This window comes from Mesorhizobium sp. M6A.T.Ce.TU.016.01.1.1 (assembly GCF_003997065.1).
Lineage (GTDB): Bacteria > Pseudomonadota > Alphaproteobacteria > Rhizobiales > Rhizobiaceae > Mesorhizobium > Mesorhizobium mediterraneum.
In genome coordinates, this window is the sequence record NZ_RZTJ01000024.1 from 1 (window position 1) to 57,195 (window position 57,195).

At 62.8% G+C, this 57,195-nt stretch carries 49 protein-coding genes, 2 pseudogenes and 1 riboswitch (1 of these 52 only partly in view); of the genes and pseudogenes, 24 read left to right on the top strand and 27 right to left on the bottom strand.

All coding sequences use genetic code 11. From position 1 onward, the window contains the following. Window positions 1-116 (top strand): annotated as a pseudogene (locus tag EOC94_RS34835) (DUF3572 domain-containing protein); the annotation flags it as partial. A gap of 102 nt (window positions 117-218) precedes the next feature. Here the strand turns inward: EOC94_RS34835 and EOC94_RS28390 are convergent. Continuing rightward, window positions 219-1,712 carry a hypothetical protein gene (locus EOC94_RS28390; RefSeq protein ID WP_127294784.1) on the bottom strand — a complete coding sequence of 498 codons (1,494 nt, stop codon included), beginning with the start codon at window positions 1,710-1,712 and terminating at the stop codon, window positions 219-221. A 101-nt stretch (window positions 1,713-1,813) separates the two neighbouring features. Next, complete coding sequence (locus EOC94_RS28395) at window positions 1,814-3,259, bottom strand: S8 family serine peptidase (RefSeq protein WP_245465672.1); 1,446 nt, start codon at window positions 3,257-3,259, stop codon at window positions 1,814-1,816. Window positions 3,260-3,378: 119 nt separating this feature from the next. On the opposite strand from EOC94_RS28395, the gene EOC94_RS28400 reads away from it, so the two are divergent. Continuing rightward, on the top strand, window positions 3,379-3,921 hold the full coding sequence (locus tag EOC94_RS28400; RefSeq protein WP_127294786.1) for an RNA polymerase sigma factor: 543 nt from the start codon (window positions 3,379-3,381) through the stop codon (window positions 3,919-3,921). Continuing rightward, a complete protein-coding gene (locus tag EOC94_RS28405; RefSeq protein WP_127294788.1) occupies window positions 3,918-4,697 on the top strand; it encodes an anti-sigma factor in 780 nt (259 codons plus the stop codon). The genes EOC94_RS28400 and EOC94_RS28405 overlap by 4 nt, the downstream gene beginning before the upstream one ends. 88 nt (window positions 4,698-4,785) lie before the next feature. On the opposite strand, the gene EOC94_RS34215 is transcribed toward EOC94_RS28405, so the two are convergent. The 3 genes from EOC94_RS34215 to EOC94_RS28420 form a co-directional block, all read right to left on the bottom strand. Further along, complete coding sequence (locus EOC94_RS34215) at window positions 4,786-5,040, bottom strand: hypothetical protein (RefSeq protein ID WP_185928340.1); 255 nt, start codon at window positions 5,038-5,040, stop codon at window positions 4,786-4,788. A gap of 172 nt (window positions 5,041-5,212) precedes the next feature. Then, window positions 5,213-5,923 (bottom strand): DUF6065 family protein, encoded by a 711-nt coding sequence (locus tag EOC94_RS28415; RefSeq protein WP_127294792.1) that lies wholly within the window; start codon window positions 5,921-5,923, stop codon window positions 5,213-5,215. A 148-nt stretch (window positions 5,924-6,071) separates the two neighbouring features. Continuing rightward, on the bottom strand, window positions 6,072-6,647 hold the full coding sequence (locus tag EOC94_RS28420) for a GNAT family N-acetyltransferase (protein ID WP_127294794.1): 576 nt from the start codon (window positions 6,645-6,647) through the stop codon (window positions 6,072-6,074). Window positions 6,648-6,715: 68 nt separating this feature from the next. Here EOC94_RS28420 and EOC94_RS28425 point away from each other — a divergent pair, with 68 nt between their 5' ends. Continuing rightward, window positions 6,716-8,044, top strand: a complete 1,329-nt coding sequence (locus EOC94_RS28425) for a DNA polymerase IV (protein WP_127294796.1) — start codon at window positions 6,716-6,718, stop codon at window positions 8,042-8,044. 61 nt (window positions 8,045-8,105) lie between these two features. On the opposite strand, the gene EOC94_RS28430 is transcribed toward EOC94_RS28425, so the two are convergent. Next, window positions 8,106-8,612 carry a hypothetical protein gene (locus EOC94_RS28430; RefSeq protein ID WP_127294798.1) on the bottom strand — a complete coding sequence of 169 codons (507 nt, stop codon included), beginning with the start codon at window positions 8,610-8,612 and terminating at the stop codon, window positions 8,106-8,108. 188 nt (window positions 8,613-8,800) lie between these two features. Here EOC94_RS28430 and EOC94_RS28435 point away from each other — a divergent pair, with 188 nt between their 5' ends. Continuing rightward, window positions 8,801-9,682: a DMT family transporter gene (locus EOC94_RS28435; RefSeq protein WP_127294800.1), complete on the top strand. Its 882-nt coding sequence runs from the start codon at window positions 8,801-8,803 to the stop codon at window positions 9,680-9,682. A 12-nt stretch (window positions 9,683-9,694) separates the two neighbouring features. Here the strand turns inward: EOC94_RS28435 and EOC94_RS28440 are convergent, their stop codons facing one another. From EOC94_RS28440 to EOC94_RS28455, 4 genes are all read right to left on the bottom strand, one after another. Beyond that, the gene (locus tag EOC94_RS28440; RefSeq protein ID WP_095485381.1) at window positions 9,695-10,498 is read right to left on the bottom strand and encodes a potassium channel family protein; all 804 of its coding nucleotides are present in this window, start codon (window positions 10,496-10,498) and stop codon (window positions 9,695-9,697) included. Window positions 10,499-10,599: 101 nt separating this feature from the next. Then, window positions 10,600-11,610, bottom strand: coding sequence for a methyltransferase (locus EOC94_RS28445; protein WP_127294802.1), 1,011 nt, complete (start codon window positions 11,608-11,610; stop codon window positions 10,600-10,602). Between the two features lie 148 nt (window positions 11,611-11,758). Beyond that, a complete protein-coding gene (dnaE, locus tag EOC94_RS28450; protein WP_185928341.1) occupies window positions 11,759-15,238 on the bottom strand; it encodes a DNA polymerase III subunit alpha in 3,480 nt (1,159 codons plus the stop codon). Between the two features lie 242 nt (window positions 15,239-15,480). Then, window positions 15,481-17,493 carry an acetyl/propionyl/methylcrotonyl-CoA carboxylase subunit alpha gene (locus tag EOC94_RS28455; RefSeq protein WP_127294806.1) on the bottom strand — a complete coding sequence of 671 codons (2,013 nt, stop codon included), beginning with the start codon at window positions 17,491-17,493 and terminating at the stop codon, window positions 15,481-15,483. Window positions 17,494-17,709: 216 nt separating this feature from the next. On the opposite strand from EOC94_RS28455, the gene EOC94_RS28460 reads away from it, so the two are divergent. The 5 genes from EOC94_RS28460 to EOC94_RS28480 all read left to right on the top strand — a co-directional run bounded on the left by EOC94_RS28460 (window position 17,710) and on the right by EOC94_RS28480 (window position 22,195). Continuing rightward, the gene (locus EOC94_RS28460; RefSeq protein ID WP_127294808.1) at window positions 17,710-18,837 is read left to right on the top strand and encodes an S-(hydroxymethyl)glutathione dehydrogenase/class III alcohol dehydrogenase; all 1,128 of its coding nucleotides are present in this window, start codon (window positions 17,710-17,712) and stop codon (window positions 18,835-18,837) included. Between the two features lie 269 nt (window positions 18,838-19,106). Next, window positions 19,107-19,586 (top strand): YaiI/YqxD family protein, encoded by a 480-nt coding sequence (locus tag EOC94_RS28465; RefSeq protein ID WP_164897927.1) that lies wholly within the window; start codon window positions 19,107-19,109, stop codon window positions 19,584-19,586. Between the two features lie 140 nt (window positions 19,587-19,726). After that, window positions 19,727-20,410 carry a DUF1345 domain-containing protein gene (locus EOC94_RS28470; RefSeq protein ID WP_127294810.1) on the top strand — a complete coding sequence of 228 codons (684 nt, stop codon included), beginning with the start codon at window positions 19,727-19,729 and terminating at the stop codon, window positions 20,408-20,410. A 113-nt stretch (window positions 20,411-20,523) separates the two neighbouring features. Further along, complete coding sequence (locus EOC94_RS28475; RefSeq protein ID WP_095485387.1) at window positions 20,524-21,405, top strand: cytochrome b/b6 domain-containing protein; 882 nt, start codon at window positions 20,524-20,526, stop codon at window positions 21,403-21,405. A 1-nt stretch (window position 21,406) separates the two neighbouring features. Next, entirely contained in the window at window positions 21,407-22,195 is a 789-nt protein-coding gene (locus tag EOC94_RS28480; protein WP_127294812.1) for a molybdopterin-binding protein, read from the top strand. Between the two features lie 96 nt (window positions 22,196-22,291). On the opposite strand, the gene EOC94_RS34395 is transcribed toward EOC94_RS28480, so the two are convergent. Next, entirely contained in the window at window positions 22,292-22,894 is a 603-nt protein-coding gene (locus EOC94_RS34395; RefSeq protein ID WP_206616855.1) for a DUF3011 domain-containing protein, read from the bottom strand. Between the two features lie 84 nt (window positions 22,895-22,978). On the opposite strand from EOC94_RS34395, the gene EOC94_RS28490 reads away from it, so the two are divergent. From EOC94_RS28490 to gcvP, 4 genes are all read left to right on the top strand, one after another. Beyond that, on the top strand, window positions 22,979-23,809 hold the full coding sequence (locus EOC94_RS28490; protein ID WP_164897928.1) for a transporter substrate-binding domain-containing protein: 831 nt from the start codon (window positions 22,979-22,981) through the stop codon (window positions 23,807-23,809). Window positions 23,810-23,997: 188 nt separating this feature from the next. Beyond that, window positions 23,998-24,084: riboswitch (glycine riboswitch) on the top strand. A 148-nt stretch (window positions 24,085-24,232) separates the two neighbouring features. Continuing rightward, the gene (gcvT, locus tag EOC94_RS28495; RefSeq protein WP_127294816.1) at window positions 24,233-25,330 is read left to right on the top strand and encodes a glycine cleavage system aminomethyltransferase GcvT; all 1,098 of its coding nucleotides are present in this window, start codon (window positions 24,233-24,235) and stop codon (window positions 25,328-25,330) included. An 8-nt stretch (window positions 25,331-25,338) separates the two neighbouring features. After that, the gene (gcvH, locus tag EOC94_RS28500; protein ID WP_095485586.1) at window positions 25,339-25,707 is read left to right on the top strand and encodes a glycine cleavage system protein GcvH; all 369 of its coding nucleotides are present in this window, start codon (window positions 25,339-25,341) and stop codon (window positions 25,705-25,707) included. A 16-nt stretch (window positions 25,708-25,723) separates the two neighbouring features. Continuing rightward, a complete protein-coding gene (gene gcvP, locus EOC94_RS28505) occupies window positions 25,724-28,534 on the top strand; it encodes an aminomethyl-transferring glycine dehydrogenase (protein ID WP_127294818.1) in 2,811 nt (936 codons plus the stop codon). 91 nt (window positions 28,535-28,625) lie between these two features. Here gcvP and EOC94_RS28510 read toward each other — a convergent pair whose 3' ends face one another. Next, window positions 28,626-29,798, bottom strand: coding sequence for a GGDEF domain-containing protein (locus tag EOC94_RS28510; RefSeq protein ID WP_126106371.1), 1,173 nt, complete (start codon window positions 29,796-29,798; stop codon window positions 28,626-28,628). 265 nt (window positions 29,799-30,063) lie between these two features. Between EOC94_RS28510 and parE the strand changes: the two genes are divergently transcribed. Next, window positions 30,064-32,115 (top strand): DNA topoisomerase IV subunit B, encoded by a 2,052-nt coding sequence (gene parE / locus EOC94_RS28515; RefSeq protein WP_095485393.1) that lies wholly within the window; start codon window positions 30,064-30,066, stop codon window positions 32,113-32,115. A gap of 35 nt (window positions 32,116-32,150) precedes the next feature. Then, window positions 32,151-34,217: an FUSC family protein gene (locus EOC94_RS28520; protein ID WP_126106370.1), complete on the top strand. Its 2,067-nt coding sequence runs from the start codon at window positions 32,151-32,153 to the stop codon at window positions 34,215-34,217. Here EOC94_RS28520 and EOC94_RS28525 read toward each other — a convergent pair. Then, window positions 34,214-35,335 carry a DUF2336 domain-containing protein gene (locus EOC94_RS28525; RefSeq protein ID WP_127294820.1) on the bottom strand — a complete coding sequence of 374 codons (1,122 nt, stop codon included), beginning with the start codon at window positions 35,333-35,335 and terminating at the stop codon, window positions 34,214-34,216. The two genes, EOC94_RS28520 and EOC94_RS28525, sit on opposite strands and share 4 nt — an antisense overlap. A gap of 152 nt (window positions 35,336-35,487) precedes the next feature. On the opposite strand from EOC94_RS28525, the gene EOC94_RS28530 reads away from it, so the two are divergent. Continuing rightward, a complete protein-coding gene (locus EOC94_RS28530; protein ID WP_095485396.1) occupies window positions 35,488-35,940 on the top strand; it encodes a MaoC family dehydratase in 453 nt (150 codons plus the stop codon). A gap of 3 nt (window positions 35,941-35,943) precedes the next feature. Next, the gene (locus tag EOC94_RS28535; RefSeq protein ID WP_127294822.1) at window positions 35,944-36,825 is read left to right on the top strand and encodes a CoA ester lyase; all 882 of its coding nucleotides are present in this window, start codon (window positions 35,944-35,946) and stop codon (window positions 36,823-36,825) included. 13 nt (window positions 36,826-36,838) lie between these two features. Here the strand turns inward: EOC94_RS28535 and EOC94_RS28540 are convergent, their stop codons facing one another. Together EOC94_RS28540 and EOC94_RS28545 are read right to left on the bottom strand one after the other, a co-directional pair. Beyond that, complete coding sequence (locus tag EOC94_RS28540) at window positions 36,839-37,447, bottom strand: flavin reductase family protein (protein WP_127294824.1); 609 nt, start codon at window positions 37,445-37,447, stop codon at window positions 36,839-36,841. Then, window positions 37,448-38,032 (bottom strand): nitroreductase, encoded by a 585-nt coding sequence (locus tag EOC94_RS28545; RefSeq protein ID WP_127294826.1) that lies wholly within the window; start codon window positions 38,030-38,032, stop codon window positions 37,448-37,450. It abuts the gene before it with no gap. A 167-nt stretch (window positions 38,033-38,199) separates the two neighbouring features. On the opposite strand from EOC94_RS28545, the gene EOC94_RS28550 reads away from it, so the two are divergent. Then, a complete protein-coding gene (locus EOC94_RS28550; protein WP_127294828.1) occupies window positions 38,200-39,165 on the top strand; it encodes a hypothetical protein in 966 nt (321 codons plus the stop codon). A 51-nt stretch (window positions 39,166-39,216) separates the two neighbouring features. On the opposite strand, the gene EOC94_RS28555 is transcribed toward EOC94_RS28550, so the two are convergent. The 6 genes from EOC94_RS28555 to yidD form a co-directional block, all read right to left on the bottom strand. Beyond that, window positions 39,217-40,155, bottom strand: a complete 939-nt coding sequence (locus EOC94_RS28555; RefSeq protein WP_126106365.1) for a GNAT family N-acetyltransferase — start codon at window positions 40,153-40,155, stop codon at window positions 39,217-39,219. 88 nt (window positions 40,156-40,243) lie between these two features. Further along, on the bottom strand, window positions 40,244-40,759 hold the full coding sequence (locus tag EOC94_RS28560; RefSeq protein WP_127294830.1) for an RES domain-containing protein: 516 nt from the start codon (window positions 40,757-40,759) through the stop codon (window positions 40,244-40,246). Continuing rightward, on the bottom strand, window positions 40,756-41,142 hold the full coding sequence (locus tag EOC94_RS28565; protein ID WP_095485403.1) for a hypothetical protein: 387 nt from the start codon (window positions 41,140-41,142) through the stop codon (window positions 40,756-40,758). The genes EOC94_RS28560 and EOC94_RS28565 overlap by 4 nt, the downstream gene beginning before the upstream one ends. Before the next feature lie 231 nt (window positions 41,143-41,373). Then, window positions 41,374-43,350, bottom strand: coding sequence for a threonine--tRNA ligase (thrS, locus tag EOC94_RS28570; RefSeq protein ID WP_127294832.1), 1,977 nt, complete (start codon window positions 43,348-43,350; stop codon window positions 41,374-41,376). A gap of 169 nt (window positions 43,351-43,519) precedes the next feature. Continuing rightward, window positions 43,520-44,353: a class D beta-lactamase gene (blaOXA, locus tag EOC94_RS28575; RefSeq protein WP_127294834.1), complete on the bottom strand. Its 834-nt coding sequence runs from the start codon at window positions 44,351-44,353 to the stop codon at window positions 43,520-43,522. 135 nt (window positions 44,354-44,488) lie between these two features. After that, window positions 44,489-44,860, bottom strand: a complete 372-nt coding sequence (gene yidD / locus EOC94_RS28580) for a membrane protein insertion efficiency factor YidD (protein WP_126106361.1) — start codon at window positions 44,858-44,860, stop codon at window positions 44,489-44,491. Window positions 44,861-45,202: 342 nt separating this feature from the next. Here yidD and EOC94_RS28585 point away from each other — a divergent pair. After that, window positions 45,203-46,118 (top strand): annotated as a pseudogene (locus EOC94_RS28585) (LysR substrate-binding domain-containing protein). Here EOC94_RS28585 and EOC94_RS28590 read toward each other — a convergent pair. Next, complete coding sequence (locus tag EOC94_RS28590) at window positions 46,115-46,561, bottom strand: iron-sulfur cluster assembly scaffold protein (RefSeq protein WP_126106359.1); 447 nt, start codon at window positions 46,559-46,561, stop codon at window positions 46,115-46,117. The pseudogene EOC94_RS28585 and the gene EOC94_RS28590 sit on opposite strands and share 4 nt — an antisense overlap. A gap of 241 nt (window positions 46,562-46,802) precedes the next feature. On the opposite strand from EOC94_RS28590, the gene folE reads away from it, so the two are divergent. From folE to EOC94_RS28605, 3 genes are all read left to right on the top strand, one after another. Next, window positions 46,803-47,438, top strand: a complete 636-nt coding sequence (folE, locus tag EOC94_RS28595) for a GTP cyclohydrolase I FolE (protein ID WP_126041635.1) — start codon at window positions 46,803-46,805, stop codon at window positions 47,436-47,438. A gap of 136 nt (window positions 47,439-47,574) precedes the next feature. Beyond that, window positions 47,575-48,045, top strand: a complete 471-nt coding sequence (hisI, locus tag EOC94_RS28600; RefSeq protein ID WP_127206601.1) for a phosphoribosyl-AMP cyclohydrolase — start codon at window positions 47,575-47,577, stop codon at window positions 48,043-48,045. A gap of 84 nt (window positions 48,046-48,129) precedes the next feature. Beyond that, window positions 48,130-49,098, top strand: a complete 969-nt coding sequence (locus tag EOC94_RS28605) for a patatin family protein (protein WP_127294836.1) — start codon at window positions 48,130-48,132, stop codon at window positions 49,096-49,098. A 399-nt stretch (window positions 49,099-49,497) separates the two neighbouring features. Here the strand turns inward: EOC94_RS28605 and recJ are convergent, their stop codons facing one another. The 5 genes from recJ to EOC94_RS28630 form a co-directional block, all read right to left on the bottom strand. Continuing rightward, window positions 49,498-51,282 (bottom strand): single-stranded-DNA-specific exonuclease RecJ, encoded by a 1,785-nt coding sequence (gene recJ, locus EOC94_RS28610; protein WP_095485411.1) that lies wholly within the window; start codon window positions 51,280-51,282, stop codon window positions 49,498-49,500. A 61-nt stretch (window positions 51,283-51,343) separates the two neighbouring features. Further along, window positions 51,344-52,327 (bottom strand): class II fructose-bisphosphatase, encoded by a 984-nt coding sequence (glpX, locus tag EOC94_RS28615; protein WP_126106357.1) that lies wholly within the window; start codon window positions 52,325-52,327, stop codon window positions 51,344-51,346. A 141-nt stretch (window positions 52,328-52,468) separates the two neighbouring features. Then, a complete protein-coding gene (locus EOC94_RS28620) occupies window positions 52,469-53,782 on the bottom strand; it encodes a homoserine dehydrogenase (protein ID WP_127294839.1) in 1,314 nt (437 codons plus the stop codon). A 47-nt stretch (window positions 53,783-53,829) separates the two neighbouring features. Further along, window positions 53,830-55,047: an LL-diaminopimelate aminotransferase gene (locus EOC94_RS28625; protein ID WP_127294841.1), complete on the bottom strand. Its 1,218-nt coding sequence runs from the start codon at window positions 55,045-55,047 to the stop codon at window positions 53,830-53,832. A gap of 56 nt (window positions 55,048-55,103) precedes the next feature. Then, a complete protein-coding gene (locus tag EOC94_RS28630) occupies window positions 55,104-55,496 on the bottom strand; it encodes a hypothetical protein (protein WP_126106355.1) in 393 nt (130 codons plus the stop codon). Window positions 55,497-55,594: 98 nt separating this feature from the next. On the opposite strand from EOC94_RS28630, the gene phaC reads away from it, so the two are divergent. Then, on the top strand, window positions 55,595-57,195 hold the 5' portion of the coding sequence (gene phaC / locus EOC94_RS28635; RefSeq protein ID WP_127294843.1) for a class I poly(R)-hydroxyalkanoic acid synthase. 235 nt of this gene lie beyond the right edge of the window; 1,601 of the gene's 1,836 nt are visible here — the first part of the coding sequence; the start codon lies at window positions 55,595-55,597; the stop codon falls past the right edge of the window.

The following is a 57,195-nucleotide window of genomic DNA, read 5'->3' on the forward strand; positions in this document are numbered from 1 at the left end:
CCCACGAGCCGACCCTCATGCGGTTCGCGGAGGAAACCGGCACGCCGCCGGCTTCCGTCGGCAAGGCGTTGCGGGCGCTGCCGCTTGGCGACGACAATCATGAGCATTCCATATGAGCGACGATCCCGAAGCAGCGCGGCAGATCGAGGAACTGGCCGCCGACGACTGCGTTTCCAAGCGCCCCGGCAGAACCGCTTAGCCGGGGCTCGCGAAAGCGCCTACGGCGTCGTTTCTTCTTCGCTCTCGTCTGCTTCATCATTAGCAACCGGATCGGCCGGCTTCAGCATGGCGCCGTTGACCATCACCGAACCGTCGGCCTTGGTGTTAATGATCCATTCCAACCGGCCGTCCGGCAGCGTCTTGCCAAACCCTTTGATCGCCAGCACTACCGGGAAATACTGCGCGGCTTCCGGCTCCGACTTCGCCGCCGCCTGCAGGCTTTCCACGATCTTGTCGTAGCCGGCTATATCGATCGTCACATTTGCCTCGGGCTTCATGCCGGGGAACGTCATCTCGCCTTCCAGTGCAATTTCCACGTCGCGGTTCTTCACCGTGCTGTGGCCGATGACCATCTTCGGCGCTTTGGCCATGAAATCGGCGGTCAGCGTTTCGCCGAAGCCGGCCGCCAGCGGAGGATTCTGATTGAGATCAAAGGCTTCGATCGCCTTTTTCGCCATGCTGTCGAGATCGATGTTGGCGCCGCCGAAATTCAGATCGATGTCGGTGGGCAACAGCGCTGTGCTCCAGCCGGGCACAAGATGCTGAGGGATCGTCAATCCCGCCGCCTTGATCGAATAGTTGATCGCTCCGTTCTGGGCGATGCCGTCGGACCCGAAGCTAGTGCCCAGCTCCGTCGCACCGAAATGCCCCACCGGGCTCTCGACAGTGAAATCCTTGAACCCGTAGTTTCCGTCGATCCGCTCCCACAGCGGCAGCGCGGCGAGCAAAAGGGATTTGAGCTGCGCCTGGTTGGCCTTCAGCTTGGCCTCGTCTTCATTGGCGACCGCAAATGCCAGCAGATCGAGAAACGGCTTTGTCCTCAAGCCTTTGCCGGTCGCATTCACCGACAATTCTGGCGATTTGATCGTAAGCGGGAATTTCAGCCCGCTTTTTGGGTCGTCAACGTCGATCGCTTCAACAAAGCCGGCCATCGTCTGTGTCATGGTGAAATCGACACCGCCATTCGCGGCCTTGGTTGCGTTCATGGAGGCCGTACCCGCGCCGGTCCTTATTTCCATGTGTTGCACGGCATCCCGTGAGATCATGGTCATACCGGTCATCAATGTCGTAGCACTGGCGAAAGTTGCCAGCTCGGGATCATAGACCCCGGCAAACTTGCCGCCTTCGACCGAGAACTGCGTGCTCTGTGGCCCCTGCGGTCCGTTGATCTCGAAGGAAGCTCTCGTCGTGAAATCCCCCGAGATATCCCATGTCGCGTCGCTGCGCGGTTTGGCCAGCAGGACATAGGGCGCAAAATCGAACTTCAGCAAATCCTGCTTCGGCAGCATTCCGGCAAGCGCCTTGAAGTCGAAGGCGATCTTGTATGCATCACCTTCCACCGAGACCTTCAGGACGCCTTTGTCGATCGCCTGGCTACCGACGTAGCGCAACAGATTTTCGGAAAGCTGCTTCGCACCCTCGCCATCGACGGCCTGGGCGAAAGCGGGCGCGCTAAGCGCGAGAACGAAGACGGCCGGCAGAACACGGGTCACGCAGAATCTCCGTTGCTATTCTTGTAGTAGAAAACTCCAACCGCAACCGTAAGCCGAAACGGGCGAGGCGCAATCCCTCCCAGGCGTTGGATTGAGGAGCTTCACGTCGCCTTCTTCGGTGTGACGACGCAAGCGGCCCGGGCATTGAGCAGGCCCCAGCCGAAGACGGCGTCCTTGCCCGGCGCACCGAGATCTTCCGCCGACTTGCCGAGTGCGTCGTGAATGTCGGCTGCGGTGGCGTTGCTGTTTGCCGATTTCATCAACGCCGCTGCGGCGGTAACAAACGGCGCCGCGAAGGAGGTGCCGGTCTTTGGCCGGGCGCCGCTGACCGAAGCGGCCGTCCACACCTCGACACCGGGAGCGGCCAGATCGATATGCTCGCCGCGCCCGGCACGCCTGTAGGGACGTTTCATGCGGTCCACCGCCGTCACCGCGATCACATCCGCGTAGGCCGCCGGAAAGGAAGGTCCGGCCCTGGGACCTCCATTGCCGGCGGCGGCGACGATCACCATGCCGCGGTCGGCAAGCCTTCGGACAAACTGCTCTAGAAGCGCATTCGCAGGACCCGACAGGCTCATATTCGTCACCTGCACGCCGCGCACGGAAAGAAGATCGAGCGCGCGAAGAAGATCATAGACGTCCGAGCGGTCATCCTGGCGATCGCCCCGGTGAAACGCATCGACCGCGATCAGCCTAGCGTGCGGCAGGAGGCCCGGGGTACGGCTGTCGACGCCGCCGACGAGCAGGGCCGCGACGGCGGTGCCGTGCTGGCGGCCGGACTCGGGAAAGCCGTCGTCCGACAGGCGAAGAACTTCGACCCGGCCTTTCGCGAAGGCGGCATGCGCAGGATTGATCGCCGTGTCGATGAGGCCGATCGTGACATTGCCACCGCAGCCGGCGGGAAGGCCGATATCGGCCGGCCAGCCGATCAGGCCCGCGGCGGCGCAGTGGGGTCCGGCACATTCGGCTTCTTGTCCGGGCCGGTAGTAATGCACGAAATCTGCTGTCGACTGCGGACCGGCGTCGATGACAAGCTCGCGTGCAGCCTCCAGCGGCGTATTGGGTGGTATGCGCAGCCGGACCAGCTCCGTTCCCAGAAGCTGGATGTGGGCGCGGTCCAGGACGGTGAAGCCCGTTGCCTGAAGCCGACCGATCTCAGCCGAACTCAGCCCGGTCGCGACGATCTGGTCCGGCGCCCGGGACGGCAAAGGGACGGCCGGCCGTTGCGCGCGCCTGCCGCCACCTCGTCTTGGCGGCCGCGGAAGAAACCGATCCGTCAGCGAGCGAAACAGATTAGGTCCGGTCGACCGCCGGGGAGCCGTTCCCGACCCACCAGACGACGGGCCGGATCGACCGCCGTCATCACCACCGCCACCATCGTCGCCGCCACCGTCATCACCACCACCATCATCATCGGCGAACGCCGATCTTGGTCCGAACTCTGCGGGCGCCATCTGGCCGCTCGGCGCTTGGGGATCGACCAGCAACGCGACAGCTACCCAGAACGGCAGCAGAGCCTTTGGTCTCAGCCATGAGGTGGCGTCCATAGTTTCCCTTCCGGCCGTTGCCGATTTTCAACATCGCGAGGCTAGCGGACCTATCCGGCAATAAGCTAGCTTTGCGAGGAACGGGCGCGGGGCCGCTTTATTCCAGAACTTGGAGCAACATGCCGGAAAAAACCGACCGCGTCCAAGATCAGCTAGTCGCTTTTCTCCCGAATCTGCGCCGCTTCGCGATTGCGCTCTGCCGGTCCCGCGATATGGCGGACGATCTGGTTCAGCGAGCCTGCGAACGGGCGCTCGCCAACGAGCAGCGTTTCGAGCAAGGGACGCGCTTCGACGCGTGGATGTTCAAGATCCTCCGAAATCTGTGGATCGATGACATCCGCAAGCGCAAGGTCGCCGGCCCGCAGGACGATATCGACGAACGCCATGACATCGCCGGCGTTTCCGGTGAGCGCGAGATGGAGGCGCGGCTGGCGCTGAACAGCGTGGCGCAAGCCATCGGCGAGCTCCCCGGCGATCAGCGCGACGTGCTGCTTCTGGTCTGCGTCGAAGAGCTTTCCTACAAGGAAGCCGCCGAAATCCTTGCCGTGCCGATCGGGACGGTGATGAGCCGGCTGGCCCGGGCGAGGAAGAACCTGGCGGAGGCTACTGGAATATCCACGGCGCCCACCCGTTCTGCGGTCACAAAAGGGGCTACGAAATGACCGAAGAGACTTTTTCGGACGAGATCCTGATGCGGTTCGCCGATGGTGAGCTTGATCCGGCGACTGTCGCCAGGATCGAGCAGGCGATGGAGATCGACGACCGTCTGGTTACCAGAGTCGCTATGTTCATCGAAACCAGAGCGCAGGCGCAGGCCGCGCTGAAGCCGCTGCTCGATGAGCCGGTTCCCGAAAAGCTTGTCGCGGCCGTCGAGCAAATGGTCGAGGCCAAGCGTGCCAGCGAGAAGGCGGCATCGGTATTGCCATTCGGCGGCGGGCGTATGGCGGGACCTCCATCCAGATCCCAATGGCTGCTGCCAATTGCCGCCTCTCTCGCGGCCGTCATCGGCGCGCTCGCCGGGTATTGGGCTGCAGGCACCAACGAACGCGCACAGGGCGGGCTGTGGGTTGCCGGCGTCATTAGGCCAGCCCTCGGCCAAGCCCTTGAAACGGTCGAATCCGGGAAGGAAATCAAGCTCGCCGGGATCAGCGACCGGTTCCGGGCTATCGCCACCTTCCGCAACAATTCGCGGGATTTGTGTCGCGAATTCGAGGTCGACTCGCAGGACCGCTCCACGGTGATGTCGGTCGCCTGCCGTTCCGGCGACGAATGGCGCGTCAGCTTCGCGGTCGTGGCGCCGGGCGACGCCGGAGGCTATGCCCCGGCCTCGTCGGCCGAAGCCCTCGACGCCTATCTTTCGGCGATCGAAGCTGGCACTCCGATGTCAGCCGAGGAGGAAATTCAAGCGCTGACCGAGGTCCGTCAGAAGGACCCGTAAGTGAAGCTGCAACGCGCCGGCTCTCTCTGAATGGAATAAACCCTGCAATCGCCCGTTACTCCGCCGGACCGCAACTGCCGGTCCAGTCTCAAAGAGGAGTAACTACCATGACAAGACACTGGAAACTCAAGTCGACCCTGGTCGCAGGAATGGCAGCGCTCGCAAGCACCGCGGCGCAGGCGAAGGAGTATCCCGCGGCGCCCCTGGAAACCGAGCGTCCGCCGGCCGCAATGACCAGCCAAAGCGATGGTGCCTTCATCGTCGCGGGCAACAGTTCGTCAAATTCGAGCTCCAACTCGTCGAGCAATTCGAGTTCGAACTCGTCGTCGAACAGCTCCTCCAATTCGAGCTCGAATAGTTCGGATCGCGGGCCGCGCCACTGGCGGTCCCGCTAGGGCATCGGGCCCGAGAGATAGAGCGGCGGTACGCTTCGACTTGAAAGTCCGCCGCTCTATCGATCCACAAAGAAACGGGGGCCCAGCGGCCCCCGTTTCGCATTCTTCTCCGGGAAAAAGTTAGCGGGCCGCGCGGGCCCATTTGCGATACCAGCCTTCGCTCGCAATCGTGTTGCGATAGACCGTTTCGCGTTCCGTCGCCTCGGCTCCGGTCTCCGCCCGGATCTCCGCCTTGAGCGCCGCACCTTCGCGGCGAACCGGTATGACCTGGACGAGCGGCGTGCCCTTTTCAATGACGTAGAGTCCATCAGGCGCAGTCGCGAAGAATGGAAAATGGATGTCGGCTGCATAAGTGTCGGTATCGACGATGCCGGCGACACATTCGAAAGGCTGAGCCGGCCTGTTAAGCGGCGGCAGGAACAAGGAACTCCAGCCCGGCGGGGTGCGGATCGACCAGTAATTGTGAAACTTGCATGGGGGCCCCGGCTCCTTCGGGTTGCCGGCGACCTGATGGGCGCCATGATTGCTCACCATAGTCCTGTCGAACTCCCAGCCGGCATCGACGGTGCGGCCGCCATCCTTGACCTCAAGGCGGACCGTCGCCGCAAGCGGCAGGATCCAGCCGGTTGTCATCGCATCGAGAAACGGCATGCAGCGCTTGACGGTCAGACCGTTGTTGGTGGCCGACGAATGCTGCGAATCGACCGCCGGCAATTTGCGGAACCAGTCCGGCAGGACCGTCTTGGCCGCCACTGGCGGGGCGATGACGCCATGGTCTTCCGGCCGACAGAGAAACCGGATCGAGCGAGAGGTCTGGGAAAAATGAAACATCGATAGCCTCCATGGAAAAATCCGAGGAGGAACGGGCCGCAGGCGGATTTATTCCTGCTGAACGTCAACCGTCTGATTGCAGGCAGGCCACGATAATTCGGGCGCCGCCGAGCGAGAACAGCGACAGCGGCGCGCACAGCAGCACTGGCTAAAGCAGCAATCGCATCAGCGGCCGGCCTGCCTTGCGCTCGACCAGCCTCTCGAAGCCGGCTTTCTCGAAGACCCGCGACGAGCCGACGAACAGGCCGATCGAACGCGAGTCCTTCGACAGGTCGATCGGACACGCCTCGACCAGCCGCGCGCCATTCTGGCGGGCAAACTCGATGCCGCCTTCGACCAGGCGATGGGTGACGCCCCTGCCGCGCGCTTTAACGCGGATGAAGAAGCACGAGATTGCCCAGACGCCCGGATCCGCGGCATCGGCGGGATCGACCGGCGCCGACCCCCTGCCCTTATTGTTCCATTCGGGCACGTCGGCGCGCGGGCCGATCTGCATCCAGCCAACCGGCTTGCCATCCTCGAACGCCAGCAGGCCAGGTGGCGGCCCAGCCTCGATCCGCGCCTTGATGTGGTCCTTGTTGCGCTCCCGGTTGCTGGCGCGGCGAGCTGCCGGCGACAGCCGGAAATGTGTGCACCAGCAGCCGTAACAGGCGCCTTGCTTACCGAAAAGATCTTCGAAATCCGCCCAAAGCTCGGGCACCAGCGGCGCTATGGTCGTAATCATGAACTCTCTCCCGGCCCACCGCCTTGTCGTGGCGTCCGTCCTGACGTACCATTGCATTTGTTCTCTTTATGTTCGCAGCGATGGCGGCTTCTGTCAACAATCCCGATCACGGTTTTTGCCGCGACTGCCTGACCTTCCAGCGCAGCGAGGCACGGCGTTGCGATCGCTGCGGCAGCCCGCGGCTTACTCGCCATCCGGAACTCTACCGGCTGCATCTTGCCCATATCGATTGCGATGCGTTTTACGCGGCGGTCGAAAAGCGTGACAACCCGACGCTGAAGGACCGGCCGTTGATCATCGGCGGCGGCAAGCGCGGCGTCGTCTCCACCGCTTGCTACATCGCCCGCATCCACGGGGTGCGCTCGGCAATGCCGATGTTCAAGGCGCTTGAAGCCTGCCCGGAAGCGGTCGTCCTCCCGCCGGACATGGAAAAATATGTACGCGTCGGCCGCGAGGTGCGCGCCATGATGCAGGCGCTGACGCCGCTGGTCGAGCCGATCTCCATCGACGAAGCGTTTCTGGACCTTGCCGGCACCGAGCGCCTGCATGGCTTGCCGCCGGCGGTGGTGCTGGCACGCTTCGCGCTTGGTGTGGAGAAGGAGATCGGCATCACCGTTTCATCAGGCCTTTCCTACTGCAAGTTCCTGGCCAAGGTGGCGTCGGATTTTCGCAAGCCGCGCGGCTTTTCGGTGATCGGCGAGGCCGAGGCGGCCGGCTTTCTCGCCGAGCAGCCGGTGACGCTGATCTGGGGCGTGGGGAAAGCCTTCGCCGCCACGCTTGAACGGGACGGCATCCGGATGATCGGCCAATTGCAGCGCATGGAGCGCGGCGACCTGATGCGCCGCTATGGCGTGATGGGCGACCGGCTCTACCGCCTTTCGCGCGGCGAGGACGATCGCCGCGTCCATCCCGACCAGGATGCGAAAAGCGTCTCGGCGGAGACCACCTTCGACACAGACATCGCGTCCCTGGATGAATTGGTTTCGGTGCTGAGGGCGCTGTCGGAAAAGGTCTCGGGGCGGCTGAAAAAATCCGGCATTGCCGGGCGCACCGTCGTGCTGAAGCTAAAGACCCAGGATTTCAAGACCCGCACGCGCAACCGCCAGCTCGGCGACCCGACACGGCTGGCCGACCGCATTTTTTCGACCGGGCTCGAGCTGCTGCGCAAGGAAACGGATGGCACAAGATACCGGCTGCTTGGCATCGGCGTCAGCGACCTCTCGAATGACGAAAAGGCCGATCCGCCCGATCTCGTCGATATCCAGTCACGCAAGCGCGCCATGGCCGAAGGCGCCATCGACACGCTGCGCGACAAGTTCGGCCGCAAGGCCGTGGAGACCGGCTACACCTTCGGCAAGGGCCGCAGCGCCCACCCGCCCGAGCCGATCGAGGACTGAGCATGATGCCGAACCTTCGGCTCGGAAAAGATCATGCTCAAACAAGAAGATAGAGCGGCCTTCAGATGCGCCTCAAATCGATCCGGCTGGTCATCACGCGCTCACCGGTTTTCGGGTCGACGTCGATAACGGTCAGCCGCATGCCGTCCTCGCCGCTCTTCTCGACCGTCATTTGCGCCGTGCGATCGCCGTTGACCTCCTTCGCCCAGCGGATGCCGAGATTGATGGAATTGCCCGAGCGCCTGCCGCTAAGCTGCGCCGGCCCGGTGCGGGATCCGACATAGGTGCCGGTGTACTTCGTCCCGCTGGACTTCAGATCGGCACTGATGGCGCGCGTCACCACGACCAGACCGCGGCAGGTGCCGTCCAGCGACAATGAGCTCGATGTCGCGTCGGAATTGAAGCGGCAGGAGACGTTCACCGTCGGCGCATCGGTGGTTACCTTGACGGTCCCCTTGCCGGCAAAATTCCCCTGGAACGAGCGGAGGAAATCGGCTTCGTCGGCGTGAGCTGCGCCAGCCGCAGCCGCCAGACAGCCGGCGAGTGCAAATCGTGCGAATGATTTCATCGGATCTCTCCTCGTTGAGATCGGAAACAAGGCACTCCCTGCTAGGCAGGTAAACACTACGAATCAACGCCCGCCACTTCGGCAGGTTCCGCCTTCAACATGACTGTTTTGCAACACGTCGCTTCTGGCCCAGCCGAATGCGTCGACTAGCGGTTGCAGTGAAAGTCCCGGCTTGCGACATAGCGCGCATGGCACCCTCACCATCGATACCCAAGGCCGCATTCTGGATGGCGCTGTCGATCGCATCGTTTCTGGCGATGTCGGTCGCCGGCCGTGCCACGACGGCCGAGCTCAACGTCTTCCAGGTGTTGGAACTGCGCTCGGTCATCGGCTTTTTCATCCTCCTGCCGCTGGTGATGATATCAGGCGGTTTTGCGGCAATGCGCACCAAACGGCCCTTGGCCAATATCGTCCGCAACGTCGTCCATTTTATCGGCCAGGCGGCGTGGCTTTACGCCTTGACGCTGATCCCGCTGGCCGTGCTGATCTCCATCGAATTCACGACGCCGATCTGGACGGCCATCCTGGCGGTCGGCTTCCTCGGTGAAAGGCTAAGCCGGCCCAAGGTTGCGGCGATCATGCTGGGGCTGATCGGCGTAATGATCATCGTGCGTCCGGGAGCGGGCTCCGTCGATCCGGGACATGTCGTCGTGCTGGGCGCCGCCGTCTGCTTCGGCATATCCGTGGTTCTGGTCAAGTCGCTGACGCGGACGGACAGCGTCGTGCGCATCATCTTCTGGATGCTGCTTATCCAGTCGGTGCTCGGCCTTGTCCCGGCGCTCTACGAATGGCGCAATCCGCCGCTCGAACTGTGGCCGTGGATCCTGCTGATCGCCTTCACCGGCATGTCGTCGCATTTCTGCATGGCCCGCGCGCTCGCCTATGCCGACGCGACCGTCATCTCGCCGATGGACTTTTTGCGCGTGCCGCTGTCGGCGCTGATCGGCTGGCTGCTTTACCACGAGCAGATCGACGCTTTCACCGCCGGCGGCGCCTTGCTGATCCTGATGAGCAATCTGCTCAATCTGCAACGGAAAGCGACGAAACCGGCTGAGATCGCGGTATCATAGTTCCGTCGGAGCTCAAATACCGTCGTCGGGTATCTTGAGAAGATGCCCGCAGGCCTTGCAGTGGACGGCGTCGGGCTCGTGCCGCTGAAGGCCGCATTGCGGGCACGGGAAGAAGACCTTGGCGGGGCGGAAGAGCGCCTGCGCCAGCCTGACGAACAGCGATATGCCGATGATCATGGTGACAATCGCGGTGAGCTTGCCGGCTATCCCCGGCAGCACGATGTCGCCGAAACCGGTCGTTGTCACCGTCGCGACGGTGAAATAAAGCGCGTCGACATAGCCTTCGAGACCGGCCCCGGTGCGGAAGAAGAAGGTGTAGACGAAGCCGGTGACGACAAACAGGAATGTCAGGAGATTGATGACCGCGTGGCTTGCCTCGCGCCATTTTTTGAGGCCGCGCATCTCGAAATACCGCCACAGCGCGCCGCTGCGCGACAGCGACCACAGCCGCAGGATGCGCAGGAAACCCAGATTGGCCAGCGCCGAAGGCATCAGCAACGTCAGCAGGATGAAGGCGTCGATCCACGACGCCGGCTGTTTCAGCAGGCGCAGCATGTCATTGGAGGCGAGCAGCCTGGCAATCATGTCGGCGGCGACAAGTGCTGCGACAGAATAATCAAGCCAGAGGAACGAGGACGACTCCTGGATCACCGGTGTGGCGATGAAGAAGGCGATGATGGCAAGGTCGATGATGATCGCCGCCAGTTGAAACCGGAAAGCCGCAGGTGTGCGCCCGTGATAAAGCTTGCGCAACGTATCGCGCAGCCGCGCCAAGGCTGATAGCTCCCGCGCTCCGTCCTTGTCTGCCGCCTTCATGGCAACTGCGATAACGTTCGCTGCAACAGCCGTCCAGTGGGCAGAGCAGGGATAAGCCGCCGGGTTGAGAACATCCGGAGAGTTTCAGACCCGGAAAGCATTCAGACCGGTTCCGCCTCGATGATGCTGATGCGAGGTCCGGCTTCAACAATATTCGCGACCCGGAAATCCGACGCTGCAAGCAGCACCCTGAATTCTTCCGCCGTGCGCTCCTGCCCGCCCGGCATGACCAGCATGTTCAGATCGCCGAATTTTGCGCCGGCGCCTTCGTTGGGCGGCGCCAGAATGCTCTCGAGCACCAGCAGCTTGCCTTCTGGGCGCATTGCCCGGCGGCAGGTTGTCAGGATGCGGATGTTTGTGTCGTCGTCCCAGTCATGCAAGATCCATTTAAGCACAATCGCATCGGCGCCCTCGGGCACCGAGACGAAGAAATCGCCGGCAACGATATCGCAACGATCGGCCACGCCCGCGGCGTCAAAGACCGGGCCGGCCTTTGCCACGACCTGCGGCTGATCGAAAAGAATGCCGCGCTGGCCGGGATTGCGGCAGAGGATTTCGGCAAGCAGCGCGCCCTGCCCGCCCGCGACATCCATGACGACAGAGAACGGCCGGAAGTCATAGGCCGCGATCACCGCGGCGGCGACGCCACGCGACATGGCCGTCATCGCCCGGTCGAAGATGACGGACTCTTCCGGATGCTCCGCCCGATATTCCCAAACGCCCTTGCCATGAGCATGGCGAAAGGCGTTTTCGCCGGTGCTGACACTGTGCAGCAGATCGCTCCATGCCTGACGGAAATAGGGCCGTCCGGCCAGGATAGCCCACGGCGCGACCGAATGCTGAACATCGGATCGCAACGCGCCGCCAACCGGGGTCAGTGAGAAGAGCCGGTCTTCCGCTTCATGGAACACGCCGACCGACGCAAGGGCGCGCAACAGCCGGTAGAGCGCCTGCGGATGGGCATCGGTCAACGCGGCAAGTTCGCCGCTGGTGCGTTTTCCGTCCTTAAGGTGGTCTGCGATGCCCAGCGTGGCGGCGACGCATATCGCCTGAGATACCTGGAACCCATTCACCATCTTCTGGAGTTCGGCAGCGGCTGTCCGCTCGTCCATGACGCACTCCCCCGGCCGCCGAAAGACCCAAGGCCGCCGAGCTCACAATACCAGCGGCGTTATCACCGGGCAATGACGGCGCTGGGCATGCCGGCGCTGACTGACGGCATACGGTCGAAACAGACGGAACCGTGCTAATCCCGTTAGGTCACACCAGTTCCACTTCCACCACGCCCGGCACCGCGCGCATCGCCGACGCGATCTGTGGCGAGACGCGGTAACGGTTGGGCAATTCGATCTCGACCTCGCCCTGCGCCTCGTCCTTGATAACGATAATGCTCACCTGACTGTCGCCGCGCTGGGTAAGCTGCGATTGAATCGCCGACGCCGGTCGGTCATTCCTGACAAAGATGCGCAAGGCCTTCTGGATGCGGCTTGCCTCGTCCTCCAGCGACTGCACGGTCTGGATGCGCAGATTGACGCCTTCGGGCCTGTCCTCGGCCGAAACGGTGATCACCACCGAACGGCCGGGCTCGAGCAGGTCTCGATACTGCGCCAGCCCCTCGGAAAACAGCACCGCCTCATACTGGCCCGACGTGTCGGAAAACTGCACGACGCCCATCTTGTTGCCGGTACGCGTCTTGCGCTCTTGTTTGGTGGTGACGGTTCCGGCAAGCCGCCCGGCGGCAGCACCGCGTTTGACGGCGGCCGAGAACTCGGCCCAGGTCTGCACCCGCATCTTCTGCAGCGCCGCCTTGTATTCATCCAGCGGATGGGCGGAGAGATAGAAGCCGACCACCTGAAATTCACGGTGCAGGCGGTCGGCGGCAAGCCATGGGTCGGTCGCCGGCAGGTTGAGCGCCTGCGACTGCGCGCCGAGCGAGGCGCCGAAAATGTCGTGCTGGCCCGACATTGCATTCTGCTGGGCAAGCGACGCCAGCCCCATCATCCGCTCGACGCCCGCCATCATCGCGGCGCGGTCGTGGCCGAAGCAGTCGAGCGCGCCGGCCATGATCAGGCTTTCGAAGACGCGCTTGCCGACGATCTTCGGGTCGACCCTTTCGCAGAAATCGGCGAGGTTCTTGAACGGTTTTTCGCCGCGCATGGCGACGATATGCTCGACCGCCGCGTCGCCTACGCCCTTGAGCGCGGCCAGCGAATAGAAGATCCGGTTCTCGCCGACTTCGAAGGCGCGGAAGCTCGTCATCACCGAAGGCGCCACGACATCGATGCCGAGGCGCAGCGCATCCTGGCGGAAATCGGCGAGCTTGTCGGTGTTGCCCATGTCGAGGGTCATCGACGCGGCCAGGAACTCGACCGGGTAGTGCGCCTTCAGATAGGCCGTCTGGTAGGAGACGACCGCATAGGCGGCGGCATGCGACTTGTTGAAACCGTAGTCGGCGAACTTTGCCAGCAGGTCGAAAATGAAGTCGGCTTGCGGCTTGCCAACGCCGCGCTCGACCGCGCCGGAAACGAAGCGCTCGCGCTGCTTGTCCATCTCGGCGCGGATCTTCTTGCCCATGGCGCGGCGCAGCAAATCGGCCTCGCCCAGCGAATAGCCGGAGAGCTCCTGCGCGATCTGCATAACCTGTTCCTGGTAGACGATGACGCCTTGCGTCTCCTTCACCAGATGGTCGATCTTCGGGTGGATCGACGCCATCTCCTCCTCGCCATGCTTTCTGGCGTTGTAGGTCGGGATGTTCTCCATCGGCCCCGGCCGGTAAAGCGCGACCAGCGCGATGATGTCCTCGATACAGTCGGGCCGCATGCCGATCAGCGCCTTGCGCATGCCGGCACTTTCCACCTGGAACACGCCTACCACTTCGCCGCGCGACAGCATGGCGTAGGTGTCGGGGTCGTCGAGCGGAATGTGGGCGAGATCGATCTCGATGCCGCGGCGGCGGATCAGCCTGACCGCGGTCTCCAGCACCGTCAGCGTCTTCAGGCCGAGGAAGTCGAACTTCACCAGCCCGGCCTGCTCGACATACTTCATGTTGAACTGGGTGACCGGCATGTCGGAGCGCGGGTCGCGGTACATCGGCACCAGCTCCCACAGCGGCCGGTCGCCGATGACGATGCCGGCGGCGTGCGTCGAGGCGTGGCGGTAGAGTCCTTCCAGCTTCTGCGCCATGTCGAGCAGCGTCTGCACGATCGGCTCGCGCTCTGCCTCTTCGGCAAAGCGCGGCTCGTTGGCGATGGCGTCGGCGAGCTTGACTGGATTGGCCGGGTTCGACGGCACCATCTTGGAGAGCTTGTCGACCTGGCCATAGGGCATCTGCAGCACGCGGCCGACATCGCGCAGCACCGCGCGGGCCTGCAGCGTGCCGAAGGTGATGATCTGGCCGACCTGGTCGCGGCCGTATTTCTGCTGGACGTAGCGGATGACTTCCTCGCGCCGGTCCTGGCAGAAATCGATGTCGAAGTCGGGCATCGATACGCGGTCGGGATTGAGGAAGCGCTCGAACAGCAGCGAGAAGCGCAGCGGATCGATGTCGGTGATGGTCGTCGAATACGCGACCAGCGAGCCGGCGCCCGAACCGCGGCCCGGCCCGACCGGAATGCCTTGCGCCTTCGCCCATTTGATGAAGTCGGCGACGATCAGGAAGTAGCCGGGGAACTTCATCTTCTCGATGATGCCGAGCTCGAATTCCAACCGTTCGCGATATTGTTCGACCGTGTAGCCAGGCGCCAGTCCGTGTGCGGCGATCCGCGCCTCCAGCCCTTCATGCGCCTGTCTGGCAAGCTCCTGCGCCTCCGCCTTCACCGCCGCATCGGCGTCAGCGACATCGCCGCCGGCAAAGCGCGGCAGGATCGGGTTGCGGGTCTTGGGATAATAAGAGCAGCGCAGCGCGATCTCGACGGTGTTGTCGATCGCTTCGGGCAGATCGGCGAACAGCCTCGCCATGTCAGCCTGGCTTCTCAGAAAATTGTCGGGCGACAGGCGGCGGCGATTGTCGACGGCGACGACCGAGCCTTCGGCGATGGCGATCAGAGCGTCATGCGCCTCATAGTCGTCGCGCGAGGAGAAAAACGCCTCGTTGGTGGCGACCAGCGGCAGGTCATTGATATAGGCGAGATCGACCGACGATTGCTCGATGGCCCGGTCATAGCCGGAAACCCGGTCCAGCTCGACATAGAGCCGGTCGCCGAACAACGCCTTGAGCGCCAAAAGCCGCGCCTCGGCGAGGTCGCGGCGGTCCTCCTTCAAGGCATTGCCGATCGGGCCGCGCGGCCCGCCGCTGAGACAGATCAGGCCGTCGCAATGGCCTTGCAGCATTTCGGTCGTCAGATGCACCGCCTCGCCGGGCGGCGTTTCGAGATAGACCCGGCTGACCAGCCTGACCAGATTGCTGTAGCCGGCCTCGGTCGCCGCGATCAAAACCACCGGCCGCATCTCCGGGCCTTGCCGCCTGCGGTCGCGCTGGCTGTCGCTGGCTTCGCCGGAAAAGGCGAGAGTGGTCTGGCAGCCGATGATCGGCTGGATGCCCTCCTTCACCGCTTTCTGCGCGAATTCGAGCGCTCCGAACAGATTATTGGTGTCGGTGACGGCGATGGCCGGAGCCTCATCCTTGACCGCATGGCCGACAACCGTGCTGAGCTGCAAGGCGCCTTCGAGCAGCGAATAGGCCGAATGCACGCGCAGATGGATGAACGGCCGCGCCGGCACTTCCGGCCGCGACGCCTTCATAAAAGCCTCGCGCCGCAAAGGGTCGCGTGGAAGTGTCTCATTCGCCATGGTTTTTTAGCGCCGCTTGAAAGGACTCAGTCGATGAAGATGTATTGTCCGGCACCGGACGATGCGAGTCCAGCAATTGCCAAGCCTTGCAAGTTCGCGATCGTTGCTTTGTGACGGCATCTATGCTAGGAATATATGCATGGTGCTGATTTGCGCCAACGACCCCCCGCCGAGGCGGGTTTCTATTTTCAGCGTCACGCGAATTCCATAATCACCGCATCGACCGCGAGACTGTCGCCCGGCTTCGCCTTGAGTTTCGACACGGTGAGATCGCGCTCGGCGCGCAGCACGTTTTCCATCTTCATCGCCTCGACCACGGCCAGCGTCTCGCCGGCCTTGACCTCCTGCCCCTCGGCAACCGCGATCGACACGACGAGGCCGGGCATCGGGCAGAGCAGCATCTTCGACGTGTCCGGCGCCACTTTTTCCGGCATCAGCCTCTCGAGCTCGGCGGTGCGCGGCAGCATGGCGCGTGCGGTGACCGACATGCCTTTCCAGGCGATGCGAAACCCGTTCAGCACCAGCCTGATCTGCGCGGCAACCCTGCTATCGCCGACCGTGCCGCGCCAGATTAGGTCGCCCGGCCGCCAGTCTGACATCACCGTCAGCGCCTTGCCGCCGTCGATCGACAGATCGAGCTTCATTGGAATGGAAATCATGCCTTCGAGTATCGAGGCCAAAAGGTAATCCTCTCCGATCTTGACCACCCAGTCGCGTTTCAGGGCACCCGAATGCGGCGCCAGCCGCCCGCCCAGTCGGTCGAGCCGGTCGCGGCGCAGCAGTTCGACCGCGGTGACAATCGACGCGAGCACGGCCTTCTCCTCGCTATCAGGCACGATCGGCGCGAACCCGTCAGGATATTCCTCTGATATGAAGGCGGTCGATATCAGCCCTTCCCGCCAGCGCGGATGCTGCATGAGTGCTGCCAGGAACGGTATGTTGTGCTCGATGCCGTCGACGACGAAGCTGTCGAGCGCTTCCGACATGGCGTCGATCGCGGCGAGCCGCGTCGGCGCCCAGGTGCACAGCTTGGCGACCATCGGGTCATAGAACATCGAGATTTCCGACCCCTCGGTGACGCCGGTATCGTTGCGGATGACGATTTCGCCGAACTGTCCCTCTTCCGGCGGCCGGTATCTCGTCAGCCGGCCGATCGACGGCAGGAAATTGCGATACGGGTCCTCGGCGTAGAGCCGGCTTTCAACCGCCCAGCCGTTCAGCTTGACGTCACTTTGCTTGATAGCGAGCTTCTCGCCGGCAGCTATGCGGATCATCTGCTCGACCAGATCGATGCCGGTGACCAGCTCGGTCACCGGGTGCTCGACCTGCAATCGCGTATTCATTTCAAGGAAATAGAAGTTTTTTTCGCTGTCGACGATGAACTCAACCGTGCCGGCGCTCTGATAGTCGACCGCCCTGGCCAGCGCCACCGACTGCTCGCCCATGGCTTTCCGTGTCTTGGCGTCGAGGAAAGCTGAAGGCGCCTCTTCGACGACCTTCTGGTTGCGGCGCTGGATCGAGCATTCGCGCTCGCCGAGATAAAGCGCGTTGCCATGCGCGTCGGCCAACACCTGGATCTCGATGTGGCGCGGATCGACCACGAACTTCTCGATGAAGACGCGGTCGTCGCCGAACGAGCTTTTGGCCTCCGAACGCGCCCGGTCGAACCCGTCGCGCACCTCGGCCTTGCTCCAAGCGATGCGCATGCCCTTGCCGCCGCCGCCGGCCGAGGCCTTGATCATCACGGGATAGCCGATCTCACCGGCTATTTTCTCGGCATGGCCGGCATTCTCGATGACGCCAAGCCAGCCGGGCACGGTCGACACGTTTGCAGCGTTGGCGAATTTCTTCGATTCGATCTTGTCGCCCATCGCCCTGATCGCTCTGGGTTTTGGGCCGATGAAGACGATGCCCTCCTTCTCCAGCGCCTCACAGAACGATGCGCGTTCGGACAGAAATCCGTAGCCGGGATGCACGGCTTCAGCACCCGTCGCCTTGCAGGCGGCGATGATCTTCTCCGGCACCAGATAGCTCTGCGAGGCCGGCGAAGGCCCGATATGCACCGCTTCGTCGGCCATCTCGACATGCACGGCGTCGCGATCGGCGTCCGAATAGACCGCCACGGTTGCGATGCCCATCTTGCGCGCCGTCTTAATGACGCGGCAGGCGATCTCGCCACGATTGGCGACCAGGATTTTTGTGAACATGCGGGTTTTGTTCCCTCGGCTGCCTTTCTTTTATGGGCTTCGCCCAGCCGGTCAAGGCCCCGGCTGATCAAGGCAAGTTGGCGCATATCCCGGGCGCAAGTCGCCTAGTGACGACCAAACCCGGCTATGAACTGTCAATTCGTCCCATAGTCCAGAACCTGCAGATACGCTAATGCTCGGCCCCGATTGCAGATTTGCCCTGAGAGGAGATTCCCGATGAAAACCCGTGCCGCTGTCGCTGTCGCCGCCGGAAAGCCGCTGGAGATCCTGGAGGTCGACCTCGACGGCCCGCGCGCGGGCGAGGTGCTGGTCGAGATCAAGGCGACCGGCATCTGCCACACCGACGAGTTCACGCTGTCGGGCGCCGATCCCGAAGGCATTTTTCCGGCGATCCTCGGCCATGAGGGTGCAGGACTCGTCGTCGATGTCGGCAAAGGCGTCACCTCGGTCAAGAAGGGCGACCACGTCATCCCGCTCTACACGCCGGAATGCCGGCAATGCCCGTCCTGCCTATCCAGAAAGACCAATCTGTGCACCGCGATCCGCGCCACGCAAGGGCAAGGCCTGATGCCGGACGGCTCGTCGCGCTTCTCGATCGGCAAGGACAAGATCTTCCACTATATGGGCTGCTCGACCTTCTCCAATTTCACCGTGCTGCCCGAGATCGCGGTGGCCAAGGTCAATCCCGACGCGCCCTTCGACAAGATCTGCTACATTGGCTGCGGCGTCACAACCGGCATCGGCGCGGTGATCAACACGGCCAAGGTCGAGATCGGCGCCACGGCCGCCGTCTTCGGCCTCGGCGGCATCGGGCTCAATGTCATCCAGGGACTGCGCCTTGCCGGCGCCGACATGATCATCGGCGTCGACCTGAACAACGACAAGAAGGAATGGGGCGAGAAATTCGGCATGACGCATTTCGTCAATCCGAAGGAGATCGATGGCGATATCGTGCCGTATCTCGTCAACATGACCAAGCGCGGTGCCGACCAGATCGGCGGTGCCGACTATACGTTCGACTGCACGGGCAGCACCAAGGTGATGCGGCAGGCGCTTGAGGCATCGCACCGCGGCTGGGGCAAGTCGGTCGTCATTGGCGTTGCCGGCGCCGGCCAGGAGATCTCGACGCGGCCGTTCCAGCTCGTCACCGGCCGCACCTGGATGGGCACCGCCTTTGGCGGCGCGCGCGGCCGCACCGACGTGCCGAAGATCGTCGACTGGTACATGGACGGCAAGATCGAGATCGACCCGATGATCACCCACACGCTGAAGCTCGAGGACATCAACAAGGGTTTTGACCTGATGCATGAGGGCAAGAGCATCAGGAGCGTGGTGGTTTACTAGGTGAAGTAGGTTCAAATTCGTGTTCGTATTCGCTTCATTGACTGTGAAAAGTCGACGATCCATCGAATACGGAATTTTGGCGAGGACTTATGGCGCAGCTATAGGGCAAACAATCGCGTTCAGATCGATTTGGGAGAGATCGATCGTGCGACAGACGAAATCAACTTTCTCGTACGTGATCCGTTTTTGCAGAGGAGCCTGACCGACGTGCATCGCTTGCTAAAAGCGCACCTCATGGAAAACGAAGCGGTCATCAATACCGAGTCGGCATGACGACTAGCATCAATCAAGTACAAGTTTACGTCGATGCTGATGCCTGTCCGGTGAAGGCCGAGGTCGAGAAAGTCGCCGAGCGCCATGGCGTCGTCGTCACCTTCGTCTCCAATGGCGGCCTGCGCCCGTCGCGTGATCCGATGGTCCGCAACGTCGTCGTGTCCAAGGGCGCCGACGCGGCGGACGACTGGATCGTCGACAATGCCAAGCCCAACGACATCGTGGTGACATCAGACATCCCGCTTGCCGCCCGCACGGTGGCGCTCGGCGCCCATGTGCTTGGGCCGACCGGGCGCCCGTTCACGCCGGAAACGATCGGCATGGCGGTGGCGATGCGCGACCTCAAGCAGCATCTGCGCGAGACCGGCGAGAGCAAGGGCTACAATGCCAGTTTCGCGCCGCAGGACCGCTCGCGGTTTCTCGGCGAGCTCGACCGCATCTTGCGGCGTGCGCTGAAATCCGCCGCACTGGGTTAGCGCTTCGACCTCGAACCGGACGTCAGCGCAGCAAAACCGGGAATCGATCTTCGGCATCATGCGCACAGGCAAAAGTGCTATAATGTCCGAATCCTAAAAGACGAGCGGCGGTAAGACAGACCGCCATCAGGGGCCGGGCCATGACGACCGAGACGCCGCTGAAGAAACCACTGCATCGCCACATGCAGTTCGCGGTGTCGGCCTGCATCGGTGTAGTGGCACTGGCGATCGCGTTGGTTTTGCGCGCACCCATCGCCTATTCGATCGGCGCCAATGCGTTCTTCGCCGCCTACACCGTCATCGTCATCGCCCAGATGCCGCTGCTCACCGGCCGCTATCTGAGCAAGAATGCCCGCGCCACCGACCAGCCGGTGCTGGTCATCTTTGCCGTGACGCTGATTGTCGTCGCCGTCGCCATCGTCTCGTTGTTCCAGTTGATCAATCGAGGGGGCAGCCCACATCCTGTCGAACTCACCTTCGCGCTGGTGTCGATCCCGCTCGGCTGGTTCACCATCCACGCCATGACGGCGCTGCACTACGCACATGTTTATTGGCTGAACGATGAAGAGACCGACCCCGGCAGCAAAGCGAAGCAGAAAAAGCCCGTCGGCGGCCTCGTATTTACCGGTAAGGAGCGGCCGGACGGCTGGGATTTCCTCTATTTCTCGACCACCGTCGGCATGACCTCACAGACCTCCGATACCACTGTCTCGACCACGCATATGCGTCGCATCGTGCTTTTGCATTCGATCGTGTCGTTCTTTTTCAATACAGTGATCGTCGCAGCAGCGGTCAACCTCGCCGTCAGTCTTGGAAGCCAGTAGTATCGGGTAGCTCGTAATAATTCCGTGATCGGATGAAACATCGCTTTGGCTGGCAACGTATTGGGAGGAGAACGATCGGAAAGGCCGACTGAGCGGCCGGGAGACGCGAAAAAATGGAATCGGTTGCCAGGAGCCAATCCGCCATCGAGCCAGATACTGCCGCGCCGAAGGATGCAACGCTGATCTACCGGCAGTCGCGCTGGACGCGGCTGACGCATTGGCTCTGGGCCATCTCGCTGTTCTTCATGCTGCTTTCCGGCCTGCAGATCTTCAACGCCCGCCCCCAGCTCTATATCGGCAAGGAGTCGGGATTCGCCTATGACAACACCATCTTTGCCATCGGCGCCGAGAACACCGCAAACGGCCCGCGCGGCTACACCGAAATCTTCGGCAAGCGCTTCGATACGACCGGTGTGCTCGGCTGGTCGGGACCGGCGGGTCGGGAGACGTCCCGGGCTTTCCCGTCTTGGGCGACGATCCCCTCCTATTACGACCTCGGCACCGCCCGCGTCGTCCATTTCTTCTTCGCCTGGATACTAACCACGACGCTGGTCGTGTGGCTGGTCGCCAGCCTCATCAACGGCCATCTGCGCCGCGATCTTGCCCCGCGCATCGACGATCTCAGGCGTTTGCCGCGAGACATCGCCGATCATGCCAGGTTCAAGTTCCGTCACAGACGCGAATACAACACGCTGCAGAAGATGGCCTATGGCGGCGTCATGTTCGTGCTGCTGCCGCTGATGATCATCACCGGCCTTGCCATGTCGCCGAGCATGAACGCGGTGCTGCCGTTCCTCAACGATCTGCTTGGCGGCAGGCAGACGGCGCGGACGATCCATTTCATCGTGATGCTGCTGCTCGTCGCCTTCTTCATCATCCATATCCTGATGATCTTCGCCGCCGGCCCGATCAACGAGCTGCGTTCCATCATCACCGGCTGGTACCGAACCGACCCGCCGGCGCATGGCAGCAAGACGCCTCAGAGGAGTGCGTGAGATGGCGAAGTTTGTGATCAGCCGCAGAAAATTCCTGACCTCGGCCAGCCTCGGCGTCTCCGGTATCATGCTCTCGGGTTGTGACGCCTTCGACAGCCAGCTTCGCGTCGGCGACGGCCTACGCAGCTTCCTCGAAGGCGCCAATGGCCTGACCTGGCGCGCGCAACGCCTGCTTGCCGGCGATTCGCTGGCGCCGGAATTCACCGAAGCCGACATCCGCCAGCCGCAGCGGCCGAACGGCGTCACCGCGCCGGACGACGATGTCTACAAGGGCCTGCTCGCCAACAATTTCGCCGACTGGCGGCTCGAGGTTTCCGGCCTCGTCGAAAAGCCGCTGTCGCTGACCCGCGAGCAATTGATGAACATGCCAAGCCGCACCCAGATCACCCGCCACGACTGCGTCGAAGGCTGGAGTTGCATCGCCAAATGGACCGGCACGCCGCTGTCGCTGGTGCTTGATCAGGCGGTGGTCAAGCCGCAGGCGCGCTACGTCATGTTCCATTGCCTCGACACGATCGACCGCAGCCTGTCCGGCGACATCAAATATTACGGCTCGATCGATCTGATCGATGCCCGTCACCCGCAGACGATCCTTGCCTATGGCTTGAACGGCAAGCCGCTGCCGGTCGAGAACGGCGCGCCGTTACGTGTCCGCGTCGAGCGCCAGATCGGCTACAAGATGCCGAAATATCTCACCAAGATCGAACTGGTCGACGGTTTCGCCACTATTGGCGGCGGCAGGGGCGGCTACTGGGAGGACAATGGCTACGACTGGTACGGCGGCATTTGACCCCAGAGCATGATCCCGAACCGAAGGTCAGCGCAGCAAAAAGTGAGAACCGGTTTTTGGAAAAAGATCATGTTCAAAGGAAAGTAGGCGCGATGCTCAGTAACTGTCATCGCTGTCATCGCCATCGCTGCGCAGGGCCGGATTCAAGTCCGGATTGTCATCGGGGGTGACAAGCTTGCCCAGTCCGTGCGGGCCCTGATAGTTGCCGTGGGTGTCGAAATTCGGATTGCCCTGATTGTCGAATTGCGGCGTCGGATCGATCCATTGGTCGTCACGGCGATGGCGCGGCTTCGGGTAATAACTGTCGGAATGGTGGCGATGGGAGTTGTTGTTGTCGAGAATGGCGCCAACCACGCCGCCGACGATTATAGCCGCGGCCAGGTCGCCGGCAGAAGGGTTGCGGCCGGAGCCGGCGACCAGGAATTCCGCCGAGCAGCCATCATCGACCCAAATGCCGCCGCGGTCATAATCCCAGCTTCTGCCTTGGACGCAGCGCGACTTCGAAAGCTGAGAGGTCAATTGCACGCCGCGCCGCGTGTCGACACCGCAGTAGGAATAGCGGTGGTTCACACTGGAGCAGACCACGCGTCTGGCGCCTGCCGCCTGCGCGGTGTCGGGCAGCAGCGAGAGCTTCGCCGGATTGCCCAGGGTGCAGGCCAGGAACACCATCGAGCCGCTGATCGCCATCCGTGCCGACATTGCAATTCTCCAACCCGATCCGCTATCGACAGAATGGCATCCTCGTGTAAATCTGACAACCAGGCGGTTGCAGCGGGATCTATCATGCACTCAAAAATGATCGCCACGATTGCACTTGCGCTTTCCGCCTGGCTGGCGTTGGCGGCGCCATCCGCCTGGGCGGACGACAGTCTCAAGCACATCATCGACCAGAAGACGCTGACGGTCGGTGTGGCGCTCAATCCACCATGGATCCTCAAGAAAGCCGACGGCAAATTCGCAGGCTACGATGTCGACCTGACCAGCGCGCTTGCGTCCGACCTTGGCGTCGACCTGAAGCTGGTCGAAGTGCCTTGGAACGATCTCAAGGCACGGCTGCTCAAGGGCGATTTCGACATGATTGCGGCGGGCTACGCCAGCACTCCGGAACGTGCGCGCGAAGTGGTATTCTCCGACCAGACCGGCGCTGCCGATATTCGCATGGTGGCGACGATCGCCAGCCTCGGCAAAAAGCCGGGAAAGGCGGTGGCCGCGCCGGGATACAAGATCGCCGTGCTATCCAATTCCACGGATGAAGCCGCCGCGAAGGAAGCATTCCCCAAGGCGACCATCCTCTCCTTCGACAATACATCAGATGTTTTCGCCGCGGTCATCGGCGGCGAGGCACACGCGATGGTCGCCACATCGCCAACGCCGCAGATGGCCGCCAGGCTCTATGATGCGAAGTTGACAATGGTGGGTGGCCCGCTGTTGCGGACGCCGGAGGCGTTTGCGATGCGGCCGGACGATATCCGCCTGATCCAATACGTCAACAACTGGATTGACGCGCGTACCGCTGATGGCACCATCACCGGCGTGCGCCGCTACTGGTTCGGCAGTTTCAAATGGATGTCGCGGTTCGACACCAGCGTCAAGCCGGAGCCTGCCAAGCAATAGTTTTGCGACAGTTCAAGGGTCCTGGCCGGGGTGCAGCCGTCTAAGCGACCTTGTCGCCCAGCGCCCCGAGCGCCGGATGGATTTCCGGCGAGGTCGTTAGCGAAGACTTGTCGGTAAGGTGTCGCTGGCAGGTGACAAGGTGTCGTCCACAGGCTATGGATGACGAGTCGAGGGCTCAAATTGAGTCCTACCTGTTTGCGGGAGAGAGCAGCGAGAGCTGCCGCCGAAGGGGAAATCGCCCGAAATCTCTCAGGCAAAAGAACCGTAGACGGGAAAGACACTCTGGAAAGTCGGGGCTTGCCCCCGCGCCGAAGGTGTAAGCGCTGCCGACAGAGTTACGGGGCGCGAGTCTCTCAGGCTTCAGACAGAGGGGCACGGACTGGCCGCCATTCGCGGCCGATTGCGTGCGACTCTGGAGACGACATGACGGGCGACATCAAACACCTTCCCCTCGAAGACCTTCACGTGGCCGCCGGTGCGCGCTTTGGCGCGTTCGCCGGCTGGTCGATGCCGCTGACCTATCCGGCCGGCGTGATGAAGGAGCACCTTCAGACCCGCGAGCATGCCGGCCTGTTCGACATCTCGCACATGAAGCTGTTCGAGATCAGTGGGCCGGGCGCAGAGGCACTGCTCAATCGCGCCTGCCCGTTCGACGCCGGCGCGCTTGAGATTTCCCAGTCCAAATACACGTTCTTTCTCAACGAAGCGGCCGGCATCATCGACGATCTGATCGTCACCAGGCTCGGCCAACAACGCTTCATGGTTGTCGCCAATGCCGGCAATGCCGAAGCCGACGACAAGCACCTGCGCGCACTTGCCGGGGTTTTTGATGCCAAGGTGGACGCACTGGACCGCGTCTTCCTGGCGATCCAGGGGCCCGAAGCCTGGGCCGCCCTGTCCCGCGCCGGCATCGAGACCGGATCGCTGCTGTTCATGCATGGCTTTGAGCCCCGCGAAAACTGGTTCATGAGCCGGTCGGGCTACACCGGCGAAGACGGTTTCGAGATCGGCCTGCCGGAAGCCGACGCGCGAAATCTCGTCGCCAGGCTGCTCGAGGACGAGCGCGTGATGTGGGTTGGGTTGGCCGCCCGTGACAGCCTGCGGCTCGAAGCAGGCCTGTGCCTGCACGGGCTGGACATCACACCGGAGATCGACCCGGCCAGCGCCGGGCTGATGTGGGCGATTCCGAAGGAAGTTCGCGCCTCTGGCACTTTCATCGGTGCCGACGCATTGCGTGCGATCCTGGAGCGCGGCCCGGCGCAAAAACGCGTCGGCCTGAAACCGCAAGGTCGACAGCCTGTGCGGGCTGGAGCGTCGCTTTTCAATGCGGTTGGGAAACCGGTCGGACATGTCACCTCCGGCGGCTTTGGCCCTTCGGCAGGTTTTCCCGTCGCCATGGGTTACGTCGAAACGCCGTTGGCTTCATCGACAAGCCCACTCTTCGCCGACGTTCGCGGGACGAAAATCCCGATCGATATCAATCCCCTGCCCTTCACGCCGCATCGCTATCGCAAAGGATGAATCTTCTCATGGCAAAAACCTATTTCACCGAAGATCACGAATGGCTCCGCGTCGAAGGCGGTGTCGCCACCGTTGGCATCACCGACTACGCACAGGAGCAACTCGGCGATCTCGTCTTCGTCGAATTGCCGGAGCTTGGGAAAAAGCTGGCCAAGGGCGATACCGCCGTCGTGGTCGAATCCGTCAAGGCGGCATCGGACGTCTATGCACCGGTCGACGGCGAGATCACCGAGGCAAACACCTCGCTCTCGTCTGATCCGTCCCTGGTAAATTCCGCGGCGACCAGCGACGGCTGGCTGTGGAAGATGAAGCTGGCCGATGAAAGCCAGCTCGAAGGCCTCCTGGATGAGGCCGCCTACAAAGCCCATATTGGTTGATAGCAGGATCAAGAAGATGACTGCAGCATCTTACCCCTTCTCGGCCCGCCATATCGGCCCCGGCCTCAATGATGTCAGAGCCATGCTGGCGACGATCGGCGTTCCCTCAGTCGAGACCCTGATCAGCCAGGCTGTGCCGAAATCGATCCGGCTCGACCGGCCGCTGGCCTTGCCCGCACCGGCGAGCGAAGCGGAGGCGCTGGCCGAGCTTTCAGCGACAATGGCAAAAAACACGGTGCTGAAGAGCTTCATCGGCGCCGGCTACCACGGCGTGCACGTGCCGCCGGTCATCCAGCGCAATCTGTTCGAGAACCCGGCCTGGTATACGGCCTACACGCCCTACCAAGCCGAGATCAGCCAGGGCCGGCTCGAAATGCTGTTCAATTTCCAGACGCTGGTCACTGAGCTGACCGGCCTGCCGGTAGCGTCGGCCTCGCTGCTCGACGAAGCGACGGCGGTGGCCGAGGCGGTCGGCATTGCGTTGCGCCATCACCGCGACAAGCGGACCAAGGTGGCGCTTGCCGGCACGCCGCATCCACAGACGCTAGACGTCGTGCGCACCCGTGCCGAGCCGCTCGGCATCGAGGTCGACGGCGACACGATCGACGACAACACCGCCGCTCTGCTGGTCTCCTGGCCTGATACGTTTGGCGTCTATGGCGACCATAAGGCAGCAATCGAAAAGGCCCACGCCACCGGCGCGCTGGTCGTCTTCATTGCCGATCCGCTCGGGCTGACGCTGACCGACGCGCCGGCTAGGCTTGGCGCCGACATCGCTGTCGGCCCAATGCAGCGCTTCGGCGTGCCGATGGGCTTTGGTGGGCCGCACGCCGCTTATTGCGCCGTCTCCGACAGGCTGACGCGGCTGATGCCCGGCCGCCTCGTCGGCCAGTCGACCGACAGCAAAGGCCGCGCCGGCTATCGTCTCGCCTTGCAGACGCGCGAACAGCATATCCGTCGCGACAAGGCGACCTCCAACATCTGCACGGCGCAGGCGCTGCTCGCCAACATGGCGACGGCCTATGCGATCTGGCATGGCCCTGCCGGCCTGCAGGCGATTGCCGGCCGAATCCATGCATTGGCCAACCGCTTGGCAGCCGGCCTTAGGGCATCAGGCGTTTCTGTCGTTGGCGCAAGCCGCTTCGACACGGTGACGGTGGAAGAGAAAGGCAGAGCCGGCGAGATCGCCGCCGCTGCTGAAAAGACCGGCCGGCTGCTGCGTGTCATCGACGCCGACCACATCGGCATCAGCTTCGATGAGACCTCGACCGACGCCGATCTGGACGCGATCGCGGCGCTGTTTGGCGCCAAGGCGGGCGCCGCTGCCGGCAGCACCATGCCCGGACAGCCGCGCGGCAAGGAGTTTCTCACGCAGCCGGTGTTCCACGACAACCGTTCGGAAACCGAGATGATGCGCTTCCTGCGCCGGCTGGCCGACAAGGACTTGGCGCTCGACCGCGCCATGATCCCACTCGGCTCCTGCACGATGAAGCTCAACGCCGCCGCCGAGATGATGCCGGTGAGCTGGCCAAGCGTCGCCAATCTGCATCCGTTCGCGCCGGCCAGCCATTCGGCAGGCTACCGCGCTATGGTCGGCGAACTGGAAGGCTGGCTGTCGGAGATCACCGGCTTCGATGCGGTCAGCCTGCAGCCCAATGCCGGCAGCCAGGGAGAGTATGCCGGATTGCTCGCCATTCGCGCCTATCACCGCTCGCGCGGCGAAGGCCATCGCACCGTCTGCCTGATCCCGTCCTCCGCGCATGGCACCAATCCGGCGAGTGCGGCGATGGCCGGCATGAGCGTTGTCGTCGTGCGCTGCACCGAGGACGGTAATATCGACATGGACGATATGAGTGCCAAGGCCAATGAGCATTCCAAGAATCTCGCGGCGCTGATGTTCACCTATCCCTCGACGCATGGCGTATACGAGGAAGGCGCGCGCCATCTCTGCGCCCTCATCCATGAGCATGGCGCACAGGTCTATTTCGACGGCGCCAACCTCAACGCCTTGGTCGGCCTCGCTCGCCCCGGCGACATCGGCGCCGATGTCTGTCACATGAACCTGCACAAGACCTTCTGCATCCCGCATGGCGGCGGTGGCCCAGGCGTCGGCCCGATCGGCGTAAGGGCGCACCTCAAGCCCTATCTGCCGGGCCATGTCACCGAAGGCTCGGCGCATGCCGTGTCGGCCGCACCGTTCGGCAGTGCTTCCATCCTGCCGATCACCTGGATGTATATCCGCATGATGGGCGCCTCCGGCCTGAAGCAGGCGACCGAGACGGCGATCGTTTCCGCCAACTACGTCGCGACGCGGCTCGCCCCGCACTTCCCGCTCCTCTACAAGGGCCGGCACGATCGCATCGCCCATGAGTGCATCCTCGACACCCGCGTGCTCAAGGAGAGCTCCGGCATCAGCGTTGACGATATCGCCAAGCGGCTGATCGACTATGGCTTCCATGCGCCGACCATGTCGTTTCCGGTGGCCGGCACGCTGATGGTCGAGCCGACCGAGTCCGAGCCCAAGAGCGAACTCGATCGCTTCTGCGATGCGATGATCGCGATCTCGGGCGAGGCGGCCAAGGTGGCGAAAGGCGAATGGCCCTTGACCGACAATCCGCTGGTCAATGCGCCGCATACCGCCGCCGAGGCGCTGGCTGGCCAGTGGACCCATCCCTATTCGCGCCTGGAGGCGGCCTATCCGGCCGGCGATGCCGACACATCAGCCAAATACTGGCCGCCGGTGTCGCGCATCGACAATGTCGCCGGCGACCGCAACCTCGTCTGCTCCTGCCCGCCGCTGTCGGAATATCTGGGCGCGGCGGAGTAGACCATGATCCCAAACCGAAGGTCAGCGCAGCAAAAAGTGGAATCCGGTCTTCGGACAAGATCATGGTCTAACAAGAAGATAGAAGCCTCAATCAGGCAGAACGCAAGGCCGGCGCATCGGCCTTGCTCGCCTTGTTGTGGGAGACGACGCGATTTCGCCCGGCGCGCTTTGCCGCATAGAGTGCGGCGTCGGCTTCCGCCAACACATCGTCGAGACTGGTGCCGCCGGTCCCGCCGAAGCCGATGCCGCCGCTGACCGTGCTGCGCAACGGACCAAGCTGGGTGGCCACGACTTCCGCGCCGAAGGCGACGCTGATCTTGCTCGCAATGTCGTAAGCCTTCTCTTCCGTCATCCGCGACATGACCAGCACGAATTCCTCGCCGCCCAGCCGGAAGGCGTCGACGCCGGTCCTGGCGTATTTCCTGATGACAGCGGCGAAGCGGCGCAGAACCTGATCGCCGACCGGATGACCGAATACATCGTTGGTTCTCTTGAAGTGGTCGAGGTCGAACATGGCCACGGACATGAACGGACCGAAGACCCGCTCGCCGTAGAATGCCGTCAACGCCCGCCGGTTCATCAGCCCGGTCAATGGGTCGGTCATGGTCTCGGCCTTCAATTCGATCTGCGCCTGTAAATGGTGCAGGGAGAGCGTCAGTGCCCCGAGCCCGGTCATGCAGGCGACCGCCACGACGGAGTTCAACCGTTCGGCCCAATTGTCGGGCGCAACGCCGAGCATCCATTGGCCCTTGACCAGCAGGACCGCGCCGCAAAGTACGAAGGATAGCGCACAGATGCCGCTCAGGAACGAAACGACCAGCAGAATCCGGCGATCGTGACCACCGCCCTTGATCCAGAACATCACCCCGATAAGCGAGAGCAGCGCCGTTACCGTCGCGTAGGTGACGATGAAACCGACACCGTCGAGGCCGAAATACGTCGCGCCTGCGCAAACAGCCATCGCAGCCAAGGTCGGCAGGATGGCGCGCCTGTAGTCGCGCACGCCGAGATACTGCATGGCCGACAGGCAGATGATCAGAAAGCCCAGGCTGAGAAGCGCAAGCACAATCTGGCAAAGCCAGGGGCTGGGATGCCTGGCATAATGCCAGAACAAGACCACATGCGCGACGAGCACGAGAATGCCGCAAGCCACCGTCAGGACGAAGCGGGCCTGCGGCGCGGCGAACCATATCGCAAACATGGTGATGCTGAGGCACATGCCCGACAGCGCCGCCGCGAGCAGGAGCGAACTGTAATCCAACATGCGTAAGCGACAGCCTCTTGAGAGTTCCGCTGCATTCTAGGGAGGCGGCAGTCCGCGGATACCGTTTTCAGCCAACCTTCCGATGCAACCTTCGGAAAAGGTTTACAAAGCGTCGATGCGCTCGACGCATTTCCGCCGCTTGGTTGTCGAATGGTTTTGCGGTAAGAGGCTCAATCCTCGAACGTAACAGGAACCTCCGTCGCCTGCCCGCAAAAAGCGTGGCAGTATCGGGTGGTGATTCGCAGCATCGGAATCCAGGACCAGCATGGACGACAATAACGATCTTTTCGGCACTATGGACAAGCAGCCGCAACCGGTTCGCGCCACCGCGCGCCCGGCCGACCCGCTGGTGCAGGCGGCGAAGCGCCCGGCATCCCGCGACGGCAGCGAGAGCTACAGTGCCGCCGACATCGAGGTTCTCGAAGGGCTGGAGCCGGTGCGGCGGCGGCCCGGCATGTATATCGGCGGCACCGACGACAAGGCGATGCACCATCTGTTCGCCGAGGTCATCGACAATTCGATGGACGAGGCGGTAGCCGGCCACGCGACTTTCATCGATGTCGAGCTTTCAGCCGACGGATATCTGGCCGTGACCGACAATGGCCGCGGCATTCCGGTCGATCCGCATCCGAAATTCAAGAAGCCGGCGCTCGAAGTCATCATGACGACGCTGCATTCGGGCGGCAAGTTCGACTCGAAGGTCTACGAGACCTCAGGCGGCCTGCACGGCGTCGGCGTCTCCGTCGTCAACGCGCTGTCGGACCATCTCGAGGTCGAGGTCGCACGCGGCCGCCAGCTCTATCGCCAGCGTTTTTCACGCGGCGTTCCGGTGACCGGTCTCGAGCAGCTCGGAGAGGTGCATAACCGCCGCGGCACCAAGATCCGCTTCCATCCCGACGAGCAGATCTTCGGCAAGGGTGCTGCTTTCGAGCCGGCGCGGCTCTACCGCATGACGCGCTCGAAGGCCTATCTGTTCGGCGGCGTCGAGATCCGCTGGACCTGCGACCCCTCGCTGATCAAGGAGAAGGACACGACGCCGGCCAAGGCCGAGTTCCATTTTCCCGGTGGCCTAAAGGACTATCTAAAAGCGTCGCTCGGCGACGAATTCCAGGTCACCCGCGAAATCTTCGCCGGCAAGAGCGACAGGCAAGGCGGCCACGGCTCGCTCGAATGGGCGGTGACCTGGTTCGGCGGCGATGGATTCCTCAATTCCTACTGCAACACCATTCCGACCGGCGAAGGCGGCACGCACGAGGCCGGCTTCCGTAACGTCTTGACGCGAGGCTTGCGCGCCTACGCGGATCTGGTCGGCAACAAGCGCGCTTCGATCGTCACCTCGGAAGACGTCATGATCTCGGCGGCGGGCATGCTGTCGGTGTTCATCCGCGAGCCGGAATTCGTCGGCCAGACCAAGGACAGGCTGGCGACGATCGAGGCGATCAGGATCGTCGAGACCGCTATCCGAGACCCCTTCGATCACTGGCTAGCCGACAACCCGCAGGAAGCCTCAAAACTGCTCGAATGGGTGATCGCGCGTGCCGACGAACGGGTGCGCCGCCGGCAGGAAAAGGAAGTCTCGCGCAAGAGCGCGGTGCGCAAGCTGCGCCTGCCCGGCAAGCTCGCCGACTGCACGCAGAATGCCGCTGCCGGCGCCGAACTCTTCATCGTCGAGGGCGATTCGGCCGGCGGCTCGGCAAAACAGGCGCGCGACCGCGCCAGCCAGGCGGTGCTGCCGCTGCGTGGAAAGATCCTCAACGTCGCCAGCGCCGGCAACGACAAGCTGGCCGGCAACCAGCAGATTTCGGACCTGATCCAGGCGCTTGGCTGCGGCACGCGCTCGAAGTACCGCGACGCGGATCTGCGCTACGACCGGGTCATCATCATGACCGACGCCGACGTCGACGGCGCCCACATCGCTTCGCTGCTGATCACCTTCTTCTATCAGGAGATGCCGAGCTTGGTCCACGGCGGCCATCTCTATCTGGCGGTGCCGCCGCTCTACTCGATCCGGCAAGGCGGCAAGGTCGCCTATGCCCGCGACGATGCGCACAAGGACGAACTTCTGCGCACCGAATTCACCGGGCGCGGCAAGGTCGAGATCGGCCGCTTCAAGGGGCTGGGCGAAATGATGGCCGCCCAGCTCAAGGAAACCACCATGGACCCGAGGAAGCGCACGCTGCTCAGGGTCGATGTGATTGACGCCGAGGCCGCAACCAAGGATGCGGTCGACGCATTGATGGGCACCAAGCCGGAAGCCCGCTTCCGCTTCATCCAGGAACGCGCGGAGTTCGCCGAGACGGAAGTGCTGGATATCTGAGCTAACTCGCTCGCGTCGAATGCGGAGATGAGCGTGTGACCTGGGACCGGCTGCGCAGCGATCTTGCCGCGAGGTTCGCCGGCGTCACGCGACCGACGCACTCGGATTGGATTTTCGCTCTGCGCACGGTTTCGGCCGGGCTGATCGCACTTCTCGCCGCCTACGCGCTCAAGCTCGACCACCCGCAATGGGCGATGATGACGGTGTTCATCGTTGCCCAGCCGGTCGCCGGCATGGTGCTGGCGAAAGGTTTTTACCGGCTGCTCGGCACACTGGCCGGCGCGCTGGCGGCGATCGGCACCACCACGGTCTTTGGCGCCAACCTCTGGCTGCTCGTCACGGTGCTTGCCGTCTGGATCGGCCTTTGTACCCTCGTCTCGTCGCTGCTGCGCAACCCGGAAGCCTATGGCGCTGCGCTTGCCGGCTACACGGCGATGATCATCGGCCTGCCGGCTTTCGGCCAGCCACATCTCGTCGTCGATCTCGCCGTGGCGCGCTGTGGGGAGATCGTGCTTGGCATCGTCTGCGCCGCACTGACCAGCCGGCTGATCCTGCCGAAACTGGCGGCTGACGCCATCATCGGCAGGCTGAAGCGCTGCATCCTCGACCTTGCCGTCTATGCTGGCGGCGCGTTCTCCGACAGCGATGCGGCAACCCTTGCCAACCTGCACCGAAAGCTGGTCGCAGACGCCCAGACGCTGGGTGAAATGCGCGCCTATGCGAGGCTGGAAGCGCCGAGCTTCGCGACGCGCGCCTATCCGGTCCGCCGCACTATCGGCCAGCTTTTGTCGGCGCTGTCGGCGGCGCGCGCTCTGTATGCCCATGCCGCACCGAAAAACGCAGTCCTCATACCCGTGCGCACCGAGCTGAAGGTTTTCGTCGGCGAATTGGCAGAAAAACCGGGTGCGCTGGACGACACAGCACCCTGGATAGCGCGGCTCGACGCGATCGTTGCCGAAGCACGGCGGATGCCCGACATGCCCGCCGCAAAAGGCGATGACAGGGCAGGCGCAGTCACCCGCCTCACCATCGCCGCCGATTTCGCGGAGGCCCTGAAGCAAGTGCTGCGCGGCCTGGACGCCTTACGAGCGCCGGCCCCGCGCCTTACGCGTGAACGCAGGCAGCCGGCGCTGGTCGTGCACCGCGACTACCATGCGGCGTGGCGAAACGCCGTGCGCGCGGCACTTGCGACACTGCTGGTCGCCGCTTTCTGGCTGACGACAAAATGGTCCGAAGCGGCGGGCACGGTCATCCTTGTCGCCGTCGTCTCCAGCCTGTTTGCCGCGCGCCCCGATCCCGTGCAATCGGCCTGGGGCTTCTTCAAGGGGACGTTGCTGGCCCTGCCCTTCGCATTTCTCGTCGGTCAGGTCGCGCTCCCCGCTCTGCCCGGCTTCGGCTGGTTCACGCTCTTCGTCGTGCCGATCCTGGTTCCCGCGGCGCTGGCGATGGCCAATCCGCGCTATGTCGGCGTGGCAACCGCCTTCGCCATCAATTTCCTTGCCTTCCTCAGCCCACATCAGGCCATGACCTACGACCCCGGACCGTTTTTCGCCGGTTCGGCATCGATCTTGGTCGGCATTCTTCTGGCGATCGGCGTCTTCCTCACGGTACTGCCCGCCGATCCGTGGGTCACCGTCGGCCGTATCGTGCGAGCCATGCGGGAAGATCTGGCGCGCCTCTGCCTGCATGAGCGCGTGCCGAGACGCGAGGCCTTCGAAAGCCTCGCCTACGACCGGGTCAACCAGTTGATGCCGCTCATGCAGCGCACCGGCAGCAAAGGCGACGCCGTTCTCGGCGGCAGCATAGCCGCAGTCACGGTTGGCATCGAGATCCTGCGGCTGCGCAATGCGCAGCAAAGTTCAGCGATTCCCGCCGAACCCGCGCTTTCGATCACTAGTTTCCTGCGAGGACTGGCGCGCGAACTGCTTTTCCGGCGAGCCGGCGAGCCGCAAACGGCGACCATCACTGTCGCGCGGCAATATGCGGCTGGCATCGCCGAGCGAAGCGAGGCGGCCGACATGCTGCAGATAGCGGCCTCATTGCGCATCATCGCCGCGGCGATCGAGGATTTTCCGGATTTCTTCGCGAAGGATAGGGTCTAAGCCGCCGCTATCGCCAGCGCATGGCCGCGCGCATTTTCGCGCAGCGCATCGAGATGGATCGATTTGACCAGTCCGGCGAGACCGCCTTCGGCGGACTGCCCGCCGAGTTCCTTCAGCATCAGCCAACTGACTTCCTGGACGCCGGCCAGGCGCTTGCCATTGGCAACCTCGCGCCAGATCTTCAGCGCACGCAGAATGATCGCGTGCGTGATCGCGGCAAGGCCGGCACTGCGGAACAGCGCCTGCAGCGCCACGTCGTGCCCGCCGGCCAGAAGCGCCCTCACCCGTTGTTCGGATTGCTGGCTGAGCGCGACCAGCGCCGAACCGAAGAAATCGACCTTGCCATGCGCGATGGTGCGAATGATGAAGCTTGCGGTCAGGTCGCCGCGCAGGCGCAGATGCTCGATGAGCGCCGCATGTTCTTCGTGGCGGGTGCCTTCGATCAGCGTCACGGAAGCCTTGACGCAGGCATCGCGCATGACGCGCTCGGCTCTGGCTGCGCCCATAAGAGCCACGACAAGCGGAGATCCTTTTAGGGTTTCTCCGAGCTTAACCAGAAGCATATGCCGGCAATCAGCGGGCAGCCGCGCATCCGATATCAGCGCCTCGCGCACCAAAGGCAGATGGCCATGGCGTTCCGCGATACGGCGGAAGCTGAGTGAAGCGATGTCGGCGCCGCTGTTGGCGAGAAGCGTGGCGCAGGCTTCCGGCTCGCCGATTTCGGCAATCGCCGCGGCGACCGCCATGGAGACGCGCGGACGATCCGCGATCAATTTCTGCGTCGCGTTCTGGCCTCCGGCGATGCGGTCGATCAGGTCGGCGTCGGTAAGAAGCGGCGAACGCGCCAGCACCAGGCTCGCGACCTCCGGCTGATCGGACGCCAGCGCGCTGATGATCTGCAGCGGCGCGTGATGGCTCATCGACAGCGCTTCCGCAATCGCCAGCCGCACTTTGGACGAGGCATCGTCGAGCAGCAGGGTCAGCGCGGCCTCCGCCGCGCAGCGGTCCTCGAAAGGCAGATCGGCATTGATGTAGGCGCGGGCCAGAGCACTTGCTGCCGCAGCGCGCTCCGAGACCCTTGCCGTGTAGATCCATTTCAGGAAATGCGAAACAACCATGCCGTCCGCTACGCCCCTGGCCCGAGTCCGTTCCCGCCCCAGGGAAGACCGTAGGCAGAAATGGTTTACGAACGGTTCACCATGTTTGTTAACTGGCTTGCGAGCGCGGTATGCAGCGCCTATCAACCCTTGAAGAACGAAGGAGATCGACCATGGCCGGGCTTTATCTGGAAGAGTTCGTCGTCGGCCATGTCTTCCGGCACACGCTGCGTAAAACCGTTACCGAAAGCGACAATATGCTGTTTTCGGTAATGACGCTGAATCCGCAGCCGCTGCACATCGATTTCGACTTCGCTGCTAAGAGCGAATGGGGCAAGCCGCTGGTCAATTCGCTGTTCACGCTCGGCCTGATGATCGGGATTTCGGTGAACGACATCACCGTCGGCACCACCATCGCCAATCTCGGTATGAAGGAGACGGTGTTTCCGCATCCGGTGTTCCACGGCGACACCATCCGCGTCGAGACCACGGTGGTGTCGGTGCGCGACTCCAAGTCGAAGCAGGACCGTGGCATCGTCGAGTTCGAGCACCGCGCCTACAACCAGAACGATGTGCTCGTCGCCAAATGCACAAGGCAGGCGATGATGATGAAAAAAGCGGCCTGACCGATGCGTTCGTTGCTCTTCGTTCCCGGCGATTCCGAAAAGAAGCTGGAAAAGGCGTTTGGCGCCGGCGCCGACGTGGTCATCGTCGATCTCGAGGATTCGGTCGCGTCACAAAACAAGGCTTTGGCACGCGACATCGCCGCACGCTTCATCACCGAACAACGGCATCAAACCAAGTCCGCGGTCTATATACGCATCAACGATCTCTCGACCGGCTTGCCGGACGACGATCTGGCGGCACTAGTTCCGGCAAAGCCCGACGGCATCATGCTGCCGAAGTCGAACAGCGGACAGGATGTCCAGCATCTCTCGGCCAAGCTCAGGGTGCACGAGGCCGAAGGCGGGCTGCCCGATGGTGCAATAAAAATCCTGCCAATCATTACCGAAACAGCCGCCGGCGTGCTGGCGGCTGCGACCTACGCAAAGGCCAGTGAGCGGCTCGTCGGCGTCACCTGGGGCGCGGAAGATCTATCGGCCGCGATCGGTGCACGCACGGCGCGCGACGAGAACGGCCGCTACACCGATGTGTTCCGTTTCGCCCGCACCATGACCATCCTCGCCGCAAGTGCTGCGGAAGTCGCGGCGATCGACACGATTTTTCCCAGTTTTCGCGACATGGCGGCCTTCGAGGCGGAATGCGCCAAGGCAGAGCGCGACGGCTTTACCGGCAAGATGGCGATCCATCCGACACAGGTGCCGGTCATCAACGCCGCCTTCACGCCGTCGACCGAGGCGGTGAAACACTCCATGGCGATCATTGCCGCATTCGAAGCGGCTGGAAATCCCGGCGTGGTCGGCATCGACGGCAAGATGTACGACCGGCCGCATCTCAAGCTGGCCGAGCGGCTTCTGGCACGCGCCAAGGCGGCGGGAATCTCCGTTTAGTCTTTCCCCAGCCCTAATCTTTTCCCCAGCGAGGCCGGCGCATTGGGAATATCTCGCTGACGCTGGCATAGTCCATGTAGCCGAGGCGGCCGACATTGCCCGCCTTGACGATATCGAAAATGCCGTCGTTCAGGAATGCGTCGTCGATATGCACGCCGACGACTTCGCCGGCAACGATGACGGCGCTCGTCGCCGTTCCATCCAGCGCCTTTGGCCGCAGGATCTCCGTCACCCGGCATTCAAGCGCCGCCGGCGCCGCCGCCACGCGGGGCGGCGCAACAAGACGCGACGGCGCCATGGCGAGATCGGCATAGTCGAATTCGCTGACGCCGCGCGGCGCATCGACCGCCGTGCGGACCATTTTTTCCGCGAGATCACGGCTGACGAGATTGGCGACGAACTCGCCTGTCTCTTCGGCGAAGGTGGCGCTGTCCTTCTCGCCTTCGGACGAAAACCAGACGATGAAGGGTCGCGTCGAAAAAGCATTGAAGAAGGAATAAGGAGCGAGGTTGAGCTTGCCGGCCTTGTTCACCGTCGAGATCCAGCCGATCGGCCGTGGCGCCACGATCGCCTTGGACGGGTCATGCGGCAGCCCGTGACCTTTTGACGGCTCGTAAAACATTCAGCCGACCCAAGGCCCGGCATAATCGGCATAGAGTTTTTTCGGATCAGGCCGCGGCCGCTCCGGCGCCGGCCCTTGATAGGAGCCGACATGGACGAAGCCGACGACGCGCTCGTGCGGCGCCAGCCCTAGGATCGCCCTGCCCTCCGGCACATCGGAATACCAATTGCTGATCATGTTGGTGCCATAGCCCAGCGCATTAGCTGATATCATGAGGTTCATCGCCGCCATGCCGCCGGACAGGAACATTTCCCATTGCGGGATTTTTGGGTTGTCCTTCGGGCTCGACACCACGCCGATCACCAGCGGCGCGCGTGAAAAACGCGCCAGTTCCTGGTTGCGGCGGCCTTCCGGCAGCTGCCCTTCGCGCTGTTCGGCAAGTGCTGCCAGCTTCTTGCCGATCTCGACGCGTGCCTCGCCCCGGTAGAGGATGAAGCGCCAAGGCTCGAGGCGGCCGTGGTCCGGCACCCGCGAGGCAGCGGCAATCATCGTCGAGATGTCAGCGTCGCTGGGCGCAGGTTCCTTCAATTCCGGGATCGGTGCGGAATTTCGGGTCAGCAGAAAGTCGATGATCGGCGACGCCATGGGCGCTAGTCTCCTGGTGGAATTTGAGCTGAAGCGCACCATCGGGACATCGGGACATCGGGCGGCTCGGGCATTGGCGCGGCGCGCCGGACAAAGAGTTCTCTAGCAGAAGCTGATCGGACTCTTAAGCCTTGAAATTGCCACCGCCTTGGGCTTCAACGCAAGGCATGTTTGAGGGGACATTCCGTCTTTTCCTGATCTGGCTCGCTGCCGCACTGTTGATGGTGCCGGTTTCGCTTGCCGTCGCGCAGGATGTGGACGGCCTCGGCGATCTGAAGCTTCCCGGAATTTCGAGCTATGCACCTCCGAAAAGCGAGACATCGCTGGCATTGGGGAGCAGTGGGGCGATCACGCTGTCGGCGCAATTGACCGACAAGGGCGCCGACATCACGCGCGGCATCGTCTGGCGCGTCTTCAAGCCTGAACCCACTGGCGACGGCAAGCTGCCGATGGTCGCCTCCGCCCATGGCGGCAGCGCGGTGTTTCAGCTCGAGCCCGGCAGCTATCTGGTTCATGCCTCCTATGGCCGGGCCGGCGCCACCAAGCGCATCACCGTCGGCAAGGACGCCAAGCGCGAAAGCCTCGTGCTCGATGCCGGCGGACTCAAGCTCGATGCCGTGCTGTCGGGCGGGGTGCGCATACCGCCGAAGAAACTGCGCTTTTCGATCTATGAGGGCCAGGCCGAAGCCAATCACGATCGCGCCCTGATCATACCCGACGTCGAGCCGAACAGCGTCGTGCGGCTGAACGCGGGCGTCTACCACGTCGTCTCGACCTATGGCTCGGTGAATGCGGTCATCCGCTCCGACATCCGCGTCGAGGCCGGCAAGCTGACCGAAGCGGCCGTCGAGCATCGTGCGGCGGAGATGACCATGAAGCTGGTACGCGAGCCGGGTGGAGAGGCGATTGCCGACACCTCCTGGTCGTTGCTCAACGAATCCGGCGATCCGATCAAGGAAACCGTCGGCGCCTTTGCTTCGATGGTGCTTGCCGAGGGCGACTACACCATCATCGCCAAGAACCGCGACCGCATCTACCAGAAGGATTTTACGGTCGTGGCCGGGCAGAACCAGGAAATCGAGGTTCTCGCCACGGAAGCCTCGGCGATCGATCCCCAAGAAGGCGCGGACTGAACGGCCCGGACACTGCCGTCCAAGTTTAGGGTCCGCCGTATGATTTGCCGATCAGGCGGCTTTGCGCATGCGTCGCGGCAGGAACTGGCCGCGGCCGCGCGATTCGGTGGGCGCCAGATCGAAAACGCCACGATGGAGGCGGTCGAGCAAAGCCTTGCGGTCGCGCAGCGGCTCCAGTTCGTCCCATCCCAGCACGTCGCCGACGCGCACGTCGATTGACTTGCCGGACAGCCGCGCGAATTCGTGGATGAGCAGCGAAGTACGTAGCGTCAGCGAAGCCCTGCCGACGAACTTCGCCACGCGCCCGTCACGCTCAGCCATATTCATCGGTCCGCTGACCAGGTGAAACAGCCGGCCGTTCTGACCGGAAAAGTGCATTGGGATAACCGATGCCTTGGCATCTTGGACGAGACGGGCCGGAAACATTTTCCATGGCAGATCGCGCGCCCGGCCAAAACCTTTCGGCGCGGTGGCGACGCCGCCCGCAGGGAAGACGACGATGATGACGCCCTCCTTCAGCAACCGCACCGCCTCATGGCGGACCGCCATGTTGTTCTTCAGCGCGTCCTTGGTCTCGGAAAAGTCGATCGGCAGCGAATAGGGCTCCATCTCGCGGATCTTGAGCAGATCCTTGTGGATCATGACACGGAACGGGCGCTGAAGCTGCTCGGCCAGCGAGAGCACCGCAATGCCATCGCCGATGCCGAACGGATGATTGGCGACGATCACCAACGGCGTGCCGGGCAGGTTTGCCGGCGGCCATTGGCCGGCGGTTCGGACCCGGACGTCGATCAGTTCCAGCATGCGGCTGAACACGCGCTCGTCGGTCGGCACCACATGGCGGCGCCAAAAATCATAGAGCGCCGCGAAACGATCACGGCCGGACAGGCCTTCGATGGAATGGATGAACCAGCGCGTCAATGCCGGCTGATGCGGACTGGCATAGGAAAGCTCGGGAAACGGTCTTTCGCGCATCTTCAGCTTGAGCATGAGGGCTCGTTACAAGGCTGGCGTGACAAGCATGTGAAATGGCGGGCATGTGAAAATGGCGGGGGATCGCCCAACCGCCATGAAGCCATCATTGCCACGACGACTGATCGCGCGGCAACCGATCATGCACATCTACCTTGTCGTCGGCCGTCAGATTGGCGCTGAATATGACGAGATTGGTGCCTCCCGCATGCTGAAGCGAAGGAAAAAGCAGGCCGCGGCAACCGGCCGTGATCAGTATGTCGGAGAGTTTCCACGATGGCGGCGTCTTCTTGTCGATACGCGCGATAAGACGCCATTTACAATCCCATTCCGCCCATTCGTGACCCCAGATGAGGGGATCATACCCCGTCGACAAATCTACAACCTTATCCAACGTGACCTTGTAGGCCGCTAGTGTCGCTGGCGGAGTAATTGAAGCTCCCTGGCGATATTCATCGAGAGCCGTCTGCGGCGCGCGCGAGAGATAAAGCGCTTCGATCCCGGGTCGATTGAACCTACCTCCGTCAATCGCCGCACCGGCGCCGCTTACCGGAACATATGCCCATCTCGGCGTCAGGTAGCGATGGAAGACCTCGTCCGGCCCAATGCGGACGAGATTCATCCGCGCGCGCCGTTTTCCAAGTCGCGGAGATAGCTCAACACTGCTTCAAAATGCCCTTCGGCCACCAATTCGGCTGCGGTCTTGTGATCGTATTCGGCGATCGGCTCGTTTCGATACCAGTAAATTGCTTTGCTAATATCTCCGGTGAGCGTCGCCGCGGCCGTGATCGCCTTGATCATTTCGCGCATCCGGCTTTGCAGTCGCTCAGAGGCCGGATTGCGAAGCGTGTTTCGGTGAACACCCGTCAGATCGGCCAGGTTCGTCACCTGGACACCAAGCGCTTTTGAAAAGCGTTTTGGTGAAATGTAAGGTGTGCGAGGTTCCTGAAGGCTCTCCACGAAGCCCGACACCATGGCGGCCTGCGTATTCTGAGCGATTGTCATCGGTCTTCTCCGGCGCTTGTGATGACACTTGTCTGCACAATATGTGCACATCTCTTTGCATATCAAGTGCCGATTGCCTCGGTCAGCGCTCAGATCAAAGAAAGTAGCCATCAACGGCGACGGAATTCTCGCCTTCTCGAAATGCCAAATACGAAGCGTCTGCTACGTCAACCCTGTCGGCGTGAGCTTCGCCAGCTCACTACCGACAGGGATGCGCCATTAGAGCCAGGTCTAGGCCGCCCGTTTGCGCTTGCGGTCGGGCGTCACCGCCTCTTCAGCAAGCATTGCCACCGCCTGCCCAAGGCCAAGCGATTCCTGGTCGCGCGAGCCGAGCCGGCGGATGTTGACCGTCTCCTCCTCCGCCTCGCGCTTACCGCAGACGAGGATAACCGGAACCTTGGCCAGGCTGTGCTCGCGGACCTTGTAGTTGATCTTCTCGTTGCGAAGATCGGCTTCCGCCAACAGTCCGGCCGCCTTCAGCTGCGCGACGACCTTTTGCGCGTAATCGTCGGCATCTGAGGTGATCGTCGCCACCACCACCTGCAGCGGTGCGAACCACAGCGGGAAATGGCCGGAATAGTTCTCGATCAGGATGCCGAGGAAGCGCTCCATCGAACCGCAGATGGCGCGATGCACCATCACCGGCTGCTTCTTTTCCGAATCGGAGCCGATGTAGAAGGCGCCGAACCGTTCCGGCAGGTTGAAATCAACCTGCGTGGTGCCGCATTGCCAGTCGCGGCCGATAGCGTCCTTCAGCACATATTCGAACTTCGGCCCGTAGAACGTGCCCTCGCCCGGATTGACGCCCGTCTTGATCCGGTTGCCCGACCGCGCCGCGATCTTGTCGAGCACGTCCTGCAGCACGCCCTCGGCATGATCCCACATCGCGTCGGTGCCGACCCGTTTTTCGGGGCGGGTCGCCAGCTTGACGGTGATTTCGTCGAAGCCGAAATCGGCATAGGTCGACAGGATCAGGTCGTTGATCTTGATACACTCGTCGGCGAGCTGTTCCTCGGTGCAGAAGATGTGGGCATCGTCCTGGGTAAAGCCGCGCACGCGCATCAGCCCGTGCAGCGCGCCGGACGGCTCATAGCGATGCACGTTGCCAAATTCCGCAAGTTTTACCGGCAGATCGCGGTAGGACTTCAGCCCATGCTTGAAGATTTGGACGTGGCCGGGGCAGTTCATCGGCTTCAGCGCAAACACCCGGTCGTCGTCGGTGTCGTCGCCGGCAACCGTCACCTTGAACATATTGTCCCGGTACCAGCCCCAGTGGCCCGACGTCTCCCACAGGCTCTTGTCGAGAACCTGCGGCGCGTTGACCTCCTGATAGCCCTGCTCGTCGAGGCGGCGGCGCATGTAGTTGACCAGGTTCTGGAACATCCTCCAGCCCTTGGCGTGCCAGAAGACGACGCCCGGCCCCTCTTCCTGGAAATGGAACAGGTCCATCTCGCGGCCGAGCTTCCGGTGATCGCGCTTTTCGGCTTCCTCCAGCATGGTCTGATAGGCGTCGAGCTGCGCCTGATCGGCCCAGGCCGTGCCGTAGATGCGCGTTAGCATCGGGTTGTTGCTATCGCCGCGCCAGTAAGCGCCGGCCACCTTCATCAGCTTGAAAGCGTTGCCGATCTGGCCGGTCGAGGTCATATGCGGGCCGCGGCAAAGGTCGAACCAGTCGCCTTGCGCATAGATCTTGAGATCCTGATCTTCGGAAATCGCGTCGATCAGCTCGAGCTTGTAGCGCTCGCCCTTGTCGGCAAAGATTTTCTTCGCCTTCTCGCGCGACCACACCTCTTTGGTGAACGGCTTGTTGCGCGCGATGATCTCGCGCATCTTCTTCTCGATCACCGGGAAATCGTCAGGCGTGAACGGCTCATTGCGGGCAAAATCATAGTAGAACCCGTTCTCGATCACCGGACCGATGGTCACCTGCGTACCCGGCCACAATTCCTGCACGGCCTCGGCCAGCACGTGTGCTGCGTCGTGGCGGATAAGCTCCAGCGCGCGCGGGTCTTCGCGGGTGATGATCTCGATCTTGCCGGACTTGCCGAGCGGATCGGAAAGATCGCGCACCACGCCATCGATCGAGTAGGCCACGGCCTTCTTGGCCAGCGACTTCGAGATCGATTCCGCCAGGCCGGCGCCGGTCATCGCCGCTTCATAGTCGCGGACGGAGCCATCGGGAAATGTCAGGGAAACGGAATTCAGCATAAAATTCTCCTATCCAGTCCCGCAAACGAGCGCGGGTGGTGAAATGCATGTCGCCCAAAAGTGTGTAGCGGTTTTGGGGCGACCACATGCATAAAGTAAAAGCCGGATGCGTCCGGCGGCAGTCTTTTATGGGCAGATTCCCGCGTCGTAAAGGCGGGTGGTGGATCACTTAGTCTTGTTTGATGAGATTCGGCAGCTCTTTCAGGAACATCGCACGCATCTGAGGGCCCTTGGGCGTGTCCGATCGTTTCGTGTCGACCACAAGGCGGGCAAAGACGATCTTGCGGCCATCCTTTTGCGCCCAGCCGACAAACCAGCCAAGCGAGCGATTGTCCACGATCTGGTCGGCGTCGTTGCGAAGCCGGGTGGTCCCGGTCTTGCCCTGCACCGTCCAGCCACCTGCCTGGAAGGTCGGCAAGATCGCCTTGGTCATCGCGAAGGCCTTGTCCGAAACCGGCAGGTTGCGGTCAAGCAGCCGACGCAGGAAATTCACCTGTTCGACCGGCGAAATCTTGAGGGAAGAATTCACCCAGGACCGGGTGAGGCTATCATTCTTGCCGGCGTTGCCAGAAACATCCGTGTTGCCGTAGTCGAATTTCGACACGTAGCCGGCAAAGCGCTCGCTGCCGAGCCGGCGGGTGATTTCCCGCGAAAACCACAGCACCGAGTCCTTCTCCCAGATCGTCGGGTCGACGGTTTTCTGGTCCCGCTTCACCGCATTGAACTCCGGCTTGTAGTCCCATGCCGGCGTGTGCTCGTCGATTAGGATTCCCGCATCATAGCCGATCAGCGACAATGGGACCTTGAAAGTCGAGGCGGGACTGAAGCGCTGGTCGCAAACCCCTTGCCGATACAGCGTTTCGCCGCTTGCAGCATCCAGGATCAGCGTGCATTCAACGTCGTTCTGCGGCTCTGATTGAGCGCGGATCGGAAAGCCCAAAAACCAGGCCAGAAGATAGAGAACCAAGGCGAAGACGAATGGACGGCGGTCTATCTGGCGCATTTGGCAATCTCTCCTGAGGCAGGTCAGGAGCGGCTTAGCGAGGCGTCTTGTCTCGATTTTGTCTTAAATGCGCAAGATGCGGTCAAGCTTAGCAAATCGTAAAGATCTGCCCGATTGCCCACGCCCCTACCGCCATCAGTCTTCCGGGTCACGCTTTTTTCCGATCCGCCAATACCGCCAGGGCGTGAACCAGACATAACGGTCTTCCAGCACTTCCGGCACCCGGTCGATACCATGCGTGCCGAACGGTCCGCAGCGCAGCACCCTGAAAAGCCCCATCCAGCCACCCGCCCACAGGCCGTGGCGGGCGATCGCTTCATGCGCGTATTCGGAGCAGGTTGGCAGGTGCCGGCACGAATTGCCGACAAAACCGGACAGCGTCAGTTGGTAAAAACGCACGAGCGATGTGCCCAGCAGGCGGCCGGGCGTCTTGCGCCACGGGCCGGGCCAGTTGCGCCCGCGCTGGAGCGACCTGGCGACATGCGCATGCCCATGTTGGTCGCGCACCGCATTCTCCGCATCGCGTTTCCTTGCACGATAGATGTGGACTTCGACCAGAGAACGCAATCCCCTTCTGATCACCGCCCTGTTGTCCGCCTCAGGCGCTTGGACGGCGGGCGGGATACCGATCGGCCAAGATATGCAGCGAGCAGCCGCGCTCTCTTCGCAGCGTCCGGCATATGGCGGCCTCGCGCCACGCGCTTGAAATGTCGCGACCCGGATGACATCGCCAAAAATGCTCAGAAACTGGATCATGGCCTCATCTCCTTTGAGTGTCGATTTGACCCCTGCTGGCCTTCATGCTCAAACGAGTATAGTTTCCACCTCGGATAACTTGAGATTATGCAAATGAAGCGCGGGCGCCTTCCCCTGACAGCATTGAGGAGTTTCGAAGCCGCCGGCAGGCAGCTGAGCTTCAGCCGGGCGGCCGACGAACTCTTTGTATCCCAAGCGGCGATCAGCCGTCAGATCCGCGAACTCGAGCTGTTCCTGCGCCAGCCCTTGTTCGTGCGCCACCATCGCCGCGTCGAGCTTACCGACACCGGCCGGCGCTTGCTCGATCAACTCGTCAGAAGTTTCGACGCAATCGATGGGCTGCTTTCGGAAATGATGGCGACGCCGGCCCAATCCGTGGTCTGCGTCAGCGTCGAGCCTTCGCTTGCCGCATCCTGGCTTGTGCCGCGGCTCAATCGATTTCGCGAGCTGCGGCCGGATATCGACATTTCCCTCGACGTCGACCCGCGCCTGATCGAGTTCCGCAGCGATCAGGCCGAACTCGCTCTGCGCTTCAGCGCCCACAGCACGTCATGGCCGCGCAGCGAGGCGGAATGCCTTGCTTCGGTCATCTATTCGCCTGTGCTGTCGCCGGCTCTTTCCGCGGCCGGTCCGGCACTGGAAAGCCCGGCCGACCTGCGGCGCTACACCTTGCTGCATGAAGAAAATCGGCAGAGCTGGGCTCGCTGGTTCGAGGCAGCAGGCGTAGCCGCGGATGAGATGCGGGAGCGTGGCCCGTTGCTGGCGGACGCGTCGCTGTCGGAAGCAGGCCGCCATGCTGGGGCACGGCGTGGCGCTGGCTGACCTTCTGCTGGCCAAGGAGGAACTGGCGACCGGTGCGTTGATCAAGCCATTCGGCACCGACATAGTTTGCGGCGCCTATTGGCTGGTTGCCAGGAGCCTGCGCAACCTATCCGAACCGGCTGCGGCGTTCGCCGAATGGGTCCGGGTCGAATTTGCCGAAAGCAAGCGTTCTCTGGAAGGTATTTAAGCTGCCTGTTCGGCGCGCTTCTTCTCGATCTGGCCGATCGCGTCGACCACGGCATCGAAGGTCAGCATGGTCGAGGCGTGGCGGGCCTTATAGTCGCGCACCGGTTCGAGATATCTCAGGTCGGCGAAGCGGCCTTCCGGCGGCGCGCCGTTTTCCTTCAGCATCTTCAGCATCGTCTCGCGAACGCTGCGCAATTCATCCGCGCTGGCGCCGACGACATGCTGCGCCATGATCGAGGACGACGCCTGGCCAAGCGCGCAGGCTTTAACGTCATGGGCGAAATCGGTGACGACGCCGTCATCCATCTTCAGATCGACGGTCACGGTCGAGCCGCACAGCTTGGAATGCGCGCGCGCGGTTGCGTCGGGATGGTCGAGCCGGCCGATCCGCGCGATATTCCCGGCAAATCCCAGAATTTTCGCATTGTAGACATCGTCGATCATATTTTTCCAATCCGTCGCCGCCGAGCGAACAGCGATTGCCGCTGACGGTCTTCCTTTCGCTCGGCACAATCATATATAATGCTGGTAGTCGGGTATGGACAAGGCAACCAACAACCTCGTCCGTGCTCAAATCAAGTTCACGCCGCTTACGGGCTGGAAACAGGGCACGTTTCTAACACCCGAAAGGTCGTGGTCCGTTCAACTCGTTCCTCCTGAGAGAGGAACTACGGGAGACGCCTTTATGGATGCCGTCATCAAGAAATTCATGCCCCCCTCCGCCTATCTGGAAAAGCCGGTCACCGACCGGCCGAGCGAAGCCGAAGCCGAGGCCGCGGTTCGCACGCTGTTGCGCTGGGCCGGCGACAATCCGGACCGGGAGGGCCTCGTCGACACGCCAAAGCGTGTGGTGAAGGCCTATCGCGAAATGTTCGGCGGCTACGACAAGTGCCCGGCCGAGGAACTCGGCCGCACCTTCGAGGAAGTCGCCGGCTATGACGACCTTGTCCTCGTCAAGGATATAACGTTCCATTCGCATTGCGAGCACCACATGGTGCCGATCATCGGCAAGGCGCATGTCGGCTATTTGCCGGACGGCAAGGTTGTCGGCCTGTCCAAGATCGCGCGCGTCGTCGATATCTTCGCCCAGCGCCTGCAGACCCAGGAAGCCATGACCGCACAGATCGCCGGCGTCATCCAGGATGTGCTCAATCCGCGCGGCGTCGCCGTCATGCTCGAAGCCGAGCATATGTGCATGGCCATGCGCGGCATCCGCAAGGAGGGCTCCACGACGCTGACCTCGACCTTCACCGGTGTCTTCAAGGACACGCCCGAGGAACAGGTCCGTTTCGTCACCATGGTGCGTGGCGGCAGGGGCTGAAGACCCCCGCGGTCGCTAGCCATGATACCGAAAAGTGGGAACCGGTTCTCGGACAGGATCATGGCCAAACAACAAGACAGAGCCTCGCCCATTCCGATCCTATCGGAATGGGCGAGGCTCTGAACAAGGACCGGCGATGTCGGCAGTGGAATTTCCGAAAGCTCCATCAGACAAGAAGGCACTGGAAGAAAGCACGGTCTTTTCGCCGCGCTTCGATGCCAGCGGCCTCGTCACCGTCGTCGTTACGGATGCCGAAGACGGAATGCTGCTGATGGTCGCGCATATGAACACCGAAGCGCTGGCGCTGACGCTGGAAACCGGCATCGCTCATTACTGGTCGCGCGCGCGCAGCGCTCTGTGGAAGAAGGGCGAAACGTCCGGGAACGTCCAGACCGTCGTCGAGATGCTCACGGATTGTGACCAGGATGCCATATGGTTGCGCGTCAAAGTGATGGGCCACGACGCAACCTGCCACACCGGCCGGCGTTCTTGCTTCTATCGGACGGTGGGACTGATCGACGGCAAGGGGACGCTTGCCAGCGACGGCAGCAAGCCGCTGTTCGATGCGGAAGAAATGTATCGAAAGCCCCGTGAACCATCCAAATGAACCATTCGCCGAATTGCAACCACGTATATTCATGATTTCGATACTGCCAGCCTCTATGTTGGCAGTCGGACAAGGGAGATTGTGATGCTCGAATGGGCGTCATCGCGCAACCGACTGGACGTTCGAGAGGCCAATGGCCTGTCATCGTCCGCCGGCGCATCCGAAACGAACCCCGCCAAGAAAACAGGCATTTCGCTGGCATTGGGCGGCGGCTGCGCGCGCGGCTGGGCTCATATCGGCGTGCTGCGCGCGCTTGACGAAGCCGGCATCGAAGTGTCGATGATCGCCGGCACCTCGATCGGCGCGCTGGTCGGCGGCTGCTATCTTGCCGGCAAGCTGGATGAGCTGGAAGAATTCGCCAGAAGCCTGACCAAGCGGCGCATTTTTGGTCTTCTCGATCTCAATCTGCGCGGCAGCGGCCTGTTCGGCGGCATGAAGCTCGACGCACGGCTGCGCGAGCATATGGCCGGCATCCGGTTCGAGGATCTGCCCAAGCCTTTCGTCTGCGTCACCTCGGAGATCCGCACCGGCCATGAAATCTGGCTGTCGGGCGGCTCGCTGATCACCGCCATGCGCGCCTCCTATGCACTGCCCGGTGTGTTCGAACCGGTCACTTGCAACGGCCGCGTGCTGGTCGACGGCGCGCTGGTCAATCCGGTTCCGGTCTCGGTCTGCCGCGCCTACGAGCAGCCGCTCGTGGTCGCGGTGAACCTTCACTACGATCTGTTCGGCCGCGCCGCCGTCATCAAGCACAGCGCCGGCGAACTGGTCGTCGAAAAGGATGCGCCAAGGCCCGGCCTGTTTGACGCAGCGCACCAGTACCAAACACGGCTCGGCATCACCGGCGTCATGGTCGAGGCGTTCAACATCATCCAGGACCGCATTTCGCGTGCACGACTTGCCGGCGACCCGCCCGATATGTCGCTGCAGCCTAAGCTCAGCCATATCGGCCTGACCGAATTCCACCGCGCCGACGAGGCGATCCGCATCGGCTATCAGGTTACGATGGCACAGATCAGCGAGTTGACCCGGCTGCAGACGGTTCTGGCCTAGCTCGTCGGCATAGGTGTTTGGCAGGTTGCAGGCTGTTGGCAGGCAGGATTTTCGCCGTTCGTCTGGGTCGACTATCGCCGACATTGGAGATTGGCCGAAGCCTTCCCAACTTCGTCATCCCAGGGCGAAGCAGGAGCGAAGCTCCGTCGCGGAGACCCTGGGATCCATGCCGTAACGCTAGTCAAAGAGTACAGCGGAGCAGAATTCTGCGCAGTGGCGGCGTTCCAATGTCATGGCATGGATCCTGGGGTCTGCGCCGCGTCGCTTCGCTCCTTGCTCCGCCCCAGGATGACGAAGCGATGGGCGTTTCGGCTAATCTCCAAGGCATGCGATCGCCAATACAAGCACGTCCGGCCTGTCAAAACTTCTGCGCTAAGGACCTAAGTCGGCTCACAACGCTCAGGCGCGTGCCGCATCGACGATGCGGAACTGCACCGTGCGGTTGCCGTTCCAGTGATTGCCCGACAGCGAACCGGCGACATGCACCGGCTTGCCCCTGTTCTTGAACAAGAATTCGCCGAGCGCCGTATCGACGGCGCGAAAGGCGATCGCCTGGATGCGGCCGCCGCTTTCCGACTGCAACTCGGCGCGGATGTGATTGGTGCCGACCGGCCTTGCATCGGCAAGGCGATGGCGCGGCAGCGCGAAGATCGGCGCGACATGCCCGGCGCCGAACGGGCCGGCTTTCTCCAGTGCATCGAGCAGGCCGAGCGTCGCGCCCTCGGCGGCCAGCGCGCCGTCGATCGCCAGGCTTTCCTCGCCTTGCAGCCGGAACACGTCGGCCGCCGCTCGTTCCTCGAAGAAGGCCCGGAGCGCGCCAAGTTTCGCCCGCTCCACAGTGATGCCGGCCGCCATGCCATGGCCGCCGCCTTTGACAATCAGCCCGGCAATGGCCGCCTCGCGCACCAACCGGCCAAGGTCGAAGCCCGACACCGAACGGCCTGAGCCCGTGCCGACGCCGTTGGCGTTGAATGCGATGGCGAAAGCGGGCCGGCGCGCATGGTCCTTGAGCCGCGAGGCCAGCAGGCCGACGATGCCCGGATGCCAATTGGAGCTGGCGGTGACGACGATGGCCGGTCCATTGCCGCCGGCAAGCTCGGCATCGGCCTCCACCCGTGCCGCGGCCAGCATTTCCAGCTCCATCTGCTGCCGTTCCTGATTGAGCCGGTCCAGCGTCTCCGCAATGGTGCGGGCCTCGACGGGATCGTCGGTCGCGAGCAGGCGGCTGCCGAGCGCTGCATCGCCGATGCGCCCGCCGGCATTGATGCGCGGGCCGATCAGATAGGCCAGATGGAAGGTGCTGACCGGCTCGCCGATGCGCGAGACCCGCGCCAGCGCCGCCAGTCCTTCGTTCCTTTGCTGGCGTGCCATCTGCAGCCCTTTGACCACGAAAGCGCGGTTGACGCCGGTCAGCGGCACCACGTCGCAAACGGTCGCCAGCGCCACGAGGTCGAGCAAGCCAAGCAGGTCCGGCGGTGCGGCATCCGGCAGCCGGTCGCGCAGGATCTTCGCCGTCTGCACCAGAGCCAGGAAGACGACGCCGGCGGCACAAAGATGGCCCTGCCCCGAAAGGTCGTCCTCGCGATTGGGATTGACAACCGCTACCGCCGCCGGCAACGGGCCGCCTAGCTGGTGATGGTCGAGCACTACGACATCGGCGCCGGCAGCCTTCGCCGCGTCGATGGAAACGGCGCTATTGGTGCCGCAATCGACGGTGACGATCAGCGTCGCGCCGCGCGAGACGAGCTCGCGCATGGCTTCCGGATTGGGGCCGTACCCCTCGAAGATGCGGTCCGGGATGTAGATCTCCGATGGCACCGAGAAATGTGTGAGAAACCGCTTGAGCAGCGCCGAGGAGGCCGCGCCATCGACATCGTAATCGCCGAAGATCGCCACCCTTTCCCTTGCAACGATTGCCGCGGCGATCCGGGCGGCGGCCTTGTCCATGTCGGTCAGCGACGCCGGGTTCGGCAAAAGGTCGCGGATGGTCGGATCAAGGAACCGCTCGGTCTGCTCGGCGGTCACGCCGCGTCCGGCAAGGACGCGCGCGACGATGTCCGGCACGCCATAGCCTTGCGCTATGGCAAGCGCGGTCATGTCCTGCCGCTCGGTCAGCCGGTGTTCCCAGGAAACACCAGTGGCCGACTGCCTTACATCGAGGAAGATACGGTTTTCGCCCGTCATGCGACGCGCCGTCTGCGGATTGTCATTTCTCACAATATGCGACGGCTAGCCGAGTCGGGAATCAAAACTTTTCCAGATCCTGGTGCCTTGCTTTGATCTCGCGCACGGTTCGTGACGACGAGCGCAGCACGATCGTATGCGTGGTGATGGAATTGCGGCCGAACTTGACGCCGGCCAGCATGTTGCCGTCGGTCACGCCGGTTGCGGCGAACAGCACATCGCCGCGCGCCATGTCTTGTGTGCGATAAACCCGCTTCGGGTCGGAAATGCCCATCTTGGCCGCGCGCTCCACCTTTTGCGGCGTGTCGAGGATCAGCCTTCCCAGAATCTGGCCGCCGGTGCAGCGCAACGCTGCCGCTGCCAGAACGCCCTCCGGCGCGCCGCCGGTGCCGAGATAGATGTCGATGCCGGTTTCATCCGGATCGGTGGTATGGATGACGCCGGCGACGTCACCATCGCCGATCAGCCGGATCGCAGCGCCCGTGGCGCGCACCGCTTCGATCAGCGCGCCATGGCGCGGCCGGTCGAGGATGCAGGCGGTGATCTCCGACACCGCCACGGCCTTGGCCCTGGCCAGGCTCGCGATGTTTTCGGCCGGCGAGGCATCGATGTCGATGACACCGTCCGCATATCCCGGGCCAACGGCGATCTTGTCCATATAGACGTCGGGCGCGAACAGGAGGCTGCCCTTTTCCGCAATGGCAATGACGGCCAGCGCATTGGGCAGGTTCTTGGCGCAGATCGTCGTGCCTTCGAGCGGATCCAGCGCGATATCGACCGCCGGGCCTTTGCCGGAGCCGACCTCTTCGCCGATGTAGAGCATCGGGGCCTCGTCGCGCTCGCCCTCGCCGATCACCACCGTGCCGTTGATGGCGAGACGGTTGAGCTCCTCGCGCATCGCGTCGACTGCGGCCTGGTCGGCGGCCTTTTCGTCGCCGCGTCCGCGCAGCCTGGCCGCCGCAACCGCGGCGCGTTCGGTGACACGCACCAGTTCCATGGTGAGTATCCGGTCAAGGCCGGCGACGATGTTCTGGGCAACGTTCATCGGTGGACAATCCTCGTTGGTGCATTGCCTCCCGCCAGAGGCGCGCTGGTTGTGTCAAAGCTCCATGACAACAGCAAGACCTGAGCGGGTCTTTTTTGAAAACACAACGATATCAATCGATTGAAAGGAAAGCGTAAATCTCTACTCTGCCCGCTCGATGCGAATGACTTGAGGCTTGTCGGTCAGATGGTCGTCCTTAGTTATGCCTTCGACGGCCTTGCGCACCGCAGCTTCTGTCGTCTCGTGGGTGACGAGGATGACCGTCTTCTGCAAAGCGGTATCCGGCCCGGCGGCGTGCTGCACGATCGATTCCAGCGAAATGTCGTTGTCGGCCATGCGCTTGGCGATGGCGGCAAAGACGCCGATGCGGTCATGCACGGTCAGCCGGATGAAATAGCCGCCGGCATGGCTGCGCATCTGCGCCTTCTTGTAAGGTCGCAATTCCTTCGCCGGCCGGCCGAAGACCGGACCGTGCTGGAAACCGGGCCGGCTCTTGGCGATGTCGGCAATGTCGCCGACCACTGCCGATGCGGTGGCATTGCCGCCGGCACCGGGACCGGAGAGCAAAAGCTCGCCAAGGATGTCGGTTTCGATGGCCACCGCATTGGTGACGCCGTGCACCTGCGCGATGACCGAGGCTGTCGGCACCATGGTCGGGTGCACGCGCTGTTCGATACCGCTTTCCGTGCGCTGGGCGACGCCGAGCAGTTTTATCCGGTAGCCGAGATCGCCGGCCGCTCGGATGTCGGCCTGGCTGATGTTGGAAATGCCTTCCATGTAGATGTCGTTGGCGGCAATCCTCGTGCCGAAGGCAAGGCTGGTCAGGATCGACAGCTTGTGCGCGGTGTCGTGGCCCTCGATGTCGAAGGTCGGGTCGGCCTCGGCATAGCCCAGCCGTTGCGCGTCCTTCAGGCAGGCGTCGAACGACAGGCCCTCGGCTTCCATGCGGGTCAGGATATAGTTGCAGGTGCCGTTGAGGATGCCGAAGACACGGGTTACCGAATTGCCGGCCATCGCCTCGCGCATCGTCTTGATGACCGGAATGCCGCCCGCCACCGCCGCCTCGTAATTGAGCAGCACGCCCCTCTTCTCAGCGATCTCGGCCAGCGCCACGCCATGCTTGGCGAGCAGCGCCTTATTGGCGGTGACGACGTGGCGGCCGGCTTCAAGCGCCGCTTTCACGGAAGAGCGCGACGGCCCCTCGTCGCCGCCGATCAGCTCGACGAGGACATCGATGTCGGCGGTCTGCGCCATTCCTACCGGATCGTCGAACCACTTGGCCGCGCCAAGATCGACGCCGCGGTCGCGTTTGCGATCGCGGGCCGAAACGGCTGCCACAACGACCTCGCGGCCGCATTGCCGCGTCAGTTCCGCCGCCTTGTCGCGCAGCACGCGCGCCACCGCCGCGCCGACGGTGCCGAGACCGGCAATTCCAACACGCAACGCTTCAGCCATGTCCGGCGACGCCCCTCAAGGATTTGGTCGATGTGATATCGGGCAACTCAACGATGCGCGGCGAGCGGCACCACATTGTTGGGCTGCTTGGCGCTGGACGCCAGGAAACGCTTGATGTTGCGCGCCGCCTGCCGGATCCGGTGCTCGTTCTCGACCAGCGCGATGCGCACATGGTCGTCGCCGTGCTCGCCGAAGCCGACGCCCGGCGCCACCGCCACGTCGGCGTGCTCGATCAGAAGCTTGGAGAACTCGAGCGAGCCAAGATGCTTGAACGGCTCCGGTATCGGCGCCCAGGCAAACATCGACGCCGCCGGCGCGGGAACAGTCCAGCCGGCGCGGCTGAAGGCGTCGACCATCACGTCGCGGCGCTTATGGTAGATGTCGCGCACTTCGGCGATGTCGGCGCCATCGCCGTTGAGCGCGTGCGCGGCCGCCACCTGGATCGGCGTGAAGGCGCCATAGTCGAGGTAGGACTTGACCCTGGTCAGCGCCGAGATCAGCCGCTCGTTGCCCACGGCAAAACCCATGCGCCAGCCCGGCATGGAAAAGGTCTTCGACATCGAGGTGAACTCGACCGCCACGTCGATCGCACCCGGCACCTGCAGCACCGAGGGCGGCGGATTGCCGTCGAAATAGATTTCCGAATAGGCAAGGTCCGACAGGATGATGATGTCGTTCTTCTTGGCGAAGGCCACCACGTCCTTGTAGAAATCGAGCGAGGCGACCTGCGCCGTCGGGTTCGACGGGTAATTGAGGATCAACGCCAGCGGCTTCGGGATCGAATGGCGGATGCCGCGCTCCAGCGCCGGAATGAAGCCATCGTCCGGCTCCACTTGCAACGAGCGGATGACGCCGCCCGACATGATGAAACCGAAAGCGTGGATCGGATAGGTCGGGTTGGGGCACAGGATCACGTCGCCGGGCGCGGTGATCGCCTGCGCCATGTTGGCAAAACCTTCCTTCGAGCCCAGCGTCGCCACCACTTGCGTGTCCGGGTCGAGTTTCACGCCGAAACGGCGGGCATAGTAGTTGGCCTGGGCGCGGCGCAGGCCGGGAATGCCGCGCGACGACGAATAACGATGCGTGCGCGGATCGCGCACGACCTCGCACAATTTGTCGACGATGGCCTTGGGCGTCGGCAGGTCCGGATTGCCCATGCCAAGGTCGATGATGTCGGCGCCGCGCGAGCGGGCACTGGCCTTCAGCCGGTTGACCTGCTCGAAGACATAGGGCGGAAGCCGGCGGACCTTGTGAAATTCTTCCATATCAATTCCAGAGGTGGGTCAATTCCAGAGGTGGTTTTCGGTCGCGCGATATAACCCTATTTGCAGGTAGGGTCGAGGGCGGGATCGCATTTGGCTTCGATCTGCTTCAGTGCATCGGCGCCGTGCTGCTTTGCCAGCGCGTTCAGCGTCGCCGGGTTCGTCACCCTGACAGCGCCGCCTTTCGAGCCTTGGGTCTGCTCGTCGGCCTTCAACTGGGCGAGCTTGGCGTTCTTTTCCGCGTCGGTGAACTGCTCCGCCGCCACCTTCGGCGGAATATTCAGGTTCGGATAGGTGCCGGTATCCTTCGGCCCGTCGGTAGCCGAGACCGGCGTGGCGCCTTCGATGTTGGTGCTCGAACAGCCGGCGATCGCCAGCAAAACGACCGCCGCGCCCATGCGGCAAAAACGACCAGTGCCAGAAAAACCGGTTTCGCCAATATTAATCGTCATATTGTTTCCTTAGGCAGCCGAGGTAGAGCGCATTGGACCCTGTCGGATGTCCCATGATAATATGTCAAGAAAACGCTTCGGGAGGAACCCCGCGAACCATGTCCAAAACACCCGATTCGGGCAAAGCGGAAGATGACCAGCCTTCGACCGTCGAGCAATATCTGGTGAAGGACCCGGAACGCTTCGCCTTGAACATGGCGCGCATGATCGAGCAGGCCGGCAAGGCGGCTTCCGCATGGGCCGAGCCGCGGGAAAAAGGCGACGTGCGCGATCATGTCGCCGAGCCGTTCGTCGACATGGTGAAAACCTTCTCCAAGCTCAGCGAATACTGGCTTTCCGACCCGCAGCGCGCGCTGGAGGCGCAGACGCGGCTGTTCTCCGGCTATATGACCGTCTGGGCCAACTCCATCCAGCGCATCAGCGCCGGCAGCGAAGATGCCGACGACGCGGTCAAGCCCGAGCGCGGCGACAAGCGTTTCCAAGACCCCGAATGGGCCCGCAACGCTTTCTTCGATTTTCTCAAGCAGGCTTATCTCGTCACCTCGCGCTGGGCGTCCGAGCTGGTCGAGCACGCCGATGGCCTGGACGAGCACACCCGCCACAAGGCCAGCTTCTACGTCAAGCAGGTGTCCAACGCCATCTCGCCGTCGAATTTCATCCTGACCAACCCGGAACTGTTTCGCGAGACAATCGCCTCGAATGGCGAAAACCTGGTGCGCGGCATGAGGATGCTGGCGGAGGACATTGTAGCCGGCAAGGGCGACCTGAAACTGAGGCAGGCCGATTATTCGCCCTTCGAGATCGGCAAGAACCTGGCCACGACACCCGGCAAGGTGGTGGGTCGCAGCGACGTCGCCGAGATCCTGCAATACGATCCGGCGACCGAGACCGTGCTCAAGCGGCCGCTGCTGATCTGCCCGCCATGGATCAACAAATTCTACATTCTCGATCTCAACCCGCAAAAATCCTTCATCCGCTGGGCGGTCGAGCAAGGCCACACCGTTTTCGTCATCTCCTGGATCAATCCGGACGAGCGGCACGGCACCAAGAGCTGGGAGGCCTATATCCGAGAGGGCCTGCAATACGGCCTGGACACGATCGAGAAGGCCACCGGCGAAAAGGACGTCAACGCCGTCGGCTACTGCGTCGGCGGCACGCTTATGGCGGCGGCCCTGGCGCTGATGGCGCAGGAAGGCGACCACCGCATCAAATCGGCCACCTTCTTCACCACCCAGGTCGATTTCACCTATGCCGGCGACCTGAAAGTGTTCGTCGACGAGGAGCAGGTCGCGGCCGTCGAAAAGGCGATGAACGAGAAGGGCTATCTCGACGGCACCAAGATGGCGACGGCCTTCAACATGCTGCGCTCGGGCGACCTGATCTGGCCCTATGTCGTCAACAACTACATGCGCGGCAAGGATCCGCTGCCCTTCGACCTGCTCTACTGGAACGCCGATTCGACCCGCATGGGCGCAGCCAACCATTCCTTCTACCTGCGCAATTGCTATCTCGAGAACAGACTTTCGCAAGGCATGATGGAACTGGCGGGCCGCGTGGTATCGCTGGGTGACATCACCATCCCGGTCTACAACCTCGCCTCGAAGGAAGATCACATCGCGCCGGCGCTTTCGGTATTCCTCGGCTCGAAGTATTTCGGCGGAGAGGTCGACTACGTCATGGCCGCCTCCGGCCACATCGC

Excerpts from the sequence above, each read along its gene's own strand:
- EOC94_RS28395 (WP_245465672.1), bottom strand. The coding sequence starts at position 3,259 with ATGGACGCCACCTCATGGCTGAGACCAAAGGCTCTGCTGCCGTTCTGG.
- EOC94_RS28400 (WP_127294786.1), top strand. The coding sequence starts at position 3,379 with ATGCCGGAAAAAACCGACCGCGTCCAAGATCAGCTAGTCGCTTTTCTC.
- EOC94_RS28405 (WP_127294788.1), top strand. The coding sequence starts at position 3,918 with ATGACCGAAGAGACTTTTTCGGACGAGATCCTGATGCGGTTCGCCGAT.
- EOC94_RS28415 (WP_127294792.1), bottom strand. The coding sequence starts at position 5,923 with ATGTTTCATTTTTCCCAGACCTCTCGCTCGATCCGGTTTCTCTGTCGG.
- EOC94_RS28420 (WP_127294794.1), bottom strand. The coding sequence starts at position 6,647 with ATGATTACGACCATAGCGCCGCTGGTGCCCGAGCTTTGGGCGGATTTC.
- EOC94_RS28425 (WP_127294796.1), top strand. The coding sequence starts at position 6,716 with ATGTTCGCAGCGATGGCGGCTTCTGTCAACAATCCCGATCACGGTTTT.
- EOC94_RS28430 (WP_127294798.1), bottom strand. The coding sequence starts at position 8,612 with ATGAAATCATTCGCACGATTTGCACTCGCCGGCTGTCTGGCGGCTGCG.
- EOC94_RS28435 (WP_127294800.1), top strand. The coding sequence starts at position 8,801 with ATGGCACCCTCACCATCGATACCCAAGGCCGCATTCTGGATGGCGCTG.
- EOC94_RS28440 (WP_095485381.1), bottom strand. The coding sequence starts at position 10,498 with ATGAAGGCGGCAGACAAGGACGGAGCGCGGGAGCTATCAGCCTTGGCG.
- EOC94_RS28445 (WP_127294802.1), bottom strand. The coding sequence starts at position 11,610 with ATGGACGAGCGGACAGCCGCTGCCGAACTCCAGAAGATGGTGAATGGG.
- dnaE (WP_185928341.1), bottom strand. The coding sequence starts at position 15,238 with ATGAAGGCGTCGCGGCCGGAAGTGCCGGCGCGGCCGTTCATCCATCTG.
- EOC94_RS28455 (WP_127294806.1), bottom strand. The coding sequence starts at position 17,493 with ATGTTCACAAAAATCCTGGTCGCCAATCGTGGCGAGATCGCCTGCCGC.
- EOC94_RS28460 (WP_127294808.1), top strand. The coding sequence starts at position 17,710 with ATGAAAACCCGTGCCGCTGTCGCTGTCGCCGCCGGAAAGCCGCTGGAG.
- EOC94_RS28465 (WP_164897927.1), top strand. The coding sequence starts at position 19,107 with ATGACGACTAGCATCAATCAAGTACAAGTTTACGTCGATGCTGATGCC.
- EOC94_RS28470 (WP_127294810.1), top strand. The coding sequence starts at position 19,727 with ATGACGACCGAGACGCCGCTGAAGAAACCACTGCATCGCCACATGCAG.
- EOC94_RS28475 (WP_095485387.1), top strand. The coding sequence starts at position 20,524 with ATGGAATCGGTTGCCAGGAGCCAATCCGCCATCGAGCCAGATACTGCC.
- EOC94_RS28480 (WP_127294812.1), top strand. The coding sequence starts at position 21,407 with ATGGCGAAGTTTGTGATCAGCCGCAGAAAATTCCTGACCTCGGCCAGC.
- EOC94_RS34395 (WP_206616855.1), bottom strand. The coding sequence starts at position 22,894 with ATGTCGGCACGGATGGCGATCAGCGGCTCGATGGTGTTCCTGGCCTGC.
- EOC94_RS28490 (WP_164897928.1), top strand. The coding sequence starts at position 22,979 with ATGCACTCAAAAATGATCGCCACGATTGCACTTGCGCTTTCCGCCTGG.
- gcvT (WP_127294816.1), top strand. The coding sequence starts at position 24,233 with ATGACGGGCGACATCAAACACCTTCCCCTCGAAGACCTTCACGTGGCC.
- gcvH (WP_095485586.1), top strand. The coding sequence starts at position 25,339 with ATGGCAAAAACCTATTTCACCGAAGATCACGAATGGCTCCGCGTCGAA.
- gcvP (WP_127294818.1), top strand. The coding sequence starts at position 25,724 with ATGACTGCAGCATCTTACCCCTTCTCGGCCCGCCATATCGGCCCCGGC.
- EOC94_RS28510 (WP_126106371.1), bottom strand. The coding sequence starts at position 29,798 with ATGTTGGATTACAGTTCGCTCCTGCTCGCGGCGGCGCTGTCGGGCATG.
- parE (WP_095485393.1), top strand. The coding sequence starts at position 30,064 with ATGGACGACAATAACGATCTTTTCGGCACTATGGACAAGCAGCCGCAA.
- EOC94_RS28525 (WP_127294820.1), bottom strand. The coding sequence starts at position 35,335 with ATGGTTGTTTCGCATTTCCTGAAATGGATCTACACGGCAAGGGTCTCG.
- EOC94_RS28530 (WP_095485396.1), top strand. The coding sequence starts at position 35,488 with ATGGCCGGGCTTTATCTGGAAGAGTTCGTCGTCGGCCATGTCTTCCGG.
- EOC94_RS28535 (WP_127294822.1), top strand. The coding sequence starts at position 35,944 with ATGCGTTCGTTGCTCTTCGTTCCCGGCGATTCCGAAAAGAAGCTGGAA.
- EOC94_RS28540 (WP_127294824.1), bottom strand. The coding sequence starts at position 37,447 with ATGTTTTACGAGCCGTCAAAAGGTCACGGGCTGCCGCATGACCCGTCC.
- EOC94_RS28545 (WP_127294826.1), bottom strand. The coding sequence starts at position 38,032 with ATGGCGTCGCCGATCATCGACTTTCTGCTGACCCGAAATTCCGCACCG.
- EOC94_RS28550 (WP_127294828.1), top strand. The coding sequence starts at position 38,200 with ATGTTTGAGGGGACATTCCGTCTTTTCCTGATCTGGCTCGCTGCCGCA.
- EOC94_RS28555 (WP_126106365.1), bottom strand. The coding sequence starts at position 40,155 with ATGCTCAAGCTGAAGATGCGCGAAAGACCGTTTCCCGAGCTTTCCTAT.
- EOC94_RS28560 (WP_127294830.1), bottom strand. The coding sequence starts at position 40,759 with ATGAATCTCGTCCGCATTGGGCCGGACGAGGTCTTCCATCGCTACCTG.
- EOC94_RS28565 (WP_095485403.1), bottom strand. The coding sequence starts at position 41,142 with ATGACAATCGCTCAGAATACGCAGGCCGCCATGGTGTCGGGCTTCGTG.
- thrS (WP_127294832.1), bottom strand. The coding sequence starts at position 43,350 with ATGCTGAATTCCGTTTCCCTGACATTTCCCGATGGCTCCGTCCGCGAC.
- blaOXA (WP_127294834.1), bottom strand. The coding sequence starts at position 44,353 with ATGCGCCAGATAGACCGCCGTCCATTCGTCTTCGCCTTGGTTCTCTAT.
- EOC94_RS28590 (WP_126106359.1), bottom strand. The coding sequence starts at position 46,561 with ATGATCGACGATGTCTACAATGCGAAAATTCTGGGATTTGCCGGGAAT.
- folE (WP_126041635.1), top strand. The coding sequence starts at position 46,803 with ATGGATGCCGTCATCAAGAAATTCATGCCCCCCTCCGCCTATCTGGAA.
- hisI (WP_127206601.1), top strand. The coding sequence starts at position 47,575 with ATGTCGGCAGTGGAATTTCCGAAAGCTCCATCAGACAAGAAGGCACTG.
- EOC94_RS28605 (WP_127294836.1), top strand. The coding sequence starts at position 48,130 with ATGCTCGAATGGGCGTCATCGCGCAACCGACTGGACGTTCGAGAGGCC.
- recJ (WP_095485411.1), bottom strand. The coding sequence starts at position 51,282 with ATGACGGGCGAAAACCGTATCTTCCTCGATGTAAGGCAGTCGGCCACT.
- glpX (WP_126106357.1), bottom strand. The coding sequence starts at position 52,327 with ATGAACGTTGCCCAGAACATCGTCGCCGGCCTTGACCGGATACTCACC.
- EOC94_RS28620 (WP_127294839.1), bottom strand. The coding sequence starts at position 53,782 with ATGGCTGAAGCGTTGCGTGTTGGAATTGCCGGTCTCGGCACCGTCGGC.
- EOC94_RS28625 (WP_127294841.1), bottom strand. The coding sequence starts at position 55,047 with ATGGAAGAATTTCACAAGGTCCGCCGGCTTCCGCCCTATGTCTTCGAG.
- EOC94_RS28630 (WP_126106355.1), bottom strand. The coding sequence starts at position 55,496 with ATGACGATTAATATTGGCGAAACCGGTTTTTCTGGCACTGGTCGTTTT.